Consider the following 44,221-nt stretch of genomic DNA (forward strand, 5'->3'; position numbering starts at 1 on the left):
CGATGCCGTTTGGGTGGGGGCCGTCCACCTCATCACTGCGTCGGCGCGACAGCGGAGGCGGTGATGTCAGGACAGCCTGGTTTTTTTTGATCTTTCGGACCGGTATGAGGCGCTGAGCGCTGCAGGAGATCCACTGGAGCGTCTGACCGCGGTTGTCGACTTCGAGGTCTTCCGTGGTCCGCTGGTCGCCGCGCTGGGCCGTAGTCCTCGCGGCAAGGGTGGACGCCCGCCGTTCGCTCCGGTGCTGATGTTTAAGATCCTGGTGCTGCAGGCCCTCTACTCACTGTCAGACGAGGCCACGGAGTTCCAGATCAGAGACCGCCTCTCGTTTCAGCGCTTCCTCGGGGTGAAGCGCCCCGGGTTTTCCGGAGGCTCCGATTTGTGAGAAGGAGCATCCGGTATGAGCAAGACGAGGAACAAGTTTTCGCCTGAGGTCCGTGAGCGCGCGGTTCGGATGGTCGGGGAGCATCGCGCCGATTACGGGTCGGAGTGGGAGGCGATGACGTCGATTGCCTCGAAGATCGGCTGCACGGCCGAGACGTTGCGCCGCTGGTGCCGTGGCGGATTGACGCCGCCAGACGGAAAACCTCGTCGGCGTTCTCCTCGATCAGCCGCGTGTTGATGGTGCCGCCGACCATGGCCCCCAACGCCTGGAGCTTGGCGTCGCGCGTCAGCGTATATAGCCGCCGCTCGCCCCTTACGCTCGAGCATGACGCCGACACGGCGATAGCCGACCTGAGGCCTCGTCATCGGCAGCTATGTCCGCCTGCGCAACACGTGCTCCCCCGGACGCTTACGTTGCTGCGGTTTCGGGCGCCGTTTGCCGAGGAGGCGTGGCCCTTCTTTGTTTCACAATCGGAGTTGTGGACGCGCTAATTGGCATCTCATCTACATCGTGCGGCATCAAACTTGTGCGTTGCAGCACCACCTGTTAACTCCTATCCTGAGAAGGATGCTTAAGCATTTTCTCTACCAGGGGGGTATCGACGATCTGCACTCGTGCTTGCAGGGCTGGCGACCGGCTCTCCTACTCCTATTTTTCGTTGATTGAGGGGCGATCTTGAAGATAGCGATCTTTGGAATGGGCTACGTCGGCTGCACGGCTGCGGCCTGCATTTCCAGCCAGGGCCATATCGTCGTCGGCATCGATGTCAGCACCAAGAAGGTGGATGCCATCAACGCCGGCATTTCTCCCATCCATGAACCCGGGATCGACGAACTGCTGGCCACAGCACGGGCTGAAGGTCGGCTTTCGGCAATCACCGAAGTGGGAAACCACCTCGACGATGCCGATATCGCCATTGTCTGCGTCGGTACGCCCAGCGGCCCCGACGGCGCGCATAACATGAGCTATATCGTGCAGGTCACGCGCGCCATTGCGAATGCCGTGAAGCCCGATCGCACCACGCCGCTGACCGTCGCCTACCGTTCAACGATGCGCCCGGGCACGACCGACCAGATCATTGGGCCCATTTTCCGCTCCGCCCTCGGCGATGCCGCGGATAAGGTGGTCGAACTCGTCTACAATCCGGAATTTCTGCGCGAGGCTACCGCGATCGAAGATTACTTCCATCCCCCCAAGATCGTCCTGGGCACGGTCGACGGCACGCCTTCGGTCAACATGGAAGCTCTACACCACGGAATCAATGCGCCAATCTTCCATGTCGGCATCCGTGAGGCAGAGATCACCAAGTTCGTCGACAATACCTGGCATGCGGTCAAGGTCGCCTTCGCCAACGAAATCGGCCGCATCTGCCAGAACCTCGATATCTCGGCTAAGAAGGTACACGAGATCTTCGTGTCCGATACCAAGCTGAACATATCGCCTTACTACACCCGGCCCGGGGGCGCCTTCGGCGGCTCGTGCCTGCCCAAAGACGTGCGGGCGCTACAGCATATCGCGGCCGACGTGGGCGCCCATGCGCATCTGGTGGATTCGCTCATGCGCACCAACGATGCGCACAAACACCACCAATTTACTTACGTCACCCAACACCTGAAGCCTGGCGCGAAGGTCCTGCTGGTGGGGCTGGCGTTTAAAGCCGAAACTGACGACCTGCGCGAAAGCCCGGCCGTCGACATGGCGCGCAAGTTGCTCGAGACCGGCTATGACCTCGATGTCTACGATCCGGCGCTGACGCCGGACAATCTGATCGGTCAGAATCTGGGCTATGCCTACGCGTACCTGCCCACGATCAATTCGCTGCTGGTCGACAAAGAAACGGCCGAGACCGGCGACTACGATCTGGTTATTACAACGAACCGGCTTGCCAAGACGCTGTCGCTCAAGAGCGGTACCATCGTCGATGTAAGCGCAATCGCCTGATCGCTGCCGTGTACTGGGGTATGGCCTTTCGAACATGGGAACCGGAAGCCCTCCCGGAAAAGCGACGGATTGGGGCCGAAGCGATGCAACCGAAAGCCGGTGAAGCGGATAGCCTATGAACTTCGGCTATTCCTTCGCGGGCGCATTTGTCGGTTTCCTGGTGGGCCTAACAGGTGTCGGGGGTGGGTCGCTGATGGCGCCGATCCTCATTCTCTTTTTTGGCTTCCAGCCTGCCGTCGCGATCGGCAGCGATTTGTGGTTCGCAGCGGTGACCAAGTCCGTCGGCGGCGGCGTTCACCGCCAAGTCGGGTCGCCAAACTGGAAGATTGCGGGGCGGCTCGCGCTAGGAAGCGTACCCGCCGCAGTTCTGACGCTGCTCTGGCTAGGCTATGCGCGGGGGGGGCATCTCGAAGCGCATTTTCTGTTAAAGCTTCTCGGGGCGGCGCTCATCTTTTCGGCCTGTCTGCTACCGCTCAAGGGGCGGCTCGAGACAACCTTCAAGACCTTGCGTTCGCATCTTGGTGATAGCATGCGGTCGCACCAGTTCGCCCTGACTATCCTAGGCGGAGCGGCAGTGGGCTGCCTCGTCACGCTCACTTCGGTTGGAGCCGGAGCGCTCGTGGCCGTACTGCTCATGATGCTCTATCCGCTCAGCCTAAAGGCAAGAGCCCTCGTCGGCACCGACATCGTCCACGCCGTGCCGCTGGCACTGGTGGCCGCCGTGGGGCACTCTATCTTCGGCAACGTCGACTGGTCATTGCTGGGCATGCTTCTACTGGGTTCAATTCCGGGAATTATCGCCGGCTCGCTCGTCGCAGGGAAGGTGAACGACGATCTTGTTCGGATCGCACTTTCGGTCATGCTCGCCATTTCGGGAGCCAAGTTGTTGCTGGCCTGAGCAGCGGTCGCTTGCATCCATTTGCGAAAAGACGACCTTTCCTGACGTCCGGGTCACCAGGATGTCAGGCAGCAGATTCGGCCGTCCGCGCAACGATGCGCGCATAACTGCTGCGGTCAATCCGGTGTTCCAGTGTCGCCAGCGTCGCGGCATCAAGATGCCCGAAGGCGCGCTGCGATACCGCAATCTTCGTGCCGTTGTCGACGGCCTTCCAAGATTCGTCCGATCGCACGATATTCGTCAGCTTTGAAGCCCTTCCGGCTAGGTCCTCAATCGTAAGCGATACGCCCAGTTCGCTGGCGAGGCGCAGGCTTTCCTCCTCGGGTCGTTCCGCAAGTCGCTCGTAGGCGACGAAGCTGTGTCTGGGATGGCTGAGGTAACGCACCGACAGGTCTATGTCCTTCTGCCACCGCGTGAGTGCATCGACCGCAGAATAGGTTTTGCTCCAATGTTGCGATGCATTGTTCAGCGAGGCCGCCACCGCGACGCCGTCGCGAATGAGATGGATGAAGCGCGTTTCGACGCTGCAACGCGCGCCGGCCGCCGCAATGCTGTCCACGAAATGAAGGTGCCGCGGCGTCTTTTCCAGGAACAGGTCGCAGTCTCGCGCCTCGGCGCCGGCGATCAGCGCGCGCATGGCCGCATCCGCCGCCTTGGCGGGCACCATGCGCGCCAGCGCACCAGCGCGGTCTTGCGGCGCGTCCGTCGGCAACTGGTTCTGCTCGCGAAACCGAGAAATTTCCGCATTCACGTTGCGCCGCACCACCGTTATCCCGGCGATGTGCGCCAGCGAACGGGAAAACAGGTGGCTCTCCTTGAATGTCGTGGAGCCGGGAACGCACGCGAGCAGGCTCTGGAGCAAGGTTGTTCCGGAACGCGGACAACCGATGATGAAGATCGCACGCATGTTCTATTTCCGCTTGATTAAGGAAAGGACGCCAAGCCAGGACGGGTCATACGGCGTCAGGCGTCGCACGGCGGCCCATAGGCCCAAATTCCACGTCATCATGCCGACGGTGCTGGCAATCGCCGCCCCCATCAGCCCGTATCGAGACGCCAAGAGGGCCATAAGGCCGAGGGAAAAGACCAGCGTTGTGACCAAAATGCGCGCATTGGCCTTCTCATGCCCGGTCATGTTTAGCACGACGCCGCTCGACCCCACGAAGACGTTGAAACATTGGCCGGCCGAAAGAATGAGCAGGGGTATATAGGCATCACGGAACTCGGGACCCATGAAGCCCAAAATCCAAGGTCCTGCGACGATCAGCACAAGCTCCGCGGACAATGTCGAGGCGATCAGGAACAGCGAGACCTGATCGAGCTTGTGCTGGACGCTGGCCGTGTCGCCCTTGGCATGGCCTCGCGATACGGCCGGCCCCACGAGGAGATTGAGCGACGACAGGAAGAAGCCGAGCAGCTCAGCCGTCCGGCTCACCGCGAAATAGATCCCCGCATCACGCACGCTCAAAAGTGCGCCGACCAGCAGCACGTCCGCCGTACGGAACAGGTTGCGCGCGATCAGCAGTAGCCAGAGCGGCACCACGCTGGCGCGCCAAGCTTTGAAATCGTAAGCCGGGGCTTCCGACACAGCCCCGAAGCGTGCGCGGACCCGGCGTTGCAGAACGTGCTGCCAAGCACATAGCGCCGTGATGACAAGCCCTGACCCGACGATGACCAAGCGGAGTGTCGTGCCGCTTTCGTATCCCTTCCAAATGCCGAATAGCGCCAGTACGAGCAATGACCCGCGCCAGAGGATATCCTTCGGCGCCAGCGCTGCGAAATTGACCCCGAAGCTGCGCAGGATCGCGCTCAGCACCTCGTTCTGGGTGAAGGCCGGATAGAGCAGGAAGGCGGCGGCGGCATAAAGCCAAGGCCGGTCCGTAAGGCCCGGCACGGCGAAATAGACCACGGTGGCGATCACGGCGATGATCAGGCTAGCCACCAGCGTGAAATTGAGCGCCGCGCGCACCGCGCCCTCCGCAAGCGACGCCTCGCCCTTCTCCCGGTAGATGCCGAGGAAACGGACGATGGCGATATCGCTGCCGAAGCGCGTGACGAAGCCGCCCAAGGTTACCGTGGAGATGATCAGCGTGAAAATACCGTAGTCGGTGATGTTCAGCCAGCGAGCCAGCAGGACGACGTTGAGATAGGTGAACGCCGCACCAGCCACGCGCAGCCCCACGACCATGGCCGCACTGCTACGCGCATAGCCCCAGCCCTTGCGCACAAGTTGACTAACTGGTTTCAATTCAAATGCCTTCTTTGATTGGGTGCCTGGCAATAAGTGCATTCTCCCTCTCATTTAGACGCCATAACATAGACGCCTTGCTAGACGACACGAACAACAAAATTAGCAGACCATATGAAATCTGGTTATCCCTAAACAACGTAACGTCAAATGGAGACCTTATTATTGTGACGATGAATGTGAGGAATAGAAGATCATGCGCGATTGATCGCCCCTTGGACTGCACCAATTGTCGTATAATGCTGAAAATACACCATATTATCAGTGCCATGCCAACCCCGCCATAGCGAAGCATCATTTCAAGATAAAGATTATGGCTATGCGGCGGCCGATACTCGGCAACTCCGGGAATCTGTCCGATCGCCGACCCCCAGACTGAAGCGGCGCCATAGCCGAAGAACGGCCGAAGCTGGATCAGAGAACGAGCATGACTCCAGATCTCCGTGCGGCCACTGAGCGTATCGTCCTTGCCAAGGAAATCAGTCACAACGGGAAGCGCGATCTGAGATAGAACGCCCGCGAAAATGAGAACGTAAATCAGAAGTAGGAACCAGCCAACGCGTCCGGCTGCGCTTGAGCGAAACAGACGCCAGACCACGAACAACGCCAACGTAAAGAATAGGCTCGAGCCCTTTGCCGCCGATCCCGAAATTACCATACTGAACCCGGCAAGCAGAATCAGGAGGACGCGCTCGAAACGCCGGACCGTTGTTTCGACCCCGATTGCAAAGATTATACCGAAAGAAGCCACCTCGGCGTAACGGTTTTTATGCGAAAACACGCCTTGGGCCATCCCCGTCAAGCCCGAGAACGAGACACCGTGCATTCGCCCGATCGACGGGATCGCATACACGTAGAATATGCTCACGATCATCAGAAAGATCAGCACCCGGACGAATGTCCGGCCCAGCACCTCGGCCGAGAGCATGCAGCCAAGTCCCAGACAGCCGATGGTCGTGATCAACAGCTGCGTGGAATCAACTATGGATCCTTGCCCGTCGAGCGCCCACATTGAGGATATTATCGAATAGCCGGCAAAGAACAGGAATGGCAGATAATCCCGGTATACGACCCGGTTTCTTTTGTCAGTTAACGACTGAATAAATAGAATAATAGTGCACAAATATACTGGAATATACGCCAGAGAGTTCAGGGCCTTGCTTGCTGACGACACTCCGGAATGCCCGACTGTAGAGCCGAACAATAATTGCTCAAAAAATGCACCGCAGAAGACGATCAACCATACGACGGCGGCCATTCTTGCAAATCTATTGCGCATATTCATCAACATCTCTCAATCGAGATTACCTTTACTTCTTACTGCGCAAAAGAAAACGCCGTAGGTTTCCAGTGCGGGATTCAAAAATCCACCAGAATGCCTGTGCGAAGATGAGTGCAGCCGCAACTGTAAAAGCATAGAGGCCGGCAGCATGCGGCCCCAGAATGACAATCGGAAATCTGACTCCTTCCCCGTGCTCCAGGACAGTTCGAATTGCGGTGACTATGATTATATGCGTTAGATAAAGAGTAAACGATATCCCTGCTAGCCATGCAGCGAACTTCTTAAATAAAATTTTTATACATTCGGCCTCACGGGCTTTCGCAAAGAAAAGTAACGCCAACGCACCAATTACATAGTCCGAAAGCGGCCACATTCGGCCCCAGATTGCCACACTCGGCGCTGCCATCGCTGTTACCAAAAGGCCGCCCAGCACCCAAAGAGGTAGTCGAACCGCCGGAACGCGATCAAGAAAGGCGCCAGCGATCCAGATCGGAGCCAGAACCAGGGTGTTCTTTGTATCGAGCTGATCGAACGCCAGTAGCGCCGCAACCACACAGCCGACCACGATCGCACTGCCGAGACGCAACCTGCCGGGCATGGAACGCGACAGAGCGAAAATCAGAAGTGGCCAAAGGAGATAGTAATGCACTTCAGAATGAATGGACCACGCTGGTCCATTCGAACAGACAGTTTTTAGATAACCCTCATTGAGGAAAAAAATTGTTGCCAGAATGTCGGCAACAGGCGGACTACATCTCTCGTCGGCCCCAGAGTACGAATACCCGTAAATATCCAACAGCACATACGATACTAAGACGGACAAAATAACTGCTGGAATAAGTACAAGCCAAATTCGACTTAAACGATCAACGATGTAAACACGCATATCCACACTTGCAGGGCCAACGCCTAATGGAAATTTACGCCCCACAAGATAACCAGACATCACGAAGAAAAGAACCACGGCTTCGTGACCCATTCCCGTCAGAATGTAAAAGGGAAGTAATACTATCTTAAACGGCCCGTTCGAGTTTTCAGCCCAGCCGCCAAAATAGTGAATGCGAGTGTGCGCGAGGACAACCAGCATTGCCGCCCCACCGCGCACAACGTCCAGCCAGAAGCTCAGCCCCTCCGGAACCCGGCTTCTCATACGATCCGGGGCTTCAACGGACGCCATTGTCATCTCCATCGCGTGGCGATGTACGATCACCCAGGAACAGCGGGTGCGCGCTGAGCGCCCTTTGAATGCGAGCGCGCAAAGCTCTATGGCGCAAAAGCCGCGGGCCTATCAGCACCATTTTCACTTTGCGACCCCACTCTGATCAATGCGCATGTGATTGACCAGAAAGTTCCCATAGTTCTGATAGTTTCGAACAGTCAGGTGAGCGTTATCCCAGATAAGAGGATTCCCCCCCTTGTCGAACAACATGCAGCTTTCTTTTTGCCTATCACAGAAGAAATCGCGCTTTTCTATCCAGTTCAGGCGAGTGTCAGTGGTAACAAGGCTCTTGAGCTTTTCACTAACGGCAAATCGGTCCCATCGCTGGTAACGCCACATGACGCCAGCCGATCCAGCAGGCGTTATGCCCGTCCGCGCCAGCTGCATCGACATCGAACTCAGGTCGGCAAAAAGTATGGACCCCACGACATAAACGCGCTTGCTGGGCATGGAAGCAAGCAATTGCGCAAACTTAAAACCCGGACCGTAAGTCGATTCCTGCCACTTTTCGGTCAGCAGCACGATGTCGGCCTGCTCGATCAGATTGAGGTTCACTGGCCGCTGATCGCATTCCATCGCCTGCTTGAGGCGCATCTTCTCGATCGCCTCGCTTAAGCATGGATCGTCGAGATAGATCCGACGAACCTCGATATCCGGCCGCTGCAGGGAATAGATGGCAACATCGGCATCTTGAGAGAATGAATCTCCGACCGCCAGAATCTTGGTGCAACTGACCCCGCAGGAGAACGGGATATCGGTCTGCCCTCGCTGCTCACGGAATTTGAAAATGCGCTCGCGCTCCGCATCGACGTCAACAAGCAACACACCACCTTGCGCGGCAAAACGGCTGGCAAAATACGCCTGAAATCCGTTCATCTTATGAATGAAATATCCAATGCCACCGAAGACCGTGATAGCGATAATAGCACTTATGATAACAGATCGAGTGGTGTAAGACCTATTATAGCGAACGGGGCACTCAATGAATTTATAGCTCAAAACGCAGAACAATAAAATCCCGGGAATAGAAAGTAACTTTTGGTATGTAGCTTTATTCGGAGTTGTGTCGTTAAGGACATCCACAAATGCAAAGACAGGGTTGTGGTATAAATACAGACCATAGCTGATGAGGCCTATATACGTCATGGGCCGAAGTGAAAGCAGTGTCCGCACACTGCAGTCCTTTGCTGTAAAGAAAAGAAGTACTGCCGTCGCGAAAACCGGAAAAGCCGTAAAATAAGACGGATGAGGGGTTTTGTCAGAGAACAGCAAGATCGAACCGATTATGACCAGCAAACCTGCCCACGTCACGACCTCTCGGAACACACGGTTGTCAATCGTCCCGTTAGCTGCAAGGCGTCGACCCAGCACAGGCGTCAACAGCGTTAGAAGCGATCCAGTCATCAACTCCCACGCGCGCGTATGAATTGAATAGAATGCAAGTGTGCGATCATATACTATCGTATACTGAGCCAGCATCAGACTGATAAGGAAAATTATCGCCGTTACGTAGGTCGTGAACCGCAGACCCAAACGCGTAGAGAGCATGAGTACGATAGGATAAAATATGTAAAACTGCTCTTCGACCGATAAAGTCCAAGTGTGAAGCAAAGGCGCGTGATTTGTAAACTGATTGAAATAATCAGTTTCATTGTAAAAAAAATAATTCGATAGAAACAATGAGCAAGCAACAATGCTTTGCCCAACATCTTTTATTTGAGAGGGAACAAGAATAAAAAGAGATGCCAGCAGAGTAATCGCCATTGTGACAAAGAGAGCTGGAAATATCCGCTTTATTCTTCTTTCATAAAATCGTAAAATGCTAAATCGCCTATCCCCCATTTCCTTGACAAGTATTGCAGTTATCAAATACCCACTGATTACAAAGAAAATATCGACACCAATGAACCCTCCCTTGAAGAAGGACAAACCGGCGTGAAACATGAGGACAGGGACGACCGCTATCGAGCGTAGTCCGTCTATCTCCGGACGATGCTTGAGTGTATCCGTCACGTTATTTCTCTTTCCGGGTGTACTGACTCAAGTCAGCCAGAAATACTTGGCGCACACCGTCATTGATGGCGTTGAACACGATGGCCTGACCGTCGTTAGTCCACGCCGGATGTGGATCGACACGCAGCGCGTTGCGTGGCCCCAGATGGAACGGCTTTGCCTGAATCCGTACCAACTCGGTCTCCTTGCCGGACGCGATGTCGATCTTGCGAATGGGAACGGTGCCATCACCATAGGCCCCCTTTTCCCGTAAGTACGCGTCGGTGACGATATAGCTCTGGTCGGGCGAAAGACTGGGGTGACCGGTTCCGGTGCGCTGCGGCGCCAGAATATCGAGCCCGCTTCCGTCGTAGCGAAAGCGGATGAAGTGCAGGCGATCAACGTCGGAATAGTACCGCATCCCCACCCTTTTCAGTAGCTCGATCCTGTTGGTCGCCTTCTGAAGGAACATCTTGGCCCGCGCGAACCGGCGGGTGCGCGTCATATCGCGCAGGTTCATGATGATGGTTTCGCCGTCCGGGCACCAGTTGGGATGATGTCCTCCCTTCCAGGCTGAGAAACCGACTGCCATGTGTAGGTCGCTTCCGTCGGGCCGCATGGTCACTAGACAGCTCGCTGCGGGGCCGCGACCTTCGCCCGCCTCAATCCAGCGCAACACGACCATCAGCCGCGTCCCTTGCCAGTTCCACTTGGTGTGGAACGTGTAGAGCGCGCCCTCGCGCGTCCGGAACCGTTCGAAATGCTCCGGCAGATCGCGCGCGATCGACGCAAGCGAACGCACCAGCGTCGCCGCTCCCGTGTCGAGATCGATCGACCAAACGCCGTCGTCATCCGCAAATCCGCGGTTCTGAGCAAGGCGGTCCGGCGGAACGATCACGCCGTAACCAGGCTGCACATGAACGATCCGGACGAGATCGGGCGCGACCGCCCGCCGCAACACGGCGGAGGCCATGTAAATCGCTCGTTCGAAGCGTTGCTCGTCTCCATTGCGGAAGTTCGCCGAGACGCCGTAGGGTATCCAGTCGCGGGAATCCATACGGTTGAACAGCAGTTCATCGTCGGTCGAACCCCATTGCACTTGAGCGCCAAGCTGCGTGTCCCAAGCGATCGTCGCGGTTCGCCAGACCTCCTGTCCGCTCGCAATCTCGAGGACTACGACATGGCCAGCTTCGCCGGGGTGGGGAACCCGGCGTTCGTGCGGGAACTCGAACAGTGCCACGAACCGACCGGAAGGGCTGACCGGGGATGTGTCGAAGAAACGATGGATAGCCGGACGCCCCGCTACACTGAGGCGCGCGAGGGGTACGATCGCGTGTTCCGGCCGATCGAGCGCGACATCGCCAAGCGCAACCTCATGCACAGCGGCGTGAGTTTCGGTCATTCCTCTCCCCCTTGTCGAACGTCTCCGCGCGGCTCGCCGGCTTTGGCCGAGAGATCGCGCAGTTCCAAGCGAGAGAACCGTATTTGGCAGCTTCCGGGCTTCTTCAGGTAGCATCCCGCCTTATAGTGAAGGCGGCTCGCAGGTCGGGACCACATGCTCTTGAATTCGTTCCCAAAGAACGCCGTGACGCCGTTATACGTTGCGGAGATGCCACTATTCGGATCGAACCGGATGGAAAAGGCATCGAATGCGCCAGTTGCTCTGCCGAGGACCTTAATCTGATACTGGCCCGGTCCGATGCCGTAACGATAGACTGCCCAGATATGGTCGCGCATTCCCCTGCGCAAAGAGGCATACTCCAGACGCAAGGCGGGTTTCCGTGCGCTTCCTCCGAAGACCTGCGCAATCGTATAGATCTTCGACGTATCGCCATCGGTCTTGAGACTGACCAAACCGGCCAGTTCATAGGGTGTGGCGGGCCTAAAGTTCTTACTGCGCAGTTCGACTCGATTGCGAGGCTGGCCGTGCGAAATCGCGAACATCATATTCTGTTCAACAATTTTCCAGTTCTGCGCGTCATAGAAACCCTCTGTAATCTGAGCTTGCTTGAGGCATGTCGGCACATTGTTGGAATCGCTGTCGCCGTCGACCTGCAGTTTCACCATGCGGTCCAGCAGGTCCTGGAAGCTCGACTGCCTATAGGGTGCCATGGCAGGATCATCGGCGGCGGGATCGCACCGCGCATCGGTCGCATGGACCAGGGAGGGCAGGATGACCGCCCCCGCCGCTAGGACGAGTACTGCGAGCCCGGTCGCAACGGGGGACATCGGCAAGGCAAAGCCGAAGGGGCGTAGCGTCACGCCATGTGCGGCGCGAGCGATCGCCCCACCCCCCCCCGCGCAACGCCGCCCGATCCTCACACCGGCAACCCTACCCTGATCTTGACTTCATCGGCCTGCGCCTTCCAGCGGATTTCGCGCGCCTCACGCAATGCTGCTGAGCGGGCGTCGAGCTCTGCAGCTCGTTCCACGGCATCGCTGCATGCCCGAGCCAGCGCCGCCGGTTCATTGCGCGCGAACAGGGCCGCCTCACCGAAAAGGTCGCGTAAGATGGCCGTGTCGCTGAGGACCATGGCCTTGCCTGCGCCGACCGCTTCGTTGGCCACACTGAGCTGGATCCCTTCGAAATCGGTGAGCCCCAGAATCGCAGAACAGCCGAAAAGCAGCTTCTCGAAAGCCTCCTTGTCGAGGAAGCCGGTGAAATGCACGTTGGACGGAGCATCGTCCACGAAGCCTCGCGCTTTTGCCTTCGCCAGCTTGCCAGTCAGCAGAAATCGAAGATGGGGGGCCTGCCGCGCCGCCTCCAGCACGACGGAGATCGGCTCGTCCGGGCCGTAGGAACAGGGTACAAGGATTTCCGGAACAGCGGGCGCAGGCGGCATATCCGCCGGGCGTTGCAACTGCGCCGGTCGCGTTTCGAACACAAGCAGCTTGCCGCGATCAATCCCCATGCGCAGCGCGGTTTCGCCTACCTCTGAATTATGTGCGATGGCGACCGTCGCCTGATTGAGCCGCGACACCAAACCCGGCATCTTACTCCAAGGAGCGCGAAAGACCCGGTTGTGGCAATCGGCGATGACCTTCATGGGCTTGCGGCTCACCAACCTGGCCATCTGCAGCACATGAAGAAGGAACGTGGGCGGCATCTGCACCCAAACGATATCCGGCTGTTCGCGCCTGATGATATTCAACGTCTGCCTGGCCTGCTTGATATAACTTAGCGGCTTTCCCCAACGACCTTCGGAGCGAGATGCAATAAAATATATCTCATACCCGAAATAAGACTGCATGGACTCGACACGCCTTTGATAGTCGATCCAAGCTATAAATATCTGCTTGGCCACGATTACACCGAAACTTTGCGGTCAAACTCGTTTATAAGAGAAATTGTACTGTCTATATTTGCCCTTCCCGACGCGCCGAACAGAATAGATTCGACGTAGGGCTCGTTCACCACCCACTCGATAGCCTCGCGTGGACGGATACCACCTGATGCGAGTACCGACATTGCGATTACTCGCGCGGGATATTGCGCCGTAGCCTTACGATAACCTTCAACGCCTCCCGACATGCGAAACGCTATTTTGTTAACGTTCGCACAGACGATTGGATTTTCAATGCCGGCCTCGTGCAGCATCGGAAGCAGTTTGGGCAGGTTCATAGTGATGAAACCAGCCTCGGCGTTGTAGCGCTTCTTGCAGTGCTCTGAGAAGATGCGGAAGGCATCTACGATCCCCAGACCCTGAACAAGGTCTGTGACCACGTTTTGCAGGAATATGACGGGCGTATTTAGACCGTTGAACATCTTCATTTCGGCATCTACCAAGAGTGTCATCATGCCTTCGATGTCGCGATTCAGGACCGCCATGCCGCCACGCAGCATGGTATCGACCAAGCCTTCCTTGGGCAGGAACTTCCTAAGGGCATCAAAGTAGCCGAGTTCGGTTACCGCATTGGCATACTTATGAGCGTAGGGCATTCCCGGATAGAACGTGAATCCCTCCCAGGCCTTTGGATCCGCACGGACCCGATCGGCGATCTTTTCGATCGTGTCGTGGGTGGTGCACATGAACCCGCCCGCGCCCGCATGTAGCGCGGCCTGAAGGACCTCGACGATGTTCTCGATGTCCTGGAAGCGCATAGCTTGGCTGCGCGCCTTCTCCTCGGACATATGGTTGATTCCGAAGAACTGGTTATCGCCAAAAAGAATGCGTTCCATACCGGTTATCCCGCTTGGGTGATTGGAGTGGGCGTGCCGCCCTTGAGAAAGGTGGCCACGGCTTTCAGGAGCTGTGGGCTGGCTTTGGTGGAGAAGTCGCTGCCTTCAGCCTTCATCGGCTCGCGCAGCAGCCTTGTCATTTCGGTCTTGAGGGCTGCGGTAGTCTCCACAATCTTCATGCCTTGGCGCCCTTGGAAGCGCTTGGCGGTGTGAACCTGATGGTCCGTTGTATGCTCGCCCAAGGCGATATCCCGCGGGATCAAGAGCATCTGTTTTTGCGCCTCGAGCGCTTGCAGGATCGAACCCATGCCGACGTGGGCGACGAACAGGTCGCAATCCTTCAATCTCTGGCGATATTCGGACATCGGCACCATGCGCGCAAAAGGCGCATGAACCGGTTCATACTCGCCCGCTCCGATCTGAATGAAGATATCCTCATGGGGATTGTCTCGTGCCCACTCATCTACGGCTCGCACGAAACGGTCGAAGGGCAGCATGGAGCCAATGGAGGCAAAAATCATAGAATGCTGCCCCAACACTGGACGCCTTCCTTCTCGGCAACCTCGGGCCACTGTGACACAGTCCGATGGGCAAGCTTGCGCGCGAGGCGTCCAGAAGAAGACATGCGTTCGGCATTCGCGATGCTGTCGACCCAAAGCGTCCGGGCACCCATGGCCCTGCCTAAGAGGATGAAGCTGAGCATGGGTGCGGATCCCGTAGTGACGACTGCCTTCGGACGTTCCTTCGCCATGATCCGGAGCGCCTTCATCCAGACTTTCAGAAAGGACAGCTTGTCGAAGCGCGAAGCGTCGGGGATGGTGTAGAGCCGGGCTCCTGGGACCGCCTCGGCATAATTCTCGAACATCGAGACGTATACGGTCTCAAAGCCCTCAAATGCGTCTCGCAGGCGTAGGAGTTGGACCCAGTGGCCTCCGCCGGAGGCCACTGCGAGAAGTCGGGGCGTGCGGTTTGCCATCTAGCGCCCCAGAATACGGCCAACCAAGCCCGCCTTGCGAGGAACAAGCTCCGTCGCCCCGAAGCTGCCAACGCTTCCGCTGCCCGCCGCGGAGGCACGGATCATTTCGATTGTCGCATCCGTTTCCGCGGAGCTGAAGAAGGAGTTCTCACGCGAGCCCTTCCCTTCGGCGATAGCGTCGCCGAAGGCCTCCAGCTGTGCGCTGTACTCTTCTCCGCGAAGATAGAAGCTTACCGGCGGGGTGAGGTCGGTGATGTAATTCACCGTCCACCCCTCCTTGTAGCCCTCGGGGATCGGCGCGTTCCCGGTTAGGAACACCTGAATTTCTTGGCGATCGGCATAGATCCGTCCCGCCGTTCCCCAGATCGTGATCCGCGTGGTCATCTTGCGAACTGACGGGTCCGACCAGTTGACGGAAATCTGGCCCGTCACTCCGTTGGCGAAGCCAAGGGCCGCGTAGACCTCATCATCCACTTCCGTGGAGAAACCGCTCTTCAGCATGGCCCCGCTGCACGCCTCAGGCTCGCCGAAGTACCAATTGAGCAGGTTCAACGGGTGAGCGGCGTAGTCGTAGAGGCAGCCACCGCCAGCTCCTGCCTTCCCGCGCCAGGTCGGTTTGGCCGGCTTTAGCACGACGGGACCATAGGCCTCGCCTTGAACATGACTGACTTTGCCGATCGCCCCGGCGTCCAGAAGCTTCTTTACTTCCCGGAACGTACCGATGAAGCGGTTATGATAGCCAACCTGGGTGACCAGGCCCTTGGCTTCCGCCGAAGCGGCGAGCTCACGGGAAACGGCCGAGGATAGTGTCAGCGGCTTTTCGCAGAAGACATGCAGCCCCTTGTCGATCGCCTTACGAGCCATCCAGTCGTGTGTGGTGGTCGGCGTCGCTACGATCACCGCCTCTAGGCCGGGCTGGTCCAGCAGTTTGTCGAAGTCGGAGATAAAGGGAAGCTTCGTATACTTCTGCAGCACGTTCCCAACAATCTCCGAGGTATCGCAGATCGCTGTTACGTTGAGTTGAGACAGGGCATTAGCGATGGCAAGATGCGAGATGCCCATCTTGCCCAGCCCGATCACCGCGACATTCACAGCCACTTACGGTCCCCTATGATATTGCACTGCACCAAAATGCCCGGTTGCCGGTAGGTAAGTCAACATAGCGTCCGCGCACCCGCAGTTAGCGGCGGTTTGCCTCTGCTGTCCAACCCATAAATCGCAAATGTTCCCGGAACGAAACTCCCGCAGAACCGGACGAGATCTCCGAAGGCACCGCAGATCGCTGTTACGTTGAGTTGAGACAGGGCATTGGCGATAGCCAGATGCGAGGTGCCCATCTTGCCCAGCCCGATCACCGCGACATTCACAGCCACTTACGCCCCCTATGATATTGCACCGCACCAAATGCCCGGTTGCTGGTATGTAAGTCAACGTAGCGTCCGCGCGCTTGCAGTTAGAACACTAAGCCTTTAATCTGGCGCATATCCAGCTGAATGCCCGGTTGCTGGTATGTAAGTCAACGTAGCGTCCGCGCGCTTGCAGTTAGAACACTAAGCCTTTAATCTGGCGCATATCCAGCTGAATGCCCGGTTGCTGGTATGTAAGTCAACGTAGCGTCCGCGCGCTTGCAGTTAGAACACTAAGCCTTTAATCTGGCGCATATCCAGCTGAATGCCCGGTTGCTGGTATGTAAGTCAACGTAGCGTCCGCGCGCTTGCAGTTAGAACACTAAGCCTTTAATCTGGCGCATATCCAGCTGCGGCGAGGTAGTTCCAGCATTCATCGGGCGAGTAGTGGTCGCAGATGTGGCCGACAGCCTGCCAGAATTTTTCGATGGTCCTCGCGCCGATCCGCCGCAAGTGCGCCTTGAGCTTGGCGAACGCCATCTCGATTGGGTTGCGGGCAAATAGGGCGGGAGGAAGAGGAACCATGCGCCGCGCTCTTTGAGGATGGCGGCGGCCCTGGGGGCTTTTGTGACTGGAGAGATTATCCAGGATCACGACGTCACCGGGGTGCAGCGTTGGCGCGAGCTGGGTTTCGATCCATGTCTCGAACAGCTGCCGGTTCATGGGCTTGTCGACGATCCACGGCGCGGTGAGACCATCGCAGCGCAGCCCTGCGATGAAGGTCTGCGTGGCCCAGTGACCAAACGGTGCGCTCGCCCTGAGCCGCTCGCCGCGCCGTGCCCGCCCGCGCAGCCGCGTCATCTTGGTGGTCGTGCCCGTCTCGTCGACGAACACCAGGCGGTACGGCTCCGGTCGCATCCGAGGCAGGCGGCCTGCCTCGCCAGACACGGCGCGCCTCGGCAACGTCAGCGCGTGCAGCCTCGGTCGCCAGCAGTGGTTTTTTTTGAACGTGAAGCCGCACGCCTTGAGGAAGCGCGACAGCGACGCGGGATAAGCGACGACCTGGGTCTTTTCTACAAGACGTGCCGCGAGCTCGGGCATGGTGATGTCCTTCTCCTGCTCGACCCATCCGATCAACAGATCTCGATAAGGTACCAGTTTTCCACCACCCGCAGGTCGCCCTTGCCGCACAGGAGCCAGCGAGCCGGTCTGCAGCATTCGCTGCGCCAGGCGCCCCCCGTACTCGCGCTCACGCCAAAGCGACACGCCGCAGCACGCCGGGAACTCCCCTCGACAATCTCATCATGAACCCGCTCGCGCAGGTCACTCGAATACGCTCTGCCCATGATCCACCTCCGATAACGGTGAATCACATCTCAGAGCTCATGGGAATCCCTCAGTGATTCAAACTTTCAGCTCGGGGCTCTAGCGGCGGTTTGCCTCCACTGTCCAACCCATAATCCCAAACACGCCCCGCTCAGTTCACCCAGCGGATAGCACAGCGGCACTGCGATCAATCGATTAGAAATTGCATGAGAAATCAAATCTCGAGCAGCCGTACGTTGCGACGCAGCATGCTGCAATGCGTACCGGCAATCTCAGTCCGATCCAAAGAGGTCGCGGGTGAAGATCTTTTCCCGCACGTCCTCGATCTCTGAGGTCATGCGGTTGGCGATGATGATATCGCAGTCCTGCTTAAAGTCCCTAAGATCCCGCACGACCTTGGAGCCGAAGAACTCTTCCTCGTGCATTGCCGGCTCGTAGATCACCACTTCGATGCCCTTGGCCTTCACCCGCTTCATGATCCCCTGGATGGAGGACTGGCGGAAGTTGTCTGAGCCCGCCTTCATGACCAGGCGGAAGACACCGACCTTGGCGGGCTTCCTCGCGATGATCTGGTCGGCCAGAAAATCCTTCCGGGTCCGGTTGGCATCGACGATCGCGCGGATCAGGTTCTGCGGCACCTCGGAATAGTTGGCCAGCAGCTGCTTGGTGTCCTTGGGCAGGCAATAGCCGCCGTAGCCAAAGCTGGGGTTGTTGTAATGCGGGCCGATCCGCGGATCGAGGCCAACGCCGACGATGATCTGGCGCGAGTCCATGCCATGGGCGATCGCGTAGCTGTCGAGCTCGTTGAAGAAGGCCACACGCATGGCGAGGTAGGTATTGGCGAAAAGCTTGATCGCCTCGGCCTCGTTCGGGTCGGTGAAGAGGATCTCGACGTCCTTCTTCTCGGCGCCGTGAAGCAGCAGGTCCGCAAAAATCCGCGCCCGTTCCGAGCGCTCACCGACGATGATGCGCGAGGGATGCAGGTTGTCGTAGAGCGCCCGACCTTCGCGCAGGAATTCGGGGCTGAAGATCACCTGATCGGTGACCAGGCGTTGCCGCACGTCCTCGACGAAGCCGACCGGGATCGTCGACTTGATTACGATCGTGGCGCTAGAGTCGGCGTCGATCGCGGTCTGGATGACGGCCTCGACCGAGGACGTGTCGAACTTGTTGGTATCGACGTCATAGTTGGTCGGCGTGGCGACGATCACGTAGTCGGCACCCGCGAGTGCTTCCCGGGCATCGAGCGTGGCCCTGAGATTGAGCGGCCATGTTGCCAGGAACTCCTCCAGTTCCGTGTCGACAATCGGCGACTTGCGCGCATTGAGCATCTCAACACGCTCCGCCGTGATGTCGACGGCGACGACCTCGTTGTGCTGCGCTAGCAATACAGCGTTGGAAAGACCGACGTAGCCCAAACCGAAAACCGCAATTTTCATGCCGACATCACCTGTTGCTGATCCTGATAGTGTGGCGCCGGAGCACAACGCGGCCCCTGGTCACTTCCGTATGCGCTCATGATGTGCTCCCGATCCTGTAATAGTCCCATCCATCCGCATAGCGGCGGATTGCGTCAACGGGTTTATGCTGCATCTGCACATCGCCACGTATAGGTGCTTCCCCTATCGGAACAGGGACAAGATACCGACTTCTGCCGGGACATGATCAAGCGGATCAACACGAACCTTAACTGCTGATAAAGGACATTATCATAGATATAAGGGTGGATGAATCCCGCGTGCGCTGTGGCCGGCGGAACGGCCTCTCTTGACTCTACGACAGCAAGCGCCCAAATGTAGCAACGTACCTTCACTAAAGGGCTTGGATCATGGGCATCATCAGTCTCACCAGCCGGGAGTTCAACCAGGACGCGGCGCGGGCCAAAAAAGCTGCGCTCCAAGGCCCGGTGTTCATCACCGATCGGGGCCGCCCGGCGCACGTGCTGCTGTCGATCGAGGAGTATCAACGGCTGACGGGCAAAGGGCGGACCTTGCTCGATGCCATCTCGGGCTGGGATGGTGGCGATTTTGAGTTCGAGCCAGCGAAGCTGGGTGACATCTCACGGCCGGCCGACCTCGATTGATGTACCTGCTCGACACCAATGTCGTCTCTGAGCTGCGTCGCGCGAACAACGCCGATGCGCATGTGCGGACCTGGGCGGCCAACGTCCAAATGGCCGAGCTCTTCCTGTCCACCATCACCGTCCTGGAGATCGAACGCGGCATATTGCTGATCGAGCGCCGCGATTCTTCCCAAGCCACGATCCTGCGCACCTGGCTCGAAGAGCGTGTCTTGCCCGATTTTGCCGGTCGCATTTTTCCTGTCGATGTCGCCGTCGCTCGCCGGTGTGCGCCGCTCCATGTTCCCGACCGCCAGCCCGAGCGCGATGCGATGATTGCCGCTACCGCCCTCGTGCACGGGCTCACCGTCGTGACCCGCAATATCGCCGACTTCCAGGCTACGGGAGTAGTGCTGCTCAACCCCTGGGACCCTGCCTGATGCCGCGCACGCCCCAGAAGCCCACCAGCCCGGCGAACGCCGTTGACCAGACGGCGCAGACGCCTCTGTGAGACCTGATACAGCACGACCAGGCTCCGGCTCGGCCAGTGCGGACAGGTCCATGAAGCCCTCAAGGGATCGCACCGCCTAGCTTTGCAATTAAAGATCTTGCCCTAGATTCGATAATACCCGCGATACCATTCCACGAACCGCGCTACCCCTTCCCGCACACCGGTTTTCGGCGCATAACCGGTCAGCGTTTTCAGCAGCTCCGCATCCGCCCAGGTGGCCGGGACGTCGCCGGCCTGCATTGGCATGAGGTTGCGCGTCGCCTTGTGGCCCGTTGCCTTTTCGATCGCCTCGATGAAATCGGTGAGTTGCACCGCGTTCGAGTTTCCGATGTTCACCACCCGCCAAGGGGCCACGGGCGAGAGGCTATCGCCTTCGAGCACCGGCTCACCCTCCGCCGGGTGGACCGGCGGTACGTCGATCAACAGGCGGATCGCTTCGACCAGATCCTCGACGTATGTGAAGTCGCGCTTCGTGTCGCCGTAGTTGTAGACATCGATCGGGCGGCCTTCGAGGATCGCCTTGGTGAACTTGAACAGCGCCATGTCCGGTCGGCCCCAGGGCCCGTAGACCGTGAAGAAGCGAAACATCGTCACCGGCAGATCGAACAGGTGCGCGTAGCTGTGCGCCATGTTCTCGGTCGCCTTCTTGGTCGCGGCGTAGAACGACATCTGGTGGTCGGCCTTGTCGGTCTCCCGGTAGGGCATCTCGGTGTTCGCGCCGAAGGCCGAGGAGGTCGAGGCGAGCAGCATGTGCTCGGGCGGATGGGCCCGGGCCGCCTCAAGGAGCTCGAAAGTGCCGACGATGTTGCTTTCCAGATACAATCTGGGGTTCTCGATCGAATAGCGCACACCCGCCTGCGCGGCGAGGTGGACGACCACGTCGGGCTTCTCGGAGGCGAACAGGTCCATCAAGAGGCCCGGCGTCTCGACATAGTCTTCGATCGCGCGGAACTGCTCGAATTGCAGCAGCCGCCCCTGGCGCCGCTGCTTGAGCGAGACCTCGTAGTAGTCGGTCATGGCATCTAGGCCGATGACCCGGAAGCCGTCGCGCAGCAGCCGCTCGCAGACGAAAGATCCGATGAAGCCAGCCGAGCCGGTGACGAGCGCGGTCCGCATTTTCGACATAGGCCTTAGTCCGACCCGAACAGGTCGCGGGTGAAGACCTTGTCTTGCACGTCCGCGATCTCTGCGGTCATGCGATTGGCGATGATGACGTCGGACTCCTGCTTGAACGTGCCGAGATCGCGTAAAACCCGAGAACCGAAGAACTGCTCCTCGCCCATGGCCGGCTCGTAGATCACCACCTCGACGCCCTTGGCTTTGATCCGCTTCATGATGCCCTGGATCGAGGACTGGCGGAAATTGTCCGGCCCCGCCTTCATCACCAGGCGGAACACGCCGACCTTGCGGGGTCGTGTGGCGATGATCTGGTCCGCGGCGGCCACTTCATTATGCCGGGCCAGGAGGACGGCGTTGGAAAGGCCAACATAGCCCAAACCGAAAACCGCGATCTTCATTCCATTACCCCTCTGCGGCGTGGCATCGACCAAGGGGTCTCCCTCGGTGAGCGATCGCCGCCATGCTTAGTCTATATGGCAATGCACCATTTCGGGCACCCGAAGTTCTTCCAATCCCGAGCGGTCCAACGTTGGGAAGCAGTGCATGGGTAGCAGAGCAAGTTGGGGCAGACTCTACATTAGATCGAGGGACCCAGCGCAGGTCAGCAGCAGGAAAATGACTGCTGAGGTCAACGACCGCTAGCTGTTTATGGGTTCACGGCTTAGTGAGCAAATCTGGGTGGTGTCAGAGGAAGTTCGCTGCTCATGGATTGGCTTCGCGGTGAAAGGCTCGCTGGCCTCGTCAGTGTAATTTGATTTAGGGGATGAAGTGCGAAAGGGAATAATTCTGGCTGGTGGATCCGGAACCCGCCTGTATCCGCTAACCCGTGGTGTTTCGAAGCAGCTTATGCCTGTCTACGACAAGCCCATGATTTATTATCCGCTGTCAGTGCTTATGCTTTGCGGAATTAAAGAGATTCTAATCATCACTACTCCCCACGATCAAGAGGCTTTCCTGGCCGTGCTGGGTGATGGGAGCAACTTCGGCATCGAGTTGCAGTACGCCGTGCAGCCAGAGCCGGCAGGTCTCGCGCAAGCCTTTCACATCGGGGCCGATTTCGTCGGCAACAATCCCTCTGCGCTGATCCTCGGCGACAACATCTTTTACGGCCACGGCCTTCCCGGCCTCCTCGGCAGTGCCGATGCCAGGGAAACCGGCGCCACCGTGTTCGGCTACTACGTCAACGATCCCAAGGCCTATGGCGTGGTCTCGTTCGACGCGCAGGGCCGCGTGGAAACCATTGAGGAAAAGCCGGCCCATCCCAAGTCGAATTATGCCGTGACGGGCCTGTACTTCTACGACGGGCAAGCCGTCGATCTTGCCGCCGACCTCCAGCCCAGCGAGCGCGGCGAGCTGGAGATCACCGACCTCAATCGGCTCTACCTTGAACGCGGACAGCTTTCAGTGGAGATCATGGGGCGCGGCTACGCGTGGCTGGACACTGGCACGCATGGCTCGCTGCTGGACGCGGGCAACTACGTGCGGATTATCGAGGAACGGCAGGGCCTGAGGATCGCCTGCCCGGAGGAGATCGCCTGGCGCAACGGCTTCATCGACGATGCGCGGCTTGAAGCCATCGCCGCGCCGCTGGTGAAGAGTGGCTACGGCGCCTACCTGCTCAACCTGCTCAAGAACCGGGACGCCGTGCTCGAGACGGGGACCTCTGCATGGAACTGATCCCCACCGAGATCGAAGGCCTGCTGATCGTCGAGCCGCGGGTGTTCGGCGACGAGCGCGGCTTTTTCCTGGAAAGCTGGAATCGCCAAACTTTTGCGCAGCTCGGCCTCGACCTGGATTTCGTGCAGGATAACCACAGCCGGTCCGCGCGCGGCGTGCTGCGAGGCCTGCATTACCAGCAGCCCAATCCGCAAGGTAAGCTGGTCCGCGTGGTCACCGGGCGCGCCTGGGACGTGGCGGTGGATCTTCGCGCCGGCTCACCCACCTACGGCCGCTGGGCCGGAGTGGAGCTGTCGGCCGAGAACAAGCGGATGTTCTGGGTGCCCCCCGGCTTCGCGCATGGCTTCGTCAGCTTGGAGGATGGAACCGACTTCCTCTACAAGTGCACCGCCTTCTACGATCCGGCCAACGAGCATTCGCTGATGTGGAACGATCCGGAGGTCGGCATCGAGTGGCCGCTCGAGGGGATTGAGCCGCAGCTTTCCGCCAAGGACAAGGTCGGCAAGCCGCTGCACAAGGTTGAGGCTTTCGCATGAAGGTCTTGATTGTCGGCGGCAAGGGTCAGCTGGGCCAGGGCCTTTCACGTACCGCGCCGGCCGGCGCGAGCGTCGTCAGCCATGGCAGCGATACGCTCGACATCACCGATGCGGCCGCGATCAAGGCGGTCGTGGACGCGGAACGGCCCGAGATCGTCTTCAACGCGGCCGCCTATACCGCGGTGGACAAGGCCGAGAACGAGGAAGACGCCGCGCGCGCGGTGAATGCCACGGCAGTGGGCTACCTGGCTGATGCTTCGCGCGAGGCGGGCGCCCGGTTCGTCCATATCTCGACCGATTTCGTCTTCGACGGCCGCTCGGGCGTACCCTATGCGCCCGATGCGCCCACGGCCCCGCTCGGCGCCTATGGACGCACCAAGCTGGCGGGCGAAAAGGCAGCCGGCGGCGACGCCCTTATTGTGCGCACGGCCTGGGTCTATGCCCCCAACGGCGGCAACTTCGTGCGCACCATGCTGCGCCTCATGGCCGAACGCGATGAGGTCCGCGTCGTATCCGATCAGATCGGTAGCCCGACCTATGCGCCCGGTCTTGCGGCCGCGCTGTGGACGATGGCAGCCAAGGGCACCACGGGTATCCACCACTACACCGACGCCGGTGCCTGCAGCTGGTACGACTTCGCCGTCGCAATCCAGGAAGAGGCACTGGTCGCCGGCCTGCTGAACAAGGCGGTCCCGGTGATCCCGATCAACGCCTCGGATTACCCCACGCCGGCACAGCGACCGCACTATTCGGTGCTGGACAAAACTTCGACCTTCGCCGTCCTGGGCGGACCCACTCCGCACTGGCGCGAAAACCTGCGCAAGATGATGATTGAAATCAAGACTCATGGCTAACCTGATTGTCACTGGCGGTGCCGGCTTCATCGGCGCGAACTTCGTCCATTACCGCCACAAGGTCGCGCCTAGCGACCGGATCGTTGTTCTCGATCTGCTCACTTACGCCGGCAACCGCCACAACCTGGACGGGCTGGACGACGTGCTGCTCGTCGAAGGCGACATCTGCGATACCGAGCTGGTCTCATCGCTGATCGCCGACCATCAGATCGACACGATCGTCCACTTCGCGGCCGAAAGCCATGTCGACCGTTCGATCACCGGCCCCGATGCCTTCGTCACCACGAACGTGATCGGCACCCATAGCCTTCTGAAGGCGGCCAAGAAGGCTTGGCTCGATGAAGGCAGCGGCAAGCCTCACCGGTTTCACCACGTTTCCACCGACGAGGTCTATGGCTCGCTCGGTCCTAACGACCCTGCCTTCAGCGAGACCACGCCTTACGCTCCCAATTCGCCCTACTCGGCGTCCAAGGCCGGGAGCGACCACCTAGTGCGGGCCTATCACCACACCTATGGGCTGGAGACGACCACGAGCAATTGCTCGAACAACTACGGGCCGTTCCAGTTTCCCGAAAAGCTGATCCCACTGTTCACCCTCAATGCCCTGAGCGGCAAGTCGCTGCCGATCTACGGTGACGGCATGAACGTGCGCGACTGGCTGCATGTGGAGGACCATTGCCGCGGCATCGAGGCATGCCTGCGCAAGGGCCGGCCGGGGGAGGTTTACAACATCGGCGGCGGCCAGGAGCTTCCGAACCTCACCGTGATCGAGGAGATCTGCCGCTCGGTGGACGAAGCGTTCGCCGCCGATCCGACACTCGCCGCGCGCTTTCCTAATGCACCGGCCGCACAGGGACGCCCCAGCGCGGAGCTCAAGACCTACGTGACCGATCGCAAGGGCCACGACCGCCGCTACGCCATCGACGAGACCAAGGCGCGCGAGGAACTGGGCTATGCGCCTGCCAGGGACTTTCCACAGGGCTTCGCCGAGACGCTGGCCTGGTTCCTGGCTCGCGAGGACTGGTGGCAGCCGCTGTTGCAGCGCGCTGCACTGTGACGCTGGCCGGGGTCAGGCTCCGCAGTGTGAGTCCGTGATGATCAAGCTTGAGATTGCGCCCAGCATCTACGCGGTCACTGTTCGCCTGCGCGTCAGTTGCCTTGGCGATTACCCGGTCAGCTTGCCGGCAAGTTCCCCGCCAAGCGCCGCCGCATCGTTCAGCGCCGGCGGCGGCTTTAGCGTGGCAGACGAAGGCGCGCGCACGCCGAGAGCGAGATAGATCTGGCGCGCCGCCCTGTTCTCGACGACGAAATCGACTAGCCTACCGCGCTGCAGCGCATCCGGTTCGCACCAGTCTCCCGACGTGAACAGATATGCGATGGGCTGCACGGACGAGATGCCGGCATTGTGCGGAAAGGCGGATGAAATCTATCGCCGGCGTGAGGCCGCATCAGCGAATTGGCTGGTCGTATGCGAGGACCAATTGGCGGGACGGGCACCGGCAGGCACCTGTCTCCGGCTTGCCGACCCCAAGATTTCTGTGGAGCCTGACCAGCGGTAGACCCTGCGCCGCACGTTGGCCGACCTGTTCGATGTTGCGATAGACCTGCAAGCCGATCGATGAATCTGAACTGCCGAACGCGGGACCCGCCCGCAATGACAGGATCGATTGTGGATTCACCCAGGCAGGTGCCGGGGTTATGATCGTGCCATGCCCGAACTCACCCCCCTCCCCCTAACCAGCCCGCTGCTGCCCGCGCTGGTCGCCGCCGGGGACGATCGCGCACGGATGCGGTTCGTCGAGTTCTTCGCGGTGACGATCCGCAACCCGCACACGCGCCGGGCCTATGCGCGGGCAACGGGCAACTTTCTGGGGTGGTGCAACGACCGGAGCGTGGCCTCGCTGACCAGCATACAGCCGCTGCATGTCGCGGCCTGGATCGAGCAGCTGGGCGCCACACTCTCGGCGCCCAGCGTCAAGCAGCAGCTCGCGGCCATCCGCCACCTGTTCGACTGGCTGGTCACCGGGCAGGTGATCGCGACCAATCCCGCCGCCTCGGTCCGGGGTCCGGCGCACAGCGTCCGGCGCGGCAAGACGCCGGTGCTCTCGCCGGCAGAGGCGCGCGCGCTGATCGACGCCATCGACGTGTCGGGCCCCTCGGGCCTGCGCGACCGGGCGCTGATCGGCCTCATGGTCTACAGCTTCGCCCGGGTCGGCGCGGCGCTGACGATGAAGGTGGAGGACGCCTTCATCCAGGACCGGCGCCTGTGGTGCGACTGCACGAAAAAGGCGGCAAGCGGCACGAGATGCCCTGCCACCACAACCTGGAGGAGTACCTGTACCACTACATGGAGTCCTGCGGCCTTGAAGCGACGCGCAAGGCGCCGCTGTTCCAGACCATCCGCCGCGGCACCGGGCGACTGAGCGGCGAGGCCATGGACCAGGCCACGGCCTGGGCGATGGTCCGCCGCCGGGCGCACAAGGCCGGTATCCTGACGCAGATCGGCAATCACACGTTCCGCGCGACGGGCATCACCGCGTACCTCAAGAACGGCGGCACCCTGGAAAGGGCGGCGGCGATGGCCAACCACAGTTCGACCCGCACGACCCAGCTCTACGACCGGCGCGGCGACGACATTACCCTGGACGAAGTCGAGCGGGTGATGATCTGAGATCGCGCAACGCGCCAGGCAGAAACGGTCTGGCATGATCGACGCAGCCGTGAAGAGCCCCTGAACGAGCAGAATTGGATATTTATAGGATATCCTTTTTTCGACGAGATCGGCCATCGTCTCGCGATAGCCGAAGGCGTCGGGATAGGTGGCGCCGGGATACTGCCCGAGGAATGCGAAGATCGTCGCCATGTCGGCTGCGATTACGCGGTCGACGCCGAACAGGTCGGCGATCGGGAAATGCCCCCAATCGTCGCTGTTCCACCAGGCCAGGAGGAAATTGGCGACGCGTGCGCTTTGGCCGGTGTCCGACTGCGCGATCTCGATGAGCCGATACAGGGCGGTTTCGACTTGCGGATCAGCGAATACCGTGGTGGTCATGATGATCGTGCTCCTGTGTCTTGCGCCCGGCTGTCAACCTAGGCGTCGTTGATCATCGCTTCGAGCCGTTCCAGCAAGTCGGTATCGCCGAGCTGGTGGGCGGGAATGCTGATGGTGCGGTGGTATTCCTCGAAGCGGCGGCGTTCCTCGGCTTTCATCTCGAGGTACTGAGGGGTTCGCTCGCGCAGGAGCTGGACGGCGAAATCGGCCTCAAGGCCGGTGCGCCAGTCGAGGAACGCGACGATCGCATCGGGGCGGACCATGCCGGCCTGGGTGCGGATGTCGAACAGCGGGCGCTTGATCGCGACCTGCACGCGCTTGCGGCGCATATGGTACTGGAAGCTGACCAGCTGCTCCAGCAGAGCGCGGTCCTCCTGGCGGTCGACCGGGATGAAGCGATTGCCCTTGAACACGGGCTGCGCATAGGCGCGCAGCGGCAGGTAACCCTCGCGCGGACTGTGCTCGCCGACGACGGCCAGCACGATGAACGGCGGCTCGACCTTGGCGCGGATGATGCCGGTGTGCTGGATGCGGTTGCGGATCTCCAGGTCGCCGAGGCCGGTATGGACGGTCGTGCCGGTGATCTCGTGCGCCTCGATGAGCAGGAAGGCCTGCAGCGCGAAGTCGCCGGGCCAGGCCTGCTCGGCCTTGCGCAGGCGGGCGTGGACGCGCCGGGCGTCATAGTCCTTCACGTTGAAGTACAGGTGCTCCTGCAGCTTCACGCGCGGGGCGATCAGGAAGCGATTGGCGGCCTGGCGGATGCGCGCGAACTCGTCTCGCAGCCTGTGCTCGGGACGGCCTTGCGGCGGGAGGGTGGGCAGCACGTTGGTGTGCGCCGCCTCGAGCAGCATCCACAGCAGACGGCCGAGCCGGGGCAGCGACACGCCGCGGCTGCGATCGTCGGGCTCGTCGTCGTCGGGCTGCTGGGCGAGCTTCTCAGGTGCCTTCTTGTGGGCGTTGAACAGGCCCTTGGGGAACTCGATCTCGAACAGGCTGTCGCCGGGGCGTTCGCGAATGCGATCGGGCGCCGGCGGCAGGTAGAAGGGGCAGCGCCGCTGATGCAGCGGTCGGCTCGTCAGCCGGCGCAGGTAGTAGGTCTCCGCTTCGGACAGGTAAGCGGGGCTGGTGAGCGGCGGCGGCCTGGTGTCGCCCAGGCAATTGCAGGCGATCCACTGGTCGTTCTCGCGCGCGATTGTCACCAGCGTCACCGACGCACGGTGATCGGCATCGCTGCCTTGTCCGGTGTACCAGCGCACGAGAGCATCCTGCACGGCAACGGGTATCGCGTTGCGTGCCTGAAGCCCGTTCGTGTCACGCGGTACTAGCCACATACTTTCCAACAACCTCTTGCAGCGAGGTACTTGTTCTTGGTACGTTCTCCAGCAGGAGTGGAGACCATTATGCACAAGAAGTTCGAGATTGGCGCGCTGGACCTCGACATCACGCTGAGGGACGAGGCGCTGGACCCGCTGAACTCGCCGGCGCGGCGCATGGTGGCGAACGCCGCGATCAGCGTCGAGCCGTTCGACGCCTACTACTCGGTTCGCGAGCTGCGTGGAGCCGTCCAGGCGGTGCACGAAGGCGAGATCGGCGCCAAGCGCAAGCTTACCAGGGTGCTGAGCACCGAGTGCGACGACTTCCAGCGCTGCATCTACTACCAGCTGGCGGGCCGCGGCGTGGTGCAGATGCTCGATGTCCTGGAATGGCTCGAGGAGCTGCTCGCCAGGCGCAGCGTGGTGTCGCATGACCTGTTCCGGGAGGGCACCTGGCCGGCGATCATGGTCAATCCGTATGTCGCGGCGCAGCCCGATGGTCCGCTCGTGAGCGCCGATCCCAACTTCGAGGAAGGTCCCTCGTGGTATCTCGATCCGGACCTTAGCGGGGTGATCGAGGAATGAGGCGGGTCGCCCTGAGCTATAGCGCGTGAGTTACAGCGCGACGACTTCCAGTTCCACGGCGTCGTCCGGCGCGGTCTCGGCCGCCCGGACGACACGGTAGGGCTGCATCGGGCAATGAGTCCGGATCACCGCGAACGGCATCGTGGTGTCCTCGCACATCTGCTGCGCGAGGCGGTCGGCATGGCTGCGGCTGCACAGCTGCCGGCGGCGGGGATCGAGAGGATCGTTTTTCATAGCTTTCGCTTTCGTTAGGTGAAGCGGGTGGGCGCGATCTTGCGCTCGCGCACGATCTCGAACGGGTGATCGAGCAGATTGCGGACGTGGTAGCGCCCGCCACCGTCGGCGCGGGTGAGGACGATGCGCCTCCCCTGGCGCGAGACGCGCATCAGCTCGTGCCGGGTGTTATCGCTGAAGGCGAGCGGCGACGGGAAGCGGATCAGCGCGCCGTCGGGCAGGACGCGTTTGCGGCGCTGGAGCGCCTTATGGCAACGGCGGCGCCAGTCGAGCGCATGCGGATTCCGGGTGGAGCTCAGCAGCTCGAGGATTCGCAGCGGACACTCGGCTTCGACCGGCCCCATGGTCTCGTCCATGTCCTTGTACGCGAACGCGTCGTCCGCAGCTCGCGGGTTCCAGCGCACCAGGCAGATGACGGCATGGACATCGCCAACGATGCCGGCTTCGCTGCGCTGCACGGCGGCGTAGTAGACTCTGTTGCCAGGGCAGGCGCTATCGAGCACGCGGTAGCCGTAGGCGGGATGCTCGTCGCAGGCGGTGCGTTCGTAGTTGAATTGCGCGTCGAGGTATTGCTTGGGCGTCGTGTGCCCGCCCATGCTGGCGAGCGGCATCGATAACCATCCCATGATGAACTCCTAGATGAGCCTGGATTGCGGGGTGACGGGCGCGAGCTGCAGGTGCGCCGCGATCTGACGCGCCAGCGCCGGAATGTCGGACAGCGCCTGTGCGCTTGCGTGCCGTGGACGACCGCCGGTCCGCTGCGCGCGCGCCGGGCGGAAGGAGAGCGCGGCCGAGCCGAAGCGCTCGACCGAAAGCCGCATGTAGACTCTGTCGGCCTCCAGGACGTGATCGCCGACGATGGTTTCGCGCGGCGTCACATAGTCGAGGCGGTAGTCACTCCGCGTGAGACCAAGCTCGGAGGCAAGATGGCGCATGGTGCGCTGACCTTCGGTACGGAACGCGCGCAGGTCCTCGGGCAGGAAATCGATGTCTTTCGTCAGCAGCGCGACGATCGCCGGCTTGTGGCGCAATTCCGCGACGCGTTCCATGCACGCGTTGCGGAGCGGTTGATCCTCGGGATGGTTTTTCCGTCAGCGTGCCGTCAGTGAGGCGGGAGAGCCGACGCGAGAAGATGCGCACGGCGGGATCGTGCGAGGGATCGTGGCCCGCGCGCCGGGCGTCGCCGGCGGCGTCGTTGAGGGCCGCGATGCACGTCGCGAAGGTGATGAGCCCTTCGGGGTTGAGAGCGCGGCGAAAGCGGAAGTCGAGATCGTAGGACATCACAGGCAAGCTCCAGCGTCATGAGCGACGCCGCCTCCCTCCCCCTCTTCTTTCGCTTGCCCTGGCCTAGTTGACGGCGGGCGCCGCCGCGGGTTTGTACAACATGGTTGCGGCAAGGCAGCTTGGCACGAGCTGGATCAGCAGGCCGATGATCCTGGGCAGGGATGCACCGGTTGGCCCGGTGGCGAGGGTGACGTCGGCCTCGCCCACATCGGCGATCGTGACGGACGGCGCGGCGGCGAGCGCGAGATATTCGAGTTGGGGATCGGCCGGGTATGCCGCTGCCAACGCGTGCAGCCGGTCGCGCAGTGGCCGCGGCATCCTGGCGGGTATGCCGGTGGCGCGATCTTGGGCGTGCTCGAGGAAGGCGGTGAGGACCAGAAGATCCTCGGCCGAGAGCTCAAGCGTCAGCGTGAAGTGCTGCGTCATGGCCGGCCTCCTGTCGACGTGAGAGTTTCTCCTGCGACCAGGTGGCGAGCCACCTGTATGCCTGCTCGGCCTTCGCTGCGGCGGTGATGATGGCGCTTTTGTCGGACTTCATGATGGCCAGCCACCCGGCGATATAGCTGGCGTGGCTGTCGTGAAGCTCGCACGGCAGGCCGAGTTCGGAGCAGACGATTCCTGATGTCAGGTCGGCCACAATCTCCTCGAATGCGTAGGCCTTGTCGCCGAACCTCTTTCCGAACTCGCGCGCAAGGCGGTGCGACGCGCCTGATGCATGGGCCATCTCGTGCGCGAGTGTGGCGGCGTGATGGTCGCTGCTGGTGAAGGTCGCCTTGAGCGGCATCTGCACGTAGTCGCCGCCCGGCGAATAGTAGGCCCGGTTGCCACCCTGCCGCACCTCGATCGGTATTGGATCGAAGAAGGCATCGATGGCGGCCTGGTGCCGCGAAGGGTCCGGTTCGGCGATTGCCAGCGGGTCGGGATAGTAGTGCGCCGGCAGGCCCTCGATCTCGTCGCAGTTGTAGACCTGGTACGCGCGCATGAAGCGGATGAGGCGCGTGGTGTCCTCACCCGTCAGGGTCGGCCCGGCAGGCCTGGCGACGGTGTTGAAGTATACGCTCGGCGCGGACCTGGCGCCGCGTCGCACGTTGCCGCCGAGCTCGTTGGCCTGGCGGGCGGTCATCCAGAAGCGCGAGCGATAGCCATTGGCGTCCCCGATCGCCCACAGAAGGATGCTGTTGACGCCGGTGTAGGCCTCGCCCTTGGCACGCAGGGGCCGGTCCGATGCTCCGAACATGCGCCAGGGACGGCGCCAGGGCAGGACGCCCTGTTCGATGCGGGCGACGATCATGTCGGTGATGTCCTGCGCGATGTCGCGCCTGGCGCTGCGGCGCATGGCCGGTCTCCTTCGAGGCTGGAAAAAAGGCCCGGGCAGCGTGCGTGCCCGGGCCCAGGTCATCAGGAGGAGGCAGGATCGCCTGTCAGGCGGCGAGCGTGGCCTCGTCCGCTTCCAGCTCGCTCAGTGCATCTTCGAGTTCGTCGTTGACCGACGGATCGGGCTCGACGTCGTCGTGGTCGATGTCATCGGCCTCGGCCGGATCGGTGTCGTCGGACCCGAGATCATCGGTCTCGATGTCGTCGGGACCGTCGCCGTCGTCCTCGTCCAGCGTGTCCTCGGATGCCGCGATAGCGAGATCGAAGCGCATGGCCGCCGGCACCCAGGACAGTGCGCGCTGCTTGACCGCCTCCTCGACGATCGCTTCGCCGGCGAACAGCTTCTCGCAGCTTTCCGAGATGTCGGCCTTCTTGGAGCCGGCATAGCGTGCCGAGAAGTCGCTGCCGCCTACTTCCTTGAGCAGATCGAGCAGGCTGCCCTTGCTGATCCGGTCGAAGTAGTTGCGCCCCGTCGGCCGCCACAGCGTCGCGGTGTCGATGTCGAGCAGCATGCCGAGCTGGGCGTGGATCGGGTTGTAGCCCGACGCATAGCCGAGCTTGGCCTCGAGCGAGGTCGCAACCGTATAGGCGACCCAGGCCATCTTGGCCTCATCGCCAAGGTCGCGGAAGGCCATGAACCGGTCCACCACGCTCTCGTGCTCGCTCCAACCCTTGTCGAGGCCCTCAAAGGCGTCGGCCACTATGTCGTCGGCCGTCGATTTGGGCACGGTCGAGTCCAGCACCGGATCCTGCGGGCGGCCCGCCCGGATCGTGGTGCCGCGATTGCCCAGGCTGTGCGTGGTCGCGTCTGCGAGCGCGAAGATCGCATAGTCGAGGGCAAGACCCGGATCGCTCAGCAGAGAGGCGGCAAGGACGTTGCGGCGCTGAACGGCGAGTTCGTCGAACAGGCGGGCGCTATAGGCTTTGCCGCCGGGGGCCGTGGCCTCGGGCGCCGACGGCTTGGCTGGGGCCGCGACCGGACGGCTCGTGTCGACGAAGCTGCCGCCGGTGATAGCGCCTTCCTCGTCGCGCACCATGCGCAGCTCCTTCTCGCTGAAGTAGTCGCTGTCGAGTACCATCTCGCCCTTGGTGGTGATGAGCAGGAAGCGACCGACTTCGGCCTTCCACGCGTCGGGCAGCTCCGATTGCGGGTTGGACAGGTCATCGAGCTCGCGTTCGAGCGTCTCGTACTCGTCCTGCAGCTTGGCGAGTTCCTCCGATTCCTCGTCGCAATCTTCCATCTCGCTGCAGATCTCCTCGACCCGCGCTTCGATCGCATCGATGCGGGCTTGGGCCTCGTTGCTGATCGGCGCTGGCGGTAGGATTACGCGGGTGAGCCCGAGCTCACGCGAGGCGTTCCAGCACGTCGTGCCCGCAACCGGCCAGATCGTGCCGAGACCGGTCTCTTCCGAAAGGCGGGCCGCTTCGGCTTCAAGCTTGGCGGCCGCGAGGCCCTGCAGGATTTCCAGATCGATCCAGCGATCGTCGGCGGCTTCGCTGAACAGGTCGCGCTCGATGCGTCCGCCCGCGGCGGTGTAGGCCTCTTCGCCGACCAGCAGAGCGATCGGGTCGGTGCCGCGCGTCGCGCCGTTGGCGATCAGGCGGCGGATGTAGTCGGGGTTTTCGCCATGGTAGCGCGCCTGCTCGAACACGCGCAGCTGCACCGCATGCTGGTCGGTCGAGGCATAGGCCTTGGCCATCTCGAGACTGAGATCGCCCGAGGCGAGGGCTTCGAAGATCGGTTCGGCCAGCGCGGCGAGGCGCAGGCGGCCCTCGACGAAGCGGCGGGTGACGCCGAACCGCTTGGCGACCGCGGTGGTATCCTCCTCCTGCGAGATGAAGTGCTGGAACGCCCGGCACTCCTCGGCCGGCGTCATGGCAAGGCGCTGGAAGTTCTCGGCCAGCGAGGTCTCGGCGATCTCGGTTTCGGAGGCGGCCAGCAGCATGCACGGGACGGTATGATCGGCTTGCCAGGCGCCGCGTTCGACGATCCGCGCCATGGCGCGCAGGCGCCGCCCTCCGGCGACGACATCGTAGTGACCGCGCTTCTTCGCCTTGGTGACGATCAGGTTCTGCAGCAGGCCGCGCGCCTCGATGTCGTGGGACAACTGCTCGTCGGCGTCCTGGTTGATCGACTTGCGCACATTGCTCGCGGAGAGTTGCAGCTTGTTGAGGGGGATGAGCTCTTGCATCGGTATTCTCCTTCTGATGCCCCGTTCTTCTGCCGGGACACCCCTCCCCTCCCCCTCCTCTCCTGCGTCCTCAGCTCGCCTTCAGGATCCACGCGAGGATCGTCTCGGCCTTGGCCGGCGGTACGAAGACGCGCGTCTTCCACTGTTAGGTTAGGTGCCATGCCTGTCCTGTTTGTTATTGGGGAAACGGCCGGATGTGATTGGTTCAGGCCGACCGCCGCGCTATCCCATAAAGCTGGCGGTGGTCGGCCTGAGCCGATCACCGCGCGCCATTCCTGTGTTTGTCCGGCGCAGATTTCATTCTGTCGATTTGCCTGGCGGGGCGACTCGCTCACTTGGGGTAAAAGGGAGCGGGCGAGCTTTTGGTCACCGAAAGCCGCACGACACACCTCGTCCTGTTTGGCGGATTTGCGCGTTTCATGGTGGACAGGATGTCCTGCGGCTGACGCGTTCTGGCGCGCCATGGAGGACACATGGCGCGGATCGTGAAAGCGGTGGATGGGTATGCGGTGATTCCCGCGAACTTCCCGATCATCGTCAATGACGACATGGCAATCATTGAACCGGCCTTCACCTGGTTGCTCATGCTGGCGACGGTCCCTGGCCGGTCACACTCGCCCGAGACAGTGCGAACCTATGGGGAGCATCTCCATGACTGGTTTGACACGCTGGAACAGTCGAGCCTCGAATGGCAGGCGGTGACCGAAAGCGAGATCGCATCTTGGCGTAATCGGATGTTGGGGGGACCGAGCCCGCACACGCGGCGGCCATACGCGCGCTCGACCATCAACGATCGCGTACGAACCGTTTGCCGCTTTTACAGCTGGGCCCATCGCACTGGCTGGATCGATACACTCCCGTTCCACTTCACCGACGTCCGGATCGGTCTGGGGCGACAATCCTTCCTCGGGCATTTCAATCCGCGGCCGGGAATCATCGCTGCCAATGTGCTTACAGTCGCGCAGTACGAGCGGCTTCCCCGTGCGCTGCGTCTAGATCAGCTGCGCCAGCTCTTCGCGCATCTCGGTGCGCCCTACCGACTGATGGGCGAATGGGCATTGGCTACTGGCATGCGGCGCAAGGAACTGTGTGGCCTCGAGGCAAATCAGATCCCGGAAACCGCGCATCTCGAAGCCGACGAGCATCCGCTCATGGGCATTGGCCTCTCGATCACAAAAGGCGATCAGCCGCGTACCGTTTACGCGCCGATCGGACTCGTAGACCGGACCCACCGCTATATCGACGAGGTGCGTACCCCATTGATCCGGCGGCTCCGCGCTCGGAATAGCGCGTATCGCGCGCCGGCCTCGCTGTTCCTCAATCGCGAGGGCCGGGCTGTGACCAAAGCACGCCTAACGGCAGCTATGGCCGACGCGTTTACGGCGTCCGGCGTGCAAGGCACCTGCCATTGGCTGCGCCACACCTTCGCCATGACCATGCTGGCGAGGTTGCAGCAGCAGGCGCAGGATACCCCGCACATCAACCCGCTCAAGATCGTCCAGATGCTGCTCGGGCACCGCTCGATCCAGAGCACGGCAATCTACCTGCGCTGCATCGATATGTACGCCTCTGACCTCGAGGAAAGCGTCGCCTATTTATACGGCGCTGCAATCAGCGATGCCTAGCGGCCGCCGTATAGATCGGCGGCTGAACATCGAGGCCGTTGGAAGCGCTGTTGCGACGTTCCGCGGTGCCTGGGGGGAGAGCGCCCGTGCCTTCGACTTCTCTGCCTTGGGGCTGTCGAGGGATCTGACGATGTTCCTGGCCCAAGCCTTTGCGGGACAATATGCGGCCGCCGCTGCGGTTACCCGCCGTGCGCAATGGTACTCGATTGCGACGTTCGCCCGGTTCGCCGCCGGTGATGCAAACCTGTCGTCGGTCACCGACCTCACCACCGAAATGGTGGGGCGTTACATGCTCTGGCTTGACCGGCAACGAAGCGCGTCTGGGAACCCTTGGTCGGAGGCCTATAAAGGCAATATGCTCACGTCGCTTCGGCAGCTTGTCGAGTGGACGCGGCGGAATCGGCCCGATCGCCTGCCATGCCGGATCGACTTCACACGGGGCAGCTACGACATCCACAGCTCGAAGCCGCGCCGACGTCTGACCGCCTCAGAACTGAAGGCCATCCTCGCGCATTGTTATGAGGAGATCGACGAGGCCTGGCGCATGTTCAGCATCGGGCAGCAGGCCTTGGCAACAACCGGTGAACTGGCCGGTATCGATCCGAGACTGGTCGACGCGATCCGAAAACTGGCCCACGTAGATGATGGCATCGTGCCTGGCCGGCGAAAAATGGAACTATCCGGTGTACCTTGGTCGACCGTGCGCAGGCATGGTGGTCTGCAGAAGGTCGCACCCTATCTTCACCTGACCGGCGAGGCAGCCGTAGCGTTCTACATCGCGATCATCATCCAGACCGCAGGCAATCCCGACCCGATCCGGCTCATCAGCAGAGACTGCCTGACGCCACACCCTCTCGACGGCAACCGGGTGATGGTGGAATGGGACAAACCCCGCGCCGGTCGGAAGCTCAAGCGCGCTCAACGCCGTTCGTTCGACACGCGCCGCGCCTATGCCGCGCCCAATCTCATCAACCGTCTTCTCCAGATGACCGCATCGTTAGTGCAGCGCGCAAGACCGCAGGATAGGGAAAAGTTGTTCCTCCTGCTTAGCGGGCAGACGGGCGCGGTCACCGTGGTACCGAATCCAACGCTATGGAGAGGCGTCAAACTGTTCGTAGATCGGCGAAATGCCATAGTCGCCGCGACCAGTGCGGATGAACGCCGACTGCCCCTGCTCCCCAACATGGCTCCGGCGTTCCTGCGCGGCAGTGTCGCGACGGAATATTACAGAGCCTCGGGCGGCGACATCGTCACGACCCAGGCTCAGCTCAATCACGCAAGCGTCACCACAACAGACCGATATGTGCGCGGGCCGGAGACGGAGAAAATCCAACAGGAAGCGATCGCCGAGGTTCAGGCCCTGCTGATAGCATGGGTAACTGGCGCCGAACCGCCGAAATCCAAGCCAAGACGGCGCCCCGGTAGATCCACGGTGCCGTTCAGCCATGACTGCCTCGATCCAGCCAACGGCGCATGCAACGGCACGCTGTGCCCGCATTATGGCGCGTGCCTGCGCTGTCCGGGTCTGGTGATCCCCCTCGACATCGACCATCTCGCCCGCATCCTTCAGGCCATCGCTGCACTGGTTGATGCCAGAGACCGGATCGATCCCGTCCGATGGGAGGAAATATATGGCTCAAGCTATCGCATCTTGTTCAATGACATATTGCCTGACTTCCCGACCGGCTTGCGGACCGAGGCGGAAAAACTCGTGAGCGCGTTGCCCCCGCTTCCGGTGCTAGAATGATCCCGGCTATCAATCCCCAAACGATCGCTCCAGATACGACGATCTCGACCAGATCGGTATGGCGGGACAATATCTGGCATCTCGACGATCCGCCGCCGGGGGCGAAGGTACGCGACTTCTCGATAGTCTGGGATTTTGCAATATGCGACAGTCGGTTCACCGATCATCGCTGGGCGACTTGGTATGCAGGGGCCAAGACGTTCCTCTGGAGCTTGCAGGTTGATCCACCGCCAGGAAGCGTCAGGATCAGAAACGCAACTATGGTCGGAGTGTTCAAAAGGTTAAAAGTATTAATACGTTGGATGGCGAAAGAAGGTCATCGCGGGTTCGGTGACCTTGATCGGGCCGGTTCTGATCGGTTCCTAGAATATGTTGGGCGCCGTCGTACGCGCGCCGGCAAACCAATCGACGACCGGACGATCTTTACTTACCGGGATCTGCTTGCGCGCCTTGACCGGCAGGGTGCGCGGTACCCTTCGATAGCGACACTTGAGCCACTTTCTGGCATTAGCCGTGGCTATCCGCCGGTACGATCCGGGCTTCCGTATACGCCTGATGCTATCGCCGTCCCCTTGGTGAGCGGAGCGCTCAGGTTGCTGGGCACACCCGCCAACGACGTAATCGCTTTGCAGGCGCTGGCGCAATCGGCGCAAGATGGTGCGCTGGCCAAAGGTATGAGCTATGACCGGTCTCGCTTCGTTGTCCTGGAGGCAATCAGACCATTCCGGTTCTCGACGCTTCCGGGTGAAGCGGCGCCTTGGCAGGATGCTCCAGTGACCAGCACCAAGCAGGTGCGGTTCCTCGTTCAGCGCCTCTATGAGGCATGCTTCGTCGTAATCTCCTATCTCGTCGGCCCCAGAGTCTCCGAAATACTGGGGTTGCAGCCCGGCTGTATCGAGCATCGTCCTGCGGCGGGCGGCGACGAGCGGTTCGCCTATCTAGTTGGCCGGATTTACAAAATGGCATCCTCGCCAGGCGGCAAGGAGCACCGCTGGCCCGCGCCGCCGGCGGTCGAGCGCGCCATAGCGGTCATGGAAACCTTGTCGGAACCGCTTCGCAAGCGCAGCGGACGTCCAGAGTTGTGGTTGCTGTCGAGTCATGCCGGGCTATTGGGTCCCAACGCGTTGATACATCTGCCGGTAACCGAGGTGATCATCAACCGGCTCAATCGGTTCTTCGCGCCGTTCATAGGCTTGCCGGACCACGCCGGTGAGCCTTGGCGCCTGACCACCCATCAGGGACGCAAGACGTTCGCGCGCTTCGTAGGCAAACGAGACCGAACCGGCTTGCACGCCCTCCAGCACCATCTTGGTCATGTGAGCCGGGTCATGACAGATCGTAGCTATGTCGGCACCGACTTCCAACTCAACGAGCTGATCGACGAGCAAGCCCAGGAAGAAACGCGGGCGGCTCTGGAGGAGTTGCTCACGGCAACACGCCTCTCAGGAAAAGGCGGTCGCTTGATCGCATCACGCTCCCAGTTCCGCGGACGGACGCTCGACGGCGACGTTCGCGCCTACGTCGACTTCCTGATGGCGGAGACCGACCTCAGGCTGGGTGTCTGCGACTGGGGTTACTGTGTCTATCGCATGGAAAGCTCGGCCTGCTTCGGCAACGAGAAGGGGCCAAATCCGGTACTGCGAACTCAGAGTACATGCGTTGGTTGCGCCAACTTCGCCGTCTCAGCGAAGCATCGTCTCGTCTGGGAAGCCCGGCGCGCGCGCAACGCGGCCTTGCTCGAACACCTAGCACTCGATCCGGTCAGCCGTGAGATGGCGACTACGCGCATCGCCGAATGCGACGGAATCCTGGCCGAACTAGACAAGCAGATGGAGGTCATACATGAAACGAACTGATCGCACTCCACCGCCAAATCCCTACGAAAAGCGGCGCGCGGCAACGGATCGGAAGCTTCGCGCAGCCTTGGAACGGCTTATCGAGCAGCGCCCTTCACACCCGGCGCTGCAAAATGGTTATCGGCTTGAGGTGACAACGCTCGCGCGCGAAGCTGGCGTCGGTCGCAACGCGATCTATACCAATCACCGGTCCGTTATCGACGCGCTGAAACTTGCCGCAGCACGGCCTCAACCGAAAGCTGCTGAAAGCCTTGAAGAAAAGGTGATCGAGCTCCGCGCCGTCATCCGCGAAATGCAAGTCAATGAACGCCGGTTGCTCACCCAGAACGCTGTCCTGCTTCAGCGAGCAACCTGCGCCGAAGCCGACGCAGAGCGCTACCGTCGGCAAAATGCCCGCATGGTTGCCTTAAGGGATGAGGCAGTGCGGCCGACGCCGATCAGCGCTGGAGCATAAAATACACGCAAAAGAAGGCCGTCAGGAGGAAGGGCATGAAACTCCGTCACTTAGATCACAAGAGACAGTTGCTTCCTGATCTAAGTACTGGATGATCTCGGTGAAGCAGCCGATGTGCTTGAGCCAGGCGAGGTGATCTCCAAGCTCCCCGACGAGCTCGAGACGGGCCTCGCCGTTGACCGTGCACTTGCGGATCGTCATCGGCCAGGGCCGGTCGACGGCGGCCGAGCCCTTCTGCGCCAGGGCCGCAAGGACGGCCTGGGGCGAGGCCTGGAACTCGCTCTCGATCCCGAACTTCTTGAGGATGCCCGGAACGTCGCTTTCCAGCACGAGGCGCCCGAGCCAGCTGGCGCCCTCTGCATCGACGATGCGCCGCACGGAAAGGTAGTCGCGCGGCAGCGCGGTCCAGATAGGCAGCAGCATCCCGGTGGCGAGATGGATCGTTTCCATCTCAGTCTTTGCCGCGGCTTCGTCGACTTCGACCTGCCATAGCCGCGCGAAGGTCTCGCGGTCGGTCGTCTCCCAGGCGGTCTCCACCAAGTCGTTCACGAGCTTGTACTCGTGCCGGGTCGGGCGGGTGAGCATCACGCGTTCGAGCAGCTCCCCTGTTTCCTGCATGAGCGAGCGTGCCTTTTCAGCCAGCGCCACGCGGCCCGATTTGGCGTTGAACAGGAATCGCGCCTTGTAGCCGTTCTCGGCGAGCGTCAGCACCCGCTCGAGCGAAGTCGGCCGCACCGCGCGCTCGATCTCGATCGAAAGCAGGTGCGAGGTCGCGCCGGTGCGCGCGTCGGTCCGCAGCACAACGTCGCTGGCGACGCGCGCCTTGTCGGCGGCGATCGTCTCGACGCCGACATCGAGAGTGCCGGCCTGACGCGCGGCGGCGATGCGGGCTTCGACGAGCCCCAGGAACTCGTCAAAGATCGTGTTCTGGATGCCGATCGGCAGCGCCAGGATGCGGTTGAGCCAGCGGGTGATCGGCGGGAGGTCCTCGACTAGGCAGCCATCCTGGTCGGCCAGCCTGAGCCCGGAGCGTTCCTCGAACTCGGTCAGGCTGGTGCTCTTGAGCTTGCCGGCATGGAGCAGCCCGAACCAGGTGACCAGTGCGGCGCGGGCGTATTCGCTTTCGAGATTGTCGGCAGGGTCGAACAGGTTCTGGCCGCCGGTCTGGCGCTGGCCGCGCGTGAGAGCGCCGAGGCTGTCGAGCCGCCGTGCGATCGTGCTGGTGAAGCGCAGCTCGCCCTTGCAGTCGGTCGTGCAGGGCCGGAACAACGGCGTCGCGGCCTGATGGGTGCGGTGCGTGCGGCCGAGGCCCTGGATCGCGCGGTCGGCGCGCCACCCGGGTTCCAGGAGGAGGTGAACCCGTTGCTGCTGGTTCTTGGCATCGAGGCTGGCGTGGTAGGAGCGGCCGGTGCCGCCGGCGTCGCTGAACACCAGGATGCGCTTCTCGCCGTTCATGAACAGCGATGCTTCGGCCTGGTTGGTGCGAGCCGAGCGGCCCTCGACTTTCTGGGTGCCGTCGGACAGGGCGACGAGCCGCTTGGTCCGGCCGGTCACTTCGGCGATCGTGTCGGTGCCGTAGTGCTCGATCAGGGCATCGAGCGCCGACTTGATCGGCGGCATCGCACACAGCTTCTCGATGAGGTCCTGCTTCGCCTGCAGCGCCTGCTGGTTGTGGACCGGATTGCCCTTCGCATCGTACATAGGGCGCGAGCAGGGATTGTCGTTGGCGTCGACGAAGATCTCCATCTGCTGGGTCGGGAAAGCCCGGTCGAGGTAGTCGAGCACGTATTCTTTGCAGTCGAGATTTATGTCGAGCAGTTCCCGCGCAGGCGCGGATTTGCGTGAAGAAGACATCGATTCCACTCCAGATAATTAAGGTGGCGGTGCTCTCTCGTTCTCCACAAACGAGATTGTACCCGGTCTGGAAGACGCTAAAAGCGAGCTATCTCGGGGGCTTTCCAAATGTTGATTGCTGCACTGCTACTTGCCGCTCAGCCTATCTCAGTGGCTGAAACGGATCGTACCAAGACGACCTATCGCGCGCATCGGTCACCCCTCTGTTCTGAGTGGAGCGCCGTCCGAAACGGTGGCGGTGCAGCCCGATTGATGGAAGCAGCTTACAACAATTGGTTTCACGGCTATGTCTCGGGGTTTAATGTCTATTGGCACCCCCGGTCAGGCAATATCCTAGGCCAAGCGACTTGGAACGAGATAGCCGCTTTCATTGACGTTCAATGTAGCGGAAACCAAACAAAATCTGTCGCACAGGCGCTTGATCCGCTGATGACCGATCTGATTAAGCGCCAAGCACATGAGAAAAAGGGGATGCCGCGTCCATCCGTTTTGACAGTGCAGGTAACATGCCGGCAGTGGTCAGATGCGAAGGACGATAAAGTCTTGAGGGTGTTTTGGGGTGGTGCGGCACGTGGGTATCTTACGGCGTACAACCGTTGGGGCCGTGATACATCTGGCGACTTTCTTTTGCAGAATAATGATGAATTGATTGATCGATGGATAAACGACTGGTGCGAAAAGCGCTCTTCGTCGTCAATTCTGCAGAGTATGGATCCGTTTATCAAGTATATAGATAAGGAGCGTGCTGCCGGGCGTATCAATCCAGGCTCAATGCCAGCGAATGAATTAGTCGTTCCGATCACATAGGCATGATCGATGGGCCGCCAAAATTTGCGGCCCATGCATAATTAGGCAGTATCACTCATCAACGCATTTCTTGGCACGGCCTTTGTTGTAGATGCCCCGTTTGAATGGCGGACTGACTGACCGGCTTCTTATGTCTTCTAGCATGACGATCAGCGGATCGGCCGGAGGCCTAAACCGGCCTGGTTTGATCATCGGCGACCCATGCGCGGAGAGAATCTGCAGCTTCTCTTCAGGATCGGCACGCAGATAGGCTTCCGTGCTCTGGATACTCGCATGCCCGAGCCAGAGCGCTACTTTCCGGATGTCGCCTGTCGCGGCAAGCGTATGCATTGCGCAAGAATGCCTCAGCACGTGGGGCGTGACCCGCTTGCGTAACAACGATGGCTGCTTCTTCGCCGCCGTCGCGACATGCGTGGCTAGCCTGAACGCAAATCCATCGCGCGTCATTGGTTCGCCCTTGGCGTTGAGGAATATCTGCGGCGCCTGACATTCCGGCCTAACGGCGAGCCAAGCCCGCAGAACCGCTTGGGTCTCGCGCCACAGGGGCAAAACACGCTCGCGTCGGCCCTTGCCAATGATATGGACCGTTGCGAGCGAGCGCTCCGGAAAGTCCTGCATCTGTAGCGACAGCAACTCGGCGACCCGCAGACCGCCAGCGTAGGCGAGGTGCAACATGGCGCGATCCCGGGTGCCCAGGCGAGACCGGGGATCGGGTGCGTCGAGCAGCGCGGTGATCTCTTCCCGTGTCATATAGTCGATCAGGGTCGTGTCGGTCCGCTTTGTCGGGACGGCACGAACACGCAGCGCGAGATCAAGGCATGCTGGGACGCGATACTCGATGTAACGGAAGAACGCCCGGATCGCCGCAAGTCGAGCGTTGCGGGTTCTGGGACTATTTTTACGCGCATTCTCCGCGTGATCGAGGAACGCCATGATAAGTCCGGGATCGAAATCCTCGATCGCCAGGTCAGTAGGTCGCCGCTTCAGGCGGTCGGCTGCGAACCGGACCAGAAGCGCGAAGCAGTTCGCGTAGGTCGTAACCGTATGCGGGCTGACATTGCGCTCCCTAGGAAGATGATCACGCAGGAACGCGGCGAGATGGGGAGCGAGTGCAGTCATGCTGGATCTCCCCGGAAAAGCTGCTCACCTGCGGCGGCGATGTCGCGAAGGAGGACAGGTGTTGCTTCGAGATACCAATATGTGTTGGCCACATCCGTATGGCCCAGGTAGGTGCTGAGCGCCGCCATATGATGCCGGATTGTTGATTGCCACTGAGAAGTGACCCGGGAAGGCTA

At 60.9% G+C, this 44,221-nt stretch carries 39 protein-coding genes and 7 pseudogenes; 17 read left to right on the top strand and 29 right to left on the bottom strand.

Annotated elements, in window-relative coordinates; all coding sequences use genetic code 11:
• Positions 1-63: 63 nt before the first annotated feature.
• The 4 genes and pseudogenes from ACFFJC_RS12060 to ACFFJC_RS12075 form a co-directional block, all read left to right on the top strand.
• Positions 64-361 (top strand): annotated as a pseudogene (locus ACFFJC_RS12060) (transposase); the annotation flags it as partial.
• A 39-nt stretch (positions 362-400) separates the two neighbouring features.
• Positions 401-559 (top strand): annotated as a pseudogene (locus tag ACFFJC_RS12065) (transposase); the annotation flags it as partial.
• A 501-nt stretch (positions 560-1,060) separates the two neighbouring features.
• Positions 1,061-2,326, top strand: a complete 1,266-nt coding sequence (locus ACFFJC_RS12070; RefSeq protein ID WP_379487761.1) for a nucleotide sugar dehydrogenase — start codon at positions 1,061-1,063, stop codon at positions 2,324-2,326.
• Between the two features lie 115 nt (positions 2,327-2,441).
• The gene (locus ACFFJC_RS12075) at positions 2,442-3,224 is read left to right on the top strand and encodes a sulfite exporter TauE/SafE family protein (protein ID WP_379487762.1); all 783 of its coding nucleotides are present in this window, start codon (positions 2,442-2,444) and stop codon (positions 3,222-3,224) included.
• 64 nt (positions 3,225-3,288) lie between these two features.
• On the opposite strand, the gene ACFFJC_RS12080 is transcribed toward ACFFJC_RS12075, so the two are convergent.
• The 15 genes from ACFFJC_RS12080 to ACFFJC_RS12150 all read right to left on the bottom strand — a co-directional run bounded on the left by ACFFJC_RS12080 (position 3,289) and on the right by ACFFJC_RS12150 (position 19,232).
• Positions 3,289-4,131, bottom strand: a complete 843-nt coding sequence (locus ACFFJC_RS12080) for a sulfotransferase family protein (protein ID WP_379487763.1) — start codon at positions 4,129-4,131, stop codon at positions 3,289-3,291.
• A 3-nt stretch (positions 4,132-4,134) separates the two neighbouring features.
• A complete protein-coding gene (locus tag ACFFJC_RS12085) occupies positions 4,135-5,514 on the bottom strand; it encodes a lipopolysaccharide biosynthesis protein (RefSeq protein WP_379487764.1) in 1,380 nt (459 codons plus the stop codon).
• Entirely contained in the window at positions 5,474-6,730 is a 1,257-nt protein-coding gene (locus ACFFJC_RS12090) for an O-antigen ligase family protein (RefSeq protein ID WP_379487765.1), read from the bottom strand. Before ACFFJC_RS12090 ends, ACFFJC_RS12085 begins: the two co-directional genes overlap by 41 nt.
• Positions 6,731-6,782: 52 nt before the next feature.
• A complete protein-coding gene (locus tag ACFFJC_RS12095; protein ID WP_379487766.1) occupies positions 6,783-7,931 on the bottom strand; it encodes an acyltransferase family protein in 1,149 nt (382 codons plus the stop codon).
• Positions 7,932-8,054: 123 nt separating this feature from the next.
• The gene (locus tag ACFFJC_RS12100) at positions 8,055-9,986 is read right to left on the bottom strand and encodes an acyltransferase family protein (RefSeq protein WP_379487767.1); all 1,932 of its coding nucleotides are present in this window, start codon (positions 9,984-9,986) and stop codon (positions 8,055-8,057) included.
• Between the two features lies 1 nt (position 9,987).
• Complete coding sequence (locus ACFFJC_RS12105) at positions 9,988-11,367, bottom strand: TolB-like translocation protein (RefSeq protein WP_379487768.1); 1,380 nt, start codon at positions 11,365-11,367, stop codon at positions 9,988-9,990.
• The gene (locus ACFFJC_RS12110; protein ID WP_379487769.1) at positions 11,364-12,227 is read right to left on the bottom strand and encodes a hypothetical protein; all 864 of its coding nucleotides are present in this window, start codon (positions 12,225-12,227) and stop codon (positions 11,364-11,366) included. The genes ACFFJC_RS12105 and ACFFJC_RS12110 overlap by 4 nt, the downstream gene beginning before the upstream one ends.
• A 56-nt stretch (positions 12,228-12,283) precedes the next feature.
• Positions 12,284-13,216, bottom strand: coding sequence for a glycosyltransferase family protein (locus ACFFJC_RS12115; protein WP_379487770.1), 933 nt, complete (start codon positions 13,214-13,216; stop codon positions 12,284-12,286).
• Between the two features lie 56 nt (positions 13,217-13,272).
• Positions 13,273-14,145: a hypothetical protein gene (locus tag ACFFJC_RS12120; protein WP_379487771.1), complete on the bottom strand. Its 873-nt coding sequence runs from the start codon at positions 14,143-14,145 to the stop codon at positions 13,273-13,275.
• A 5-nt stretch (positions 14,146-14,150) separates the two neighbouring features.
• A complete protein-coding gene (locus tag ACFFJC_RS12125; protein WP_379487772.1) occupies positions 14,151-14,642 on the bottom strand; it encodes a glycosyltransferase in 492 nt (163 codons plus the stop codon).
• A gap of 20 nt (positions 14,643-14,662) precedes the next feature.
• The gene (locus ACFFJC_RS12130; protein WP_379487773.1) at positions 14,663-15,010 is read right to left on the bottom strand and encodes a hypothetical protein; all 348 of its coding nucleotides are present in this window, start codon (positions 15,008-15,010) and stop codon (positions 14,663-14,665) included.
• Positions 15,011-15,121: 111 nt separating this feature from the next.
• On the bottom strand, positions 15,122-16,219 hold the full coding sequence (locus tag ACFFJC_RS12135) for a Gfo/Idh/MocA family protein (RefSeq protein WP_379487774.1): 1,098 nt from the start codon (positions 16,217-16,219) through the stop codon (positions 15,122-15,124).
• 56 nt (positions 16,220-16,275) lie between these two features.
• Complete coding sequence (locus ACFFJC_RS12140; RefSeq protein WP_379487775.1) at positions 16,276-16,494, bottom strand: hypothetical protein; 219 nt, start codon at positions 16,492-16,494, stop codon at positions 16,276-16,278.
• Positions 16,495-16,857: 363 nt separating this feature from the next.
• Entirely contained in the window at positions 16,858-17,685 is an 828-nt protein-coding gene (locus tag ACFFJC_RS12145) for an IS630 family transposase (RefSeq protein ID WP_379487776.1), read from the bottom strand.
• A gap of 380 nt (positions 17,686-18,065) precedes the next feature.
• A complete protein-coding gene (locus tag ACFFJC_RS12150) occupies positions 18,066-19,232 on the bottom strand; it encodes a nucleotide sugar dehydrogenase (protein ID WP_379487794.1) in 1,167 nt (388 codons plus the stop codon).
• A 389-nt stretch (positions 19,233-19,621) separates the two neighbouring features.
• Between ACFFJC_RS12150 and ACFFJC_RS12155 the strand changes: the two genes are divergently transcribed.
• Both ACFFJC_RS12155 and ACFFJC_RS12160 read left to right on the top strand, forming a co-directional pair.
• Entirely contained in the window at positions 19,622-19,876 is a 255-nt protein-coding gene (locus tag ACFFJC_RS12155; RefSeq protein WP_379487777.1) for a type II toxin-antitoxin system Phd/YefM family antitoxin, read from the top strand.
• The gene (locus ACFFJC_RS12160) at positions 19,876-20,292 is read left to right on the top strand and encodes a type II toxin-antitoxin system VapC family toxin (RefSeq protein WP_379487778.1); all 417 of its coding nucleotides are present in this window, start codon (positions 19,876-19,878) and stop codon (positions 20,290-20,292) included. Before ACFFJC_RS12155 ends, ACFFJC_RS12160 begins: the two co-directional genes overlap by 1 nt.
• Positions 20,293-20,465: 173 nt before the next feature.
• Here the strand turns inward: ACFFJC_RS12160 and ACFFJC_RS12165 are convergent, their stop codons facing one another.
• The gene (locus ACFFJC_RS12165) at positions 20,466-21,479 is read right to left on the bottom strand and encodes an NAD-dependent epimerase/dehydratase family protein (protein WP_379487795.1); all 1,014 of its coding nucleotides are present in this window, start codon (positions 21,477-21,479) and stop codon (positions 20,466-20,468) included.
• Between the two features lie 14 nt (positions 21,480-21,493).
• A pseudogene (locus ACFFJC_RS12170) lies at positions 21,494-21,799 on the bottom strand (UDP binding domain-containing protein); the annotation flags it as partial.
• 451 nt (positions 21,800-22,250) lie between these two features.
• Here ACFFJC_RS12170 and rfbA point away from each other — a divergent pair.
• The 4 genes from rfbA to rfbB are packed head-to-tail and all read left to right on the top strand — an operon-like array spanning position 22,251 to position 25,606.
• Positions 22,251-23,159 (top strand): glucose-1-phosphate thymidylyltransferase RfbA, encoded by a 909-nt coding sequence (gene rfbA, locus ACFFJC_RS12175; protein ID WP_379487779.1) that lies wholly within the window; start codon positions 22,251-22,253, stop codon positions 23,157-23,159.
• On the top strand, positions 23,150-23,695 hold the full coding sequence (rfbC, locus tag ACFFJC_RS12180) for a dTDP-4-dehydrorhamnose 3,5-epimerase (RefSeq protein WP_379487780.1): 546 nt from the start codon (positions 23,150-23,152) through the stop codon (positions 23,693-23,695). Before rfbA ends, rfbC begins: the two co-directional genes overlap by 10 nt.
• A complete protein-coding gene (gene rfbD, locus ACFFJC_RS12185) occupies positions 23,692-24,549 on the top strand; it encodes a dTDP-4-dehydrorhamnose reductase (protein WP_379487781.1) in 858 nt (285 codons plus the stop codon). The genes rfbC and rfbD overlap by 4 nt, the downstream gene beginning before the upstream one ends.
• On the top strand, positions 24,542-25,606 hold the full coding sequence (gene rfbB, locus ACFFJC_RS12190; protein WP_379487782.1) for a dTDP-glucose 4,6-dehydratase: 1,065 nt from the start codon (positions 24,542-24,544) through the stop codon (positions 25,604-25,606). Before rfbD ends, rfbB begins: the two co-directional genes overlap by 8 nt.
• A 108-nt stretch (positions 25,607-25,714) precedes the next feature.
• Here rfbB and ACFFJC_RS12195 read toward each other — a convergent pair whose 3' ends face one another.
• Positions 25,715-25,936, bottom strand: coding sequence for a hypothetical protein (locus ACFFJC_RS12195; protein WP_379487783.1), 222 nt, complete (start codon positions 25,934-25,936; stop codon positions 25,715-25,717).
• Positions 25,937-26,258: 322 nt separating this feature from the next.
• Between ACFFJC_RS12195 and ACFFJC_RS12200 the strand changes: the two are divergent.
• Positions 26,259-27,220, top strand: a pseudogene (locus ACFFJC_RS12200) (tyrosine-type recombinase/integrase).
• Positions 27,221-27,328: 108 nt separating this feature from the next.
• Here the strand turns inward: ACFFJC_RS12200 and ACFFJC_RS21305 are convergent.
• Together ACFFJC_RS21305 and ACFFJC_RS12205 are read right to left on the bottom strand one after the other, a co-directional pair.
• A pseudogene (locus tag ACFFJC_RS21305) lies at positions 27,329-27,601 on the bottom strand (DUF7673 family protein); the annotation flags it as partial.
• A 38-nt stretch (positions 27,602-27,639) separates the two neighbouring features.
• On the bottom strand, positions 27,640-28,932 hold the full coding sequence (locus ACFFJC_RS12205) for a DUF8535 domain-containing protein (protein WP_512700639.1): 1,293 nt from the start codon (positions 28,930-28,932) through the stop codon (positions 27,640-27,642).
• 69 nt (positions 28,933-29,001) lie between these two features.
• Between ACFFJC_RS12205 and ACFFJC_RS12210 the strand changes: the two genes are divergently transcribed.
• Complete coding sequence (locus tag ACFFJC_RS12210) at positions 29,002-29,499, top strand: hypothetical protein (protein ID WP_379487785.1); 498 nt, start codon at positions 29,002-29,004, stop codon at positions 29,497-29,499.
• Positions 29,500-29,529: 30 nt separating this feature from the next.
• Here the strand turns inward: ACFFJC_RS12210 and ACFFJC_RS12215 are convergent, their stop codons facing one another.
• The 6 genes from ACFFJC_RS12215 to ACFFJC_RS12240 all read right to left on the bottom strand — a co-directional run bounded on the left by ACFFJC_RS12215 (position 29,530) and on the right by ACFFJC_RS12240 (position 34,583).
• Entirely contained in the window at positions 29,530-29,733 is a 204-nt protein-coding gene (locus tag ACFFJC_RS12215; protein ID WP_379487786.1) for a hypothetical protein, read from the bottom strand.
• A gap of 14 nt (positions 29,734-29,747) precedes the next feature.
• Positions 29,748-30,344, bottom strand: a complete 597-nt coding sequence (locus ACFFJC_RS12220; protein ID WP_379487787.1) for a DUF6927 domain-containing protein — start codon at positions 30,342-30,344, stop codon at positions 29,748-29,750.
• A gap of 24 nt (positions 30,345-30,368) precedes the next feature.
• Positions 30,369-30,782 (bottom strand): hypothetical protein, encoded by a 414-nt coding sequence (locus ACFFJC_RS12225; RefSeq protein WP_379487788.1) that lies wholly within the window; start codon positions 30,780-30,782, stop codon positions 30,369-30,371.
• A gap of 298 nt (positions 30,783-31,080) precedes the next feature.
• Positions 31,081-31,443 carry a hypothetical protein gene (locus ACFFJC_RS12230; protein ID WP_379487789.1) on the bottom strand — a complete coding sequence of 121 codons (363 nt, stop codon included), beginning with the start codon at positions 31,441-31,443 and terminating at the stop codon, positions 31,081-31,083.
• Positions 31,415-32,353, bottom strand: a complete 939-nt coding sequence (locus ACFFJC_RS12235) for an ArdC family protein (RefSeq protein WP_379487790.1) — start codon at positions 32,351-32,353, stop codon at positions 31,415-31,417. Before ACFFJC_RS12235 ends, ACFFJC_RS12230 begins: the two co-directional genes overlap by 29 nt.
• A gap of 85 nt (positions 32,354-32,438) precedes the next feature.
• Positions 32,439-34,583: a ParB/RepB/Spo0J family partition protein gene (locus ACFFJC_RS12240; protein WP_379487791.1), complete on the bottom strand. Its 2,145-nt coding sequence runs from the start codon at positions 34,581-34,583 to the stop codon at positions 32,439-32,441.
• Between the two features lie 473 nt (positions 34,584-35,056).
• Here ACFFJC_RS12240 and ACFFJC_RS12245 point away from each other — a divergent pair, with 473 nt between their 5' ends.
• The 4 genes from ACFFJC_RS12245 (at position 35,057) to ACFFJC_RS12260 (ending at position 40,265) form a co-directional block, all read left to right on the top strand.
• Positions 35,057-36,208: a tyrosine-type recombinase/integrase gene (locus tag ACFFJC_RS12245; protein ID WP_120252447.1), complete on the top strand. Its 1,152-nt coding sequence runs from the start codon at positions 35,057-35,059 to the stop codon at positions 36,206-36,208.
• A gap of 130 nt (positions 36,209-36,338) precedes the next feature.
• Entirely contained in the window at positions 36,339-37,955 is a 1,617-nt protein-coding gene (locus ACFFJC_RS12250) for a site-specific integrase (protein ID WP_232016428.1), read from the top strand.
• Entirely contained in the window at positions 37,952-39,811 is a 1,860-nt protein-coding gene (locus ACFFJC_RS12255) for a site-specific integrase (protein ID WP_120252445.1), read from the top strand. Before ACFFJC_RS12250 ends, ACFFJC_RS12255 begins: the two co-directional genes overlap by 4 nt.
• Entirely contained in the window at positions 39,798-40,265 is a 468-nt protein-coding gene (locus ACFFJC_RS12260; RefSeq protein WP_120252444.1) for a hypothetical protein, read from the top strand. Before ACFFJC_RS12255 ends, ACFFJC_RS12260 begins: the two co-directional genes overlap by 14 nt.
• Before the next feature lie 21 nt (positions 40,266-40,286).
• On the opposite strand, the pseudogene ACFFJC_RS12265 reads toward ACFFJC_RS12260, so the two are convergent.
• Positions 40,287-42,101, bottom strand: a pseudogene (locus ACFFJC_RS12265) (strawberry notch C-terminal domain-containing protein); the annotation flags it as partial.
• Between the two features lie 126 nt (positions 42,102-42,227).
• Between ACFFJC_RS12265 and ACFFJC_RS12270 the strand changes: the two are divergent.
• Complete coding sequence (locus ACFFJC_RS12270; RefSeq protein ID WP_379487792.1) at positions 42,228-42,926, top strand: hypothetical protein; 699 nt, start codon at positions 42,228-42,230, stop codon at positions 42,924-42,926.
• Positions 42,927-42,977: 51 nt separating this feature from the next.
• On the opposite strand, the gene ACFFJC_RS12275 is transcribed toward ACFFJC_RS12270, so the two are convergent.
• On the bottom strand, positions 42,978-44,045 hold the full coding sequence (locus ACFFJC_RS12275) for a tyrosine-type recombinase/integrase (RefSeq protein WP_379487793.1): 1,068 nt from the start codon (positions 44,043-44,045) through the stop codon (positions 42,978-42,980).
• Positions 44,042-44,188 (bottom strand): annotated as a pseudogene (locus tag ACFFJC_RS12280) (tyrosine-type recombinase/integrase); the annotation flags it as partial. The pseudogene ACFFJC_RS12280 and the gene ACFFJC_RS12275, both read right to left, overlap by 4 nt.
• Positions 44,189-44,221: the final 33 nt, after the last annotated feature.

Source organism: Novosphingobium soli (assembly GCF_042432915.1).
GTDB classification, from domain to species: domain Bacteria; phylum Pseudomonadota; class Alphaproteobacteria; order Sphingomonadales; family Sphingomonadaceae; genus Novosphingobium; species Novosphingobium soli.

Excerpts from the sequence above, each read along its gene's own strand:
- ACFFJC_RS12075 (WP_379487762.1), top strand. The coding sequence starts at position 2,442 with ATGAACTTCGGCTATTCCTTCGCGGGCGCATTTGTCGGTTTCCTGGTG.
- ACFFJC_RS12080 (WP_379487763.1), bottom strand. The coding sequence starts at position 4,131 with ATGCGTGCGATCTTCATCATCGGTTGTCCGCGTTCCGGAACAACCTTG.
- ACFFJC_RS12085 (WP_379487764.1), bottom strand. The coding sequence starts at position 5,514 with ATGCACTTATTGCCAGGCACCCAATCAAAGAAGGCATTTGAATTGAAA.
- ACFFJC_RS12090 (WP_379487765.1), bottom strand. The coding sequence starts at position 6,730 with ATGGCCGCCGTCGTATGGTTGATCGTCTTCTGCGGTGCATTTTTTGAG.
- ACFFJC_RS12095 (WP_379487766.1), bottom strand. The coding sequence starts at position 7,931 with ATGGCGTCCGTTGAAGCCCCGGATCGTATGAGAAGCCGGGTTCCGGAG.
- ACFFJC_RS12105 (WP_379487768.1), bottom strand. The coding sequence starts at position 11,367 with ATGACCGAAACTCACGCCGCTGTGCATGAGGTTGCGCTTGGCGATGTC.
- ACFFJC_RS12115 (WP_379487770.1), bottom strand. The coding sequence starts at position 13,216 with ATGCAGTCTTATTTCGGGTATGAGATATATTTTATTGCATCTCGCTCC.
- ACFFJC_RS12120 (WP_379487771.1), bottom strand. The coding sequence starts at position 14,145 with ATGGAACGCATTCTTTTTGGCGATAACCAGTTCTTCGGAATCAACCAT.
- ACFFJC_RS12125 (WP_379487772.1), bottom strand. The coding sequence starts at position 14,642 with ATGCTGCCCTTCGACCGTTTCGTGCGAGCCGTAGATGAGTGGGCACGA.
- ACFFJC_RS12130 (WP_379487773.1), bottom strand. The coding sequence starts at position 15,010 with ATGTTCGAGAATTATGCCGAGGCGGTCCCAGGAGCCCGGCTCTACACC.
- ACFFJC_RS12145 (WP_379487776.1), bottom strand. The coding sequence starts at position 17,685 with ATGCTGCAGACCGGCTCGCTGGCTCCTGTGCGGCAAGGGCGACCTGCG.
- ACFFJC_RS12150 (WP_379487794.1), bottom strand. The coding sequence starts at position 19,232 with ATGAAAATTGCGGTTTTCGGTTTGGGCTACGTCGGTCTTTCCAACGCT.
- ACFFJC_RS12155 (WP_379487777.1), top strand. The coding sequence starts at position 19,622 with ATGGGCATCATCAGTCTCACCAGCCGGGAGTTCAACCAGGACGCGGCG.
- ACFFJC_RS12160 (WP_379487778.1), top strand. The coding sequence starts at position 19,876 with ATGTACCTGCTCGACACCAATGTCGTCTCTGAGCTGCGTCGCGCGAAC.
- ACFFJC_RS12165 (WP_379487795.1), bottom strand. The coding sequence starts at position 21,479 with ATGCGGACCGCGCTCGTCACCGGCTCGGCTGGCTTCATCGGATCTTTC.
- rfbC (WP_379487780.1), top strand. The coding sequence starts at position 23,150 with ATGGAACTGATCCCCACCGAGATCGAAGGCCTGCTGATCGTCGAGCCG.
- rfbD (WP_379487781.1), top strand. The coding sequence starts at position 23,692 with ATGAAGGTCTTGATTGTCGGCGGCAAGGGTCAGCTGGGCCAGGGCCTT.
- rfbB (WP_379487782.1), top strand. The coding sequence starts at position 24,542 with ATGGCTAACCTGATTGTCACTGGCGGTGCCGGCTTCATCGGCGCGAAC.
- ACFFJC_RS12205 (WP_512700639.1), bottom strand. The coding sequence starts at position 28,932 with ATGTGGCTAGTACCGCGTGACACGAACGGGCTTCAGGCACGCAACGCG.
- ACFFJC_RS12210 (WP_379487785.1), top strand. The coding sequence starts at position 29,002 with ATGCACAAGAAGTTCGAGATTGGCGCGCTGGACCTCGACATCACGCTG.
- ACFFJC_RS12215 (WP_379487786.1), bottom strand. The coding sequence starts at position 29,733 with ATGAAAAACGATCCTCTCGATCCCCGCCGCCGGCAGCTGTGCAGCCGC.
- ACFFJC_RS12220 (WP_379487787.1), bottom strand. The coding sequence starts at position 30,344 with ATGCCGCTCGCCAGCATGGGCGGGCACACGACGCCCAAGCAATACCTC.
- ACFFJC_RS12225 (WP_379487788.1), bottom strand. The coding sequence starts at position 30,782 with ATGGAACGCGTCGCGGAATTGCGCCACAAGCCGGCGATCGTCGCGCTG.
- ACFFJC_RS12230 (WP_379487789.1), bottom strand. The coding sequence starts at position 31,443 with ATGACGCAGCACTTCACGCTGACGCTTGAGCTCTCGGCCGAGGATCTT.
- ACFFJC_RS12235 (WP_379487790.1), bottom strand. The coding sequence starts at position 32,353 with ATGCGCCGCAGCGCCAGGCGCGACATCGCGCAGGACATCACCGACATG.
- ACFFJC_RS12240 (WP_379487791.1), bottom strand. The coding sequence starts at position 34,583 with ATGCAAGAGCTCATCCCCCTCAACAAGCTGCAACTCTCCGCGAGCAAT.
- ACFFJC_RS12245 (WP_120252447.1), top strand. The coding sequence starts at position 35,057 with ATGGCGCGGATCGTGAAAGCGGTGGATGGGTATGCGGTGATTCCCGCG.
- ACFFJC_RS12250 (WP_232016428.1), top strand. The coding sequence starts at position 36,339 with ATGTTCCTGGCCCAAGCCTTTGCGGGACAATATGCGGCCGCCGCTGCG.
- ACFFJC_RS12255 (WP_120252445.1), top strand. The coding sequence starts at position 37,952 with ATGATCCCGGCTATCAATCCCCAAACGATCGCTCCAGATACGACGATC.
- ACFFJC_RS12260 (WP_120252444.1), top strand. The coding sequence starts at position 39,798 with ATGAAACGAACTGATCGCACTCCACCGCCAAATCCCTACGAAAAGCGG.
- ACFFJC_RS12270 (WP_379487792.1), top strand. The coding sequence starts at position 42,228 with ATGTTGATTGCTGCACTGCTACTTGCCGCTCAGCCTATCTCAGTGGCT.
- ACFFJC_RS12275 (WP_379487793.1), bottom strand. The coding sequence starts at position 44,045 with ATGACTGCACTCGCTCCCCATCTCGCCGCGTTCCTGCGTGATCATCTT.